This is a genomic window from Mesorhizobium oxytropidicola (genome assembly GCF_056174625.1).
Genome location: NZ_CM149692.1, coordinates 5,148,367 through 5,203,591 on the forward strand (window position 1 = coordinate 5,148,367; position 55,225 = coordinate 5,203,591).

Genomic DNA, 55,225 nt, shown 5'->3' on the forward strand with positions numbered 1-55,225 from the left:
CGAGGTCGGCGGGCACGCCAGCATCGCTGCTGATCTGCGAAAGGTTGTTGACCGGCTTGATCTCGACCTCGAAGCCGTTGTGCTCCAGGTAGTTGGCATAGGATTCACAGCAGCTGCATTGCGGGTTCTTGTACATCACCGCATTGATGGTCGCCGCGAATGCGGGCAGCGGTGTTGCGATCAGTGCGGCGAGAGCAGCGAGGCGGTAGGTCAGCTTCATTTGCAGTTCTCCTTTTGATGGTGTGGTTTCAAACTCACGTCACGCGGAACACGGTCATCAGGCCGGCCATCTGGTGGTCGGCGACATGGCAGTGCAGCATCCAGTCTCCGGGATTGTCGGCGACGAAGGCGCATTCGATCACATCCTTTGGGGCCATCAGCACCGTGTCCTGCCACTGCCGGTGCGGCACCGGCGCGCCGTTGCGCGACAGCACCAGTGGGCTGAAGCCGTGGACATGCATGGGATGCCACCAGGCCGTCTCGTTGCGCATGGTGAGATGGCAAGTGGCGCCGCGTTCAAGCGTCAACTGCGGCGTCATGCCGGCGTGGCCGTCGCCGGTCATCGACATGCCGTTGATCGCCCAGGCGGCGCCACCGTTCATGCCGGGCATTCCCATGCCCGGCATGCCGCCGACGCCGGCGAGCTTGCCGCCGCCCATCATGCCGCCCTGCAGCACGATCTCCTGGCGCACGGCGTTCGCCAGATCCGGCTCGGCCAACGGATTTCGCGGCAGGCCGACAGAAGTGTCGAGTGGGTGCGTACGGAGCGGCGACACCTTGTCATAGGCAAGATTGGTCAGTTTATAGGCAAGCCCGTCATAGAAATCGTCGATCACGGCATGCCGACTGCCGGGATCGCCCAGCATGTCGAGCACGATGTCGATGCGCATGGCCGGAGCCAATACCAGACGGCCGTTCTCCGGTTGATGCGGATCGCAGGGCTGGCCGTCGATGGCGACAACGATCGGCCGGTGGCCTTCAAAGCGCAGTGCCATCATGCGGGCAAGCGCGGCATTGACGAGCCGCAGCCTGACACGCTCGCCGGCCCTCACGCCGAGGTCGGCCGGCACCGCGCCGTTGATGGTGACGCTGTTGCCGACGCGGCCGGACATCGAGGCATCCATCGCGCTGCCGAAGCCGCTGGCGATCTGCCCGTCGGCGGCGAGCCGCCAGTCCTGCAGCAGCCATAAAAGATCACGATCGACGAGGACGGGCTCCGCTTCATCGACGATGAGCGGTCCAGCGAGCCCGCGGCCGAGCTGCACCAGACTGTCCGTGTGTGGGTGATACCAGAAGGTCCCGGCATCAGGCGGCGTGAATTCGTAGACGAAGGTCTCGCCCGGCTTGATGGGTGGCTGGGTCAGGCCTGGTACACCGTCCATGGCGTTGGGCAGGCGGATGCCGTGCCAATGGACGGTCGTGTCTTCGTCCAACCCGTTCTCGACGGTGATACGGACCGACCGCCCTTGCCGCAGGCGCAGCGTCGGACCGGGAACGGCGCTGTTATAGGCCCAGACAGCAGTTGATGGACCGTCACTGCCGCCGAGCCGCGTTTGGCCCGGCGCGATCTTGATTGAGCGTTCGTCGACGGTGGAGGCGCGTGCGGGACGCAGCGAAGCTGACACGGCAAGCCCCGCCCCCGCGACGAGAAAGCCTCGGCGCGAAATGTGGTATTTGAAATCGGAATTCACCTTCCAGCCCTTTGCGATCTCGATCGATGGCGGGCATGCCGGCATCGACCTGGATTGTCATGCGCGCCCACGGCGCAACGGTGTGCGCGCAGGCGATCAGGCGCCGTGAATCAGCCTTGTCCGGGCTGAAACGGCCTCAGGCGCTGGGTCTGGGAGGGTAAGGATCAGGCAAAGAACTTCGCCCGTGAAGGAACGGGGCGGGCAAGGCCGATGGCTGCTGCATCGATGGAACCGGCGTTACCCTGAAATCCTGCGGCAGCACGGCAAGCGCCGGCGCTATGCAGATCGGCGGACACTGCGTCGGGCCGCCTTTATCGCTCGTGTCCTTAAGGCAGGCGTTGCAATCGCCCTTCATGGGTGTCTCGGCCATTTTGCCCATGCCCGTATCGCTTGGCATCGCCATTGCGCCCGCCATGCGGACTGACATGATGCTGGCCTGGGCGGCGGACAGGCTGAAGCCCGCTGTCAGGAAGACCGCGAGCAGCATGACCAAAAGATGTTTTGGTGAAAGCCGAGCCATAGCCCATTAGGCTGACGGCAAAGCACGGCTTTTGCAAGTCCCAACCCCGTGATTGGCCGATGGTGCGACATCGACGCCAGAATCTGGCGCGGGTTTTGGCGGCACACGGCGGGCTTTACCGGTATTCGAAGATCGACCTGAATATGCCCGGCGCGATCACCGACAGCGGGTTGACGTCGAGCACCGGCTTGTTGGCATTGCCCCTCAGCCGATAGGTGACGCCGATCAGGCCGCGGTCGCGGCCGTTGCCCAGAAGCGCGCCGACGATGGGCAGTTCGCCGAAGATGCGGTTGAGGCCATAGACCGGCATGAAGGTGCCGGTCATGTCCATATTGTTGTTCTGGTCATAGAGGATGCCCTGGAACGTCGTGCCGATGCGCGGACCGCGCAGCACGCCATTGGCCAGCTTCAAATAGCCGCTGCCTTTCTCGATCTCGGCATAGCCGCGCTCGAACTTAACCCGCGACGTGTCGAGATTGCCCTTGACGGCCTGGTTGAGGCTGCGGTTGTCGCCGGCCGGCGTGGTCGAGACGATCGAGGCGAGTTTTGGTTCGTTGACGATGAAGAAATTGCTGGTGTCGACCTTGCCCTTCATCGGCCCGTCGCCGGCCCCCGTGAGCGCCAGCGTGATCGAGCCGCCTTCCATATGCTCGTAGACGTTGAGGAATCTCAGGATCGCGCCGGCGTCCGCGGACTGCACGTTAAGCGAGCGCCGGCCGTCGCCGGTGGTGTTGCTGATGGCGATCGCGGCGCCCGAACTTGCCGTGGCGCTGACCTTCAGCCCGTTCACCCTTGAACCGGCCGCGCTGTAGTCAAGCTTCAGGTTGGACAGTTGCTCGTCGTGGAAACCGGTGAGCTGCTCGACGTCGGCGCTGACCGAAATGTTGTCTGTTCCGGTCGTCTTGGTTGCGGTGTCGACATCGGACGTGAACTGCTTGATGAGCGATCGGGCGTCGAGCGCGTTGCCATTGATGTCGACCGCATAGCCCTTGCCCGACCGCTTCACCGAAATCGCGACATCGTCACCCCGGTTCAAGGTGACCTTGCTGAACTTCGCCGATGACAGGGCGCCGTTGACCAGCACGATGCTGCCGTCGATGGAGAAGGTTTTGCCGTCGAGGTTGAAATCGGACAGTGTCGTGGTGTCGCCGGCCTTGGTCATGACGAAGGTGACGTTGGCTGGAACCCCTGCCCCCTTGCTCCAGCCGGCCCAGGGAATGTCCAGCCTGGCATTGGTCAGGTCGGCCGAGACGTTCTGGTTGCCGCTGCCGCTCTTGTCGATCGCGACCTTCACCGTTCCGCCCAGAAGCGGCGTCAGGCCGGGCATGGCGGCGGCGCGGATCTTGTCGTCGAGCACAAGCGCCACCTTGCGGCTGCGCGCCGGCCCATCATCCGCCAGCGGCTCGACAAGATCGAGTTCGGCCGGAATGCCGTTCAGCGATGCCTTGGCGGAGATCACTGCCTTTTCGGGATCGACTGTGATCGAGCCGTCGGCATCGGTCACGGTCTGTCCATCGAATGGCTTGGCCAGCGACAGGCCGGTATAGTCGAGCGACACCAGCCAGTCGAGTTTCGAGGTGTCGACGCCGGACTGCAACGGAATGTCAGCTTTGACATGGCCGGTAACGCTGCCGGACAGATCCTCCGGCAGGAAGCCGACATGGCGCATGGCATTGATCGGTTCGTAGGAGGCGAGTTCGGCGACAGCCGGCGCCTCCCCCTCCACATCGATGTCGAGTGCGCCGATGACCGGCGGGTGGTTCGCCGCCTTGACGCTCAGTGTGCCGTTGCTGGCCGCCACGGTGCGGCCGCTGGGCATGAAGACGGTGCCCGAGGAGAGCGAAACATCCACGTCATTGCCGTGGAAGGCGACTACGCCGACCGCGTCGCGTATCGGCGGAATGCGGCCGGCGGTGTCAAAACGCGACCCTTCGATCTGGAAGCGGCCGAACACCTCGTCGACCGACAGCGGCACGCCGTTGCCGAGGCGATCCGGCACGACCTGGAACTGAAGATTGGCGTCGACGACGCGGCCGCCGAACAAATTGTTCAGCACCCAGAGCCGCGCATTACGTGCCGAAAACCACGGCCATAGCTGTTTGACGTGCGAGACCGGCATGTCATGCACGCTGAGCGCCAGATTGATCCCGGGGGCCTTGCCGTCAACGAAAGCCACAGCCGCGGTGCCGAGCACCTCGCCGGCAGCGGCGGACCGAACCGCTATCTGCTCAGCCACCAATTTATGGCTTCTGGTCTGATAGACGCCGGCAATGCGGGCGAGGAAGGTCAGCGCGGGCTCGGGCGATTCCGATGGCGCCAGGGTGGACCCGTCGCTGGTCAGGTCATAGCGATAAGCAGGCTCCTCACCGGCAGCGCCGGTCGAAGGCTTGGGTCCGATCGAGCCGGCGAAATCGAAAGAAGACCGACCGGTTTTCAGAAGCAGCTTGTCCACCTGGATCTTGTTGCTGCCGTCGACAAGCGTCGCATCGACGTCGAAATCGGCCGGCAGCAAGCCGCGCGTGCCAAGATCGAGCACGGAACCCGTCGACGACAGGGCGGCCGTCAGCCGTGACGCCGTGGTGCCGGCTCCTTCCGATCCTGTCAGCTTCAATGCGACCGCACCCAACTTCCCGGCACCGGCCGCGGTTTTCGTCAGCCGCCAGATCGATGCTTGCATTCAGCGCCGTCACGCGGTGCGCCGCGATATCGCGGGTCGCGGTAGCGGCAAGGGTGACCTTTCTGCCATCGACATCCGCCTCGGAGGAAAACGCCATGCCGCCCGGCCCCGACTGTACGACGCTGGCGTCGGCGATCTTGATCCGTTTGATGGCTCCGGTTTCGGGCAGCACGAATTCGACATTGCTGAGGTCGATCCGGCGCAGCGAATCTTCCCGCACGGCGTCGAGCGCACGATGAATGTTGCCGAACACCGCGGCGGACAGTTTCTCTGGATCGACAAGGCCGTCCTCATTGCGCAATTCGGCCGTCCAGTCGCCGCCGGACGGCATCGCCGCCGTGACGATGTGGGCATCGGAGATCCTGGCACTGGTCAGCCGCACGTCACCCCAAAGCAGCGGTATCAGGCGGACGCCGAAGCGCACACGGCCGGCATCGGCCATGGGCTTGCCGTCGCTGGTCTCCAGACTGACATCGCTCACCTGGAGCGCGACGAAGCTCGAACTGTCGAGCGTGATGCGGGCCGGCCCGACCGCGACATGGACATCGACGCCGGCGAGTTTCTCGATGGCGGTTTCCGCCTCGATGCGCAGCCGGTCCGACCCGATGCCGGAAAGGCCGATGAGATAGATGGCCATCGCGGCCAGCAGCATGAACGCGACCACGCCGGCAAACACGCGCGACAGGATGCGGAAGCCGCGGCCGATCGACGCCTGACCGAGCGGTGGAACGCGGCACGCGGACGGCAGGGCGCCCAGGTCGGTGATCTCGTCACGCCTGAACCTGATCTTCTCGTGCTGCGGTTGCTCCTGATCCACGCAATCTTCCGTTGTACAAATTCGCTCGTGGACGAATCCCCGGTCGACACTATATCGGTGTGGCTTCGCGCGTAACCTCAAACAAGGGCATCGATATGGCTGACCTCGACGTGGGCGATCCCGCACCGCAGTTCGACCTGCCCGGGATGGTGGCGGGTCTCTAAGCCTTTCGTCCTCGTCCGGCAAACCCGTCGTCCTCTACTTCTATCCGCAGGACGACACGACGAGCTGTACGCAAGAGGCAATCAGCTTTTCGCAACTGAAACCCGAATTCGAGAAGGCCGGCGCCGTCGTGATCGGTCTGTCCCCCGACAACGTCAAGAAGCACGACAAGTTCAAATCGAAATACAGCCTCACCATCGACCTCGCCGCCGACGAGGAGCGCAAGGTGATCGAGGCCTACCATCTGTGGGTCGAAAAATCGATGTATGGCCGCAAATACATGGGCGTTGAGCGGGCGACGTTCCTCATCGGCCGTGACGGGCGGATCGCCAGGATCTGGCGCAAGGTCCGGGTCAAGGGCCACGCGGAAGAGGTGCTGGAGGCCGTTCGCGCGCTTTGAGCGTCGCGCAATTCCGGTCGCGCCGAAATGAGGCGTCCTTACTCGTCGGGTGTTCTGCCTTCGGCTTCGGCTGCCGCTGCGCTCGCCAGGATTTCGCAACATGGCTCACACGATCGGCCAGCGCGGCGAGATGACCGCGCAGGCCACGCGCGCCGATCATCGACGACAGCGTGACGGATTGGGTGGCGAAGCGCCGCTTGAAATCCTCGCCGCCGCAGAGAAAATCAACTTTGGCAAGGCCACGGTCGAGCGACCACTGGATATAATCCATCATCAGCACCATACCCGGCGAGGCGCGCTCATATTCGGGATCATAGGTGGTGACGAAAGCCATCATCGTGCCGTGCTGCTCGAAATTGATGGAGACGGCGACGATCGTGTCGTCAAGCTCCAGCACGAAGATGCGCAACAGCCCGAGCTCGGCCAGCACCGAAATAAGCGCGGCGAGAACGGGCGAGCCCTTGTCGAACAGGTCCGAAACGCGGCCATGCCGGACGAGCCAGACGCGCTTCAGCGCCGCGACCCGCGCAAGCACCGGTTCGCGCGGCTCGTCCGTATCCAGCAGGCGGAAACGTAATGCACCGCCTTCCTCCATGAACTTGCGGCCACGACGGTAGTTTTGCCGGGCCTTCTTGGACAGCGTCTCGAACCATTCCGCCCCACTCTGCCAGGGACCCGCGACACGGTAGCTGATTTCACTGCGGTGGTTGGGCCGAAGCGCCTTGCCATAGGCCGGGTCCAGGAGGCCACGAACACTGGCATCCGGCAGAAGACGGTTGAGATAGATCAGGTCAAAGCCGCCCTGGTCAAAAACATGCTGCCAGAGGCGGGCGATCGCCTGCGGATCGCTGTCGGGCGCAACCAGCGCATCGCCATAGTCGCTGTGATCCTTCGCCGCCCATTCGAGTATGCGGATGCCGGAGCGCTTGAAAGTAGCGAGCGCTATCACGCCATCGAGCCGGTCGCCGTTCCAGGCAAGCCCGATCCTGAGCGTGCGTCGCTCCTGATGCGGGGTGGTGCGCCACCAGGCCGCGATCCAGTCCGGGTGCTGGAAGACAAGCCCGCCGGCTCGCCGCCAGAGCACGGTCCAGGCCGGTGCGATCTCGGCCAGGCGTTCCGCCGATGTCACGACTTCAAAGGTGCGTGTCCGCGGGATGGCGAGCACGAAGGGAGCGTTCATGGCCGTGTCCCTTCCTCCGATGATCGTGAGGTCCGTGGCTTTCCGAGCCGGATGCGTCTGGCGATGTGCCTCCACATCCGCTTCAGCGGCATGACATAGAGGCCGGCGAGCGACTGGTAGTCGCGCACATCGCGGTCGACCAGCCCGAACTTGAAGTCCTCGTCGGGCTTCGGCACGCACAAAGTTCCGAAGAGCCGGTCCCAGAACGAGAAGAGCAGGCCGAAATTCTTGTCGTAGTGGCGTGGATCGGTGCTGTGATGCAGCTGGTGCCAATGAGGACACAGGACCACATTGTTGAGCGGGCCGAACGAGATCTTGAAGTGCGTGTGCCTGACGAAATCCATCATCAGGATGTTACGCATGACATAGACGTTAACGCCAAAGACGGTCAGTTCGACGAGATTCAGCGAAATCAGCGACCAGATGCCGAAGCAGACGCCGACGATGACGCCGTCCCAGGCGCGATTCATCAGCTCGTCGAGCGGATGGACCCGGTCCTTGGTGATCCCGACCATCACCTCGGCCGAGTGATGCACCTTGTGCAGCTCCCAAAGCACGGGATAGCGATGCTGGGCAACGTGATAGAGATAATAGGAAATGTCGTAGGCGAGCAGCATGGTGAGGGTGAAGATCAGCACCGTCACCGGCCCTGCCGGTCCCTCGACCAGAGGCGGCTGGAACTGGAAAAGTGTCGAAAACAGCCAATTGGTGGCGTAGCCCACCGCCGTGACGAAGACAATTCCGGCGGGCAGCATCAGGAAGGGCATCAGCGCCTTCTTCGTGACCCAGAACAGCAAATCGGCCTTCGCCGACGGATGGGTGATGACCTCGTGCGGAACGACGAACTCGAAGAACTCCTTCCAGCTCTTCTCCTCGACCGTGCGCCAATAGGCCACGAGCGCGCTGACAAGGGCAGTCATCAGCAAAAGCCCGGTCGCCAGCAGACTGGCGCCCGACAACTTGTCGAGGATCTTGCCAACCAGGTCGCTCAGCATTGCTGCCGCCATAATGAATCCCAAACCCCGCCACGCTTTTAATCGAAAACCGTCAATTAAACGCAATCGAAGACAGTTAAGGAAACCTAGACCTTAATCCGACGGCGACAGGCCGTTCTGCTGCCAGCAGATTGGTGCTCATCGCCAATGATTTCGTGGCGTTGCGCACGCTTCCTTGCCCGTTTTCATGCAACCTTTAGCCCGCGCCACGTGCATTCTTCGTCGCGCAGGTAACCCGGCAAGCCTTTGTTAACCCTAATAATGTGTAATCAAGCAGTCGTGGTGTCGTAAACGAAAGCTTGGTCCCGTGAACGCAACCGGTCAGTCCGCAGTCTTCGGCAGGCGCAAGGAACCCCACACGGTCATCATCGCCCGCGGCAATGAGATCAGGCACTTCACGATCCGGCCCTGGCTCGCGGCATTCATCGGCTCAGCCCTAGCCGCCATTGCCATCGGCTACCTCCTGGCTACGTCCTATCTCGTTTTGCGCGACGACCTGATCGGCGCCACCACCGCGCGCCAGGCGCGCATGCAGCAGGCCTACGAAGACCGCATTTCAGCACTTCGCGCCCAGGTCGACCGCATCACCAGCCGCCAGTTGCTCGACCAGCAATTGATGGAAAACAAGGTCAGCGAACTGATTGAACGCCAGACGCAGCTTAGCCAGCGTCACGGCCGTCTCGGCCCGCTGCTTGAACGCGCCGAAAATGATGTCGGAACGGCGCCAGCCGAAGATCCGGCAGCCGCTGCCAAGCCTGACAAGCATGCCGAGGTGACCGGCAGCATCACCAAGCCCGCGCAAAACTACGCAGTGGCCAGCCTGAGCGCCGACCTCGGCGCTGCCGACACCAGGCCGTTCTCCTTGTGGTCGACCCGCTCGGAGCCGCTGCCCAATGATTCAGCCGCCGATCGTGCCGACAAACTGTTCGTCTCCATCAACCAGTCGCTGAAATCCATCGAGAGCGAGCAGCTTAGCCGCATCAATACGCTCGCCGACAATGCCTACAAGAGCGCCGACGCGATCACCCAGGCACTTCAAGCGGCCGGCTTGCCGGTCGACAGCGATTTCGGCAAGAACGAGAGCGATGTCGGCGGACCGCTTATCCCGCTCAACAGTTCGATGATGTTCGACAGCAAGGTCAAGGAACTGGACGAAGCGCTGGACACGCTCGACCATCTCAAGAAGGAAGCGCGCCAGCTGCCGCTTGCCAACCCCGCCCCCGGCCATTCCGTCACCAGCCCATTCGGCGTGCGCACCGACCCTATCCTCGGCACCGCGGCGCTGCATTCCGGCATGGATTTCAGGGCGCCGATCGGCATGGAAGCCAAGGTGACGGCACCCGGCATCGTCACCAAGGCCGGCTGGAACGGCGGCTATGGCCGTATGGTCGAGGTCGATCACGGCAACGGCTTTGCGACCCGTTACGGGCATCTCAGCGAAATCGACGTGACTGTTGGCGAGAAACTGGACGCCGGCGCCGTCATCGGCAAGACCGGGAGCAGCGGTCGATCGACCGGCCCGCATCTGCATTATGAAGTGCGCCATAATGGCGAAGCGATCGACCCCTTGCGCTTCCTCACCGTCGGCAAGAAGGTCGCCCAATACCTCTGAGCTGCGCCAGCCCTGACCTGATCGGCATCAATACCTCTCGAACCAAATCTGCCCTGCTCTGCAGGCAATCCGGATCTGGGTGATCGCTGTCCGTGTTGGCCTCGACTGTCAGCCGACCGCTTCGGCTCCTCTCTGAGCAGCGACCTAGCCAGCACCTCATCCCAACGTGCTGGCAAGCGACTTGTCCACGGCGGTTCGCCCCTGCCGGTGTTGACACAATTCCAGTTGTAGGATGATATGTATAACCATACGCCACAACATCAGTGCCGACCCGATAATGACCATTCACGGCATCTCGCCTGACGTTCTCGCTGCCTTGGAGCATGTCCTGGGGCAAGGCGGCGTGGCTGCTGATGCGGCCGACATGGCGAAATACCTCGTGGACTGGTCCGGCGATCATCGTGGCGGCGCCCTTGCCGTGCTGAAACCGGCGTCGGTCGCCGAGGTTCAGGCCGCGGTGCGGCTGTGCGGCACGCTTGGGCTGGCGATGATCCCGCAGGGCGGCAACACCGGGCTTGTGGCGGGCGCGATCGACATCGGCACGGCGCACGGCGCGGTGGTGATCAGCCTGGAGCGGTTGAACAGGATCCGCTCTGTCGACTCCGACAATTTCATGCTGCAGGCGGATGCCGGTTGCATCCTGCAAAACATCAAGGATGCGGCAGACGAGCAGGACTGCCTGTTTCCGCTGGCGCTCGGCGCGCAAGGCAGCTGCCAGATCGGCGGCAATGCCGCGAGCAACGCCGGCGGCGTCAACGTGCTGCGCTACGGCATGGCCCGCGACCTCATCGTCGGGCTGGAAGTCGTGCTGCCGGATGGCGAATTGTGGAGCGGCTTTTCCGGCCTGCGCAAGGACAATCGCGGCTATGACCTGAAGCAGTTCTTCATCGGCGCCGAAGGCACGCTTGGCATCATCACCGGCGTCGAGGTCAAACTGTTTCCGAAACCCGGCAGGGTCGAAACCGCCTATCTGGGCCTTCCCTCATTCGAGGCCGCAATCACACTGTTCAGGCAAGCCCGGCGCGAATGCTCCGACCTGATATCCGCCTTCGAGATCATCGGCGCGGAATGCATGGAGCTGGCGCGGCTCGTCGACCCGAACATCGTCACGCCGGTGGATGCGCCGGTCCATGTGCTGATCGAATTGTCGTCGAGTGCGGCTATCGATTTACGCAGCCTGCTGGTGAGTTTCCTCGCCGGCACAATGGAAAAACAACTCATCATTGACGCCGTTCTGGCCGAAAGCGGCGCACAGGCCAGAGCGTTCTGGGCCATTCGCGAGGGGCTGGTCGAGGGTCAGGCCAAGCGCGGCTACCACGTGCGCACCGACCTGTCGGTGCGCATCTCCGACATTCCCGCGCTGATCGCCCAGGCCCGCGATCTTATCGCACTGCAGCATCCGGGGTGGACTTCCCAGGCCTATGGTCATGCCGGCGACGGCAACATCCATTTCAACGTCCTGCCGCCGCTCGAGCTGGCCGAGCTCGACGCCCGCGCCAGGGGCGCGGCCATCACCGCCGGGCTCTACGACATCACCAATGCGCTCGGCGGCTCGATCAGCGCCGAGCACGGCATCGGACGCACGCGCCAACGCGTCTATTGGGCTGGATTGTCACCAGTCCAGCGCCGACTGGTCAGCACGCTGAAAGATGCGCTCGATCCGAACAGGCTGATGAATCCCGGCTGCCTCTTTCCCGCGACGGAGACTTTTTCATGAAACAAAGACTGGCCGCCATCGGCACTGTCGAGGCATTGCCGCATCGGGTCGCGGCGTTCCTCAGCCGCGAGATCGAGTCCGGCGACCTCAATCCGGGCAGCCTCTTACCGACGGAGCAGCAACTTTCGGAAAAATTCGGCGTCAGCCGCAACGTCGTGCGCGAGGCGATCGCCCAATTGCGTGCCGACGGCATGGTGGAGGCGCGGCAAGGCATCGGCTCCTTCGTCCTGGCGCCGGAGCAGCGCGCGGCGATCCGCATCGACCGCGAGACGCTGAAGGAGGGGCAGAACATGGAGCGGCTGTTCGAGCTGCGCTGTATCCTCGAGGCGGAATCCGCCGCCCTTGCCGCCGAACGCCGCGAGCAGGAGCATCTCGATGCCATCAAGGCCGCGCTCGACCGGATGAGCGGCGAGGAGCGCTGGGAAGACGGCAGCATCGACGCCGATCTGCTGTTTCACCGCGAGATCGCCCGGGCGACCGGCAACAGCTACATCCACACCTTCATTTCCTTCGTCTGCGAACAGATCCGCCGCTCGATCTATTACGCCCGGCAAACCAACCCCCTGCATGACCTGGTGGAAGTCAATGTCGGCGAACACGTGCGTATCTACGAGGCGCTGGTCGCCGGCGACCCGGCAAAAGCCGAGGCCGCGATGCGCGCGCACATCATCGGCGCGGCCAACCGTGTCGGCGTCAAGCTGCCGTCTGCTCGCGGCGAACGCACCGGCGGCGGGAAATGAGCATGGTTGTCGCCAGCATCACCCGCATCTCCGACGTCTGCCTTCTCGTCGAGAATATCGAGCGGACGGTGGAGTTCTATGTCGACAAGCTCGGCTTCCGCTTGCGACGCCGCGCCGAGGGTTTCGCCGACTTCCACAGCGAGGGCGTGACGCTGGCGGCCTGGGAGATCGACCATATCGGCCAGCATGCCGGCGTCTCCAAGCTGAAGTCGCCGCGCCATGCGCACAAGGTCTGCGTCGCCGTCCAGCTCGACGCGCCCGACGAGATCGACCGGCTGTATGCCGAGCTGATGGCAAAGGGCGTGCCGTTCTACGGCCCGCCCGAAAACTACGTCTGGAATGCGCGCTGCGCCTATTTCACCGACCCGGACGACACGCTTTGGGAACTCTACGCCTGGCTCGACGGCGGCCCCGGCGACTACCACGACGAACAGCCGTAGACGACCCGCGCCAAGGGAACGGCGCGCAATGAAGAGACGAGACAGTCTTGCAACAGGAGCGAAAAATGAATGGGAATTACGACATGAACCGCCGCAGCTTCATGAAGTCCGGTCTGGCGGCAGTTGCCGTGGCATCGGGCGGAATGCAGCTGGTGCTGACGCCGGGTGCGAAGGCCGCCGGCAAGGTCGTCATCCAGTTTGACTGGCTGATGTCCAACGGCCAGATCGGCGACATCATCGCTGTCGCCAATGGCTATTTCAAGGATGCCGGGCTCGAGGTGGAATTCAGCCCGGGCGGTCCGAACGCCTCGACTGTGCCGCCGGTGATTTCGGGCGCGGCCCAGCTTGGCCAATTCTCCGAAACGCCACAGCTGTTTGCCGCACGCGCCAGCGGCGTGCCGGTGAAGATCATCGCCTGCGGCTTCCGCACCGGCCCCTACGCGCTCACCTCAAAGGCCTCGAATCCAATCAAGGGCGTGGCCGACCTCAAGGGCAAGAAGATCGGCATCCAGCCGACGGCGCGTTTCGTCATGGACGAGATCCTGGCCAAGAACGGCATGAGCGCGTCCGACCTCACCGTCATCAATGTCGGCTTCGACAAGGGGCCGCTGGTGCGTGGCGATGTCGACGCCATCGGCGGCTGGATCACCAACACGCAGGCGCTCAGCGTCGTCGGCGACGACCGCATCGACCTTCTGGTGCGCGACCTCGGCCTGAATTCCTATGCCGATGTCTATTTCGCCACCGACGCGGCGATCGAAAAGGACCCGGGCACGCTGGCCAAATTCATCGGCGCGGTCGCCAAGGGCTGGGGTTGGGTGCATGCCAACCCGCAGGAGGCGGTGAAGAAGATGGTCGCCGCCTACCCCGAAATGGACCTCGGCTGGGAAGAGAAGACCGTCAACCTGGTTCTGAAACTGTCCTTCGACGGCGCGACGGCCAAGGACGGCTGGGGCACGTTCGACCCCGCCTCGATCGAAGAGCAGCTGGCGCTGCTCGACAAGGTCGGTCAGTACCCGAACGGACGTCCGAAGGCGGCCGACGTCTACACCACCAAGATCCTCGAACTTTCGGCTGCCGACCGGCCGAAGCTCGACGCGCCCGCCGCCTGATGGCGAACGCGATCGAAGCCAGCAGGCTGGATGTCGGCTATGGCGGCCGCCAGGCGGCCGTCAAGGTGCTTTCCGGCCTCGACCTCAGCGTCGAGGCCGGCTCCTTCCTGTCGATCCTTGGGCCGTCCGGCTGCGGCAAGTCGACCTTGCTGCGCGTGGTCGCCGACCTGCTCGACCCGCTCGGCGGCACAATCAGCGTGCTTGGCGACACGCCGCATGCGGTGCGCTCGCGCCGCGATGTCGGCTTCGTCTTCCAGGATTCGACCCTGCTGCCCTGGCGCACGGTGCGCGACAATGTGCGCCTGCCGCTTGGCGTCGGGCAGGGCAGCCTGACCCGCAAGATCGAGGACCGCAGCGAGGAGTTGCTGGAGCTGATGGGGTTGGCCGGCTTCGGCGAGCGCCTGCCGCATCAACTCTCCGGCGGCCAGCGCCAGCGTGTGGCGATTGCCCGCGCCTTGCTGGGTCAGCCGAAGCTGCTGCTGATGGATGAACCGTTTGGGGCGCTGGACGAGATCACCCGCGACCGGCTCAACGACGAGTTGCTAAACCTGTGGCGGCGCACGGGCACGACGATCCTGTTCGTCACCCATTCGATCGCCGAAGCCGCCTATCTCGGCGAACGGGTTATCGTTCTGGCCGCCAATCCGGGGCGGCTGGTTAGGGATTTGGACCTGCGGCCGCTCAAGCAGGACGGCAACCGCTGCACGCGCGAAGACCCGGCAATCGTCGCCGCCATGGCGGAGCTGCGGACCGCGCTGGAGCAGGCATCATGAGGCCCGCACCGCTCTCGCCACAAATGGCAATAGCCCTGCCCGTTCTCGGCGCGGCGTCACTGCTTCTCGCCTGGCAGTATCTGCTGCCGCTGCTCGGCGTGCCGGCCTATATCGTGCCGACCCCGACCGCAATCTTCGGCGTCTTCCAGAAGAATTTCGCGCTGCTTATGGACAATCTCAGGCCGACGCTGATCGAGGCGCTGGCCGGCTTCGTCATCGGCAATCTTGCCGCCGTGCTGCTGGCGGTCCTGTTCGTGCACAACCGCATCCTGCAGGCCACCTATTTTCCGATCGTGCTGTTCTTCAACACGATTCCGATCCTGGCGTTGTCGCCGATCATCATCCTGATCTTCGGGCTCGGCATGACGCCGAAGATCGTCATCGCGGCGGTGATCTGCTTCTTCCCGACGCTGGTGAACATGATCCGCGGCCTGGATTCGGCCAGCGACAATGAGCACGAGCTGTTCCGTGTCCTGTCGGCGACCCGTTCGGAGATTTTCTGGAGCCTGCGCCTGCCCCGCGCGCTGCCGATGCTGTTCTCCTCGCTCAGGATCGCCTCGGCGACGGCGGTCATCGGCGCCATCGTTGGCGAATGGATCGGCTCGGACAAGGGCCTCGGCGCGCTGATCATCCAGGCGAGCTTCAACTACCAGTCGGACCGGCTTTACGCGGCGATCGTGCTGTCGTCCTGTCTGTCGATCGTGCTGTTCTGTGCCGTGGTGTTGGTCGAGCGCCAGGTCATCAAATACTAAACAAGCATGTCACCGGCTCGTGCAAGCCGTGCACGAGCCGATCTTTGGATCGCTTTGATCAGTCGGTATTTTCCGGCTGCGCCGACAGAAATCCGGTTGCCGCCGCAACCAGCGTGGCCGCGCCGATTTTCAAGGCGGCCTCGTCGACGCGAAATTTGGGATGGTGAAGCGGAAAGACCGATCCGACCGCCTCGTTGCGGATGCCAAGGCGGAAGTAGACCGATGGGCGCTTCTCGCTGTAGTAGCCAAAATCGTCGGCAATGGTCCATCCGGGTGTGTTGAGAACATTGTCGGCGCCGATGCAGGACCTGCCGCTGGCGGCGATCAGTTCCGCCATCCCGCCGTCGTTGACGACACCCGGCTCGCCCTTGTGAATATCGAGTTGCACATTGGCGCCGTGGCTCGCCGCCATGCCCTCCAGGATTTCGCGAACGCGGCGCCAGGCCCGCTCTCGGGTCGCGTCACTGCCGCTGCGGATGGTGCCTTTCAGAGCCACTTTGCCGGCGATCACATTGTAGGCGCTGCCGCCATTGATGCCGGTGACTGAAATGACCAGGGGATCATAGGGGTCGATCTCGCGCGAGACGATCTTCTGCAATTCGCCGACCATGGAGCAGGCCACGGCAATCGCATCGATGCCCTCATAGGGTTTGGCCGCGTGGGCGGCCTCGCCGATGACAATTGCATCGAACGTATCGCATGCCAGAGTGTAAGGACCTGAACGGACCGCGATCTTGCCGGACGGCGTATACGGATCGACGTGAAGGCAGATTGCGGCATCGATATCGTCGAGCAGCCCCTCTTCCACCACACGTTTGCCGCCCGAGGGCGAGTCCTCTTCGGCCGGCTGGAAGATCAGGCGGACCGTCCCGCCAAAATCGGCCCTTGATCTCTGCAGATGCGCGGCAACCGCGAAGCCCATCGAGGCGTGGGCATCGTGACCGCAGGCATGCATGACGCCGGGATTGGCCGAGGCATAGTCGACGCCGGACTCTTCCTCGATGGGCAACGCATCGATGTCGGCGCGAATGGCAATCTTTCGGTTCGAAGGCTTGCCGGTGCCAACGATATCGACGGCAAGGCCAAAGCCCGCGACGTCGCGAATGTCGGCGATTCCCTCGCCGGCCAGCATCTGCCTGAGATAGCGTTGTGTGTTTTGCTCGCGGTTCGACAGTTCCGGATTGCGGTGCAAATGGCGCCGGATCTCGATCATCTGGTCGAGAATTGCAGAGTCGATATCGACTGCACCGGGACTCGCAGCACCGCCTGCCATGGCCGAACCATCAGGATTTGACATGAATCTCTCGCGGGAACTTCGTCAGGGTCTCATGGCCGGTTTCAGTGACCAGAATGGTCTCGCTGACCTCGATGCCCCAGCCGTCCATCCACATGCCGAGGATAGAATGGATTACGTTGCCGGGCTGAAGCACCGTCTTGTCACCCGGCCTGAGGCTGATCGTATGTTCGCCCCAGTCCGGCGGATAGGCGACGCCAATGGAATAGCCGATGCGTGACTCCTTCTTCAGTCCGTAGCGCTGAATGACCTTGCGCCATGCAGCTTCGACCGGCTCGGCCGTCGTTCCCGGCCTGACCGCATCGAGCACCGCGTCCATGCCCTCGATCACCGCCTTCGCCGTATCCGCGACACGCGTCGGCGTCTTGCCAAGCTGCATCGTTCTCGCCAACCCCGCGGCATAGCGGCGACAGACGCCGGCGAGTTCCAGCGCAATCGTCTCGTTGTCCCCGAACCGCCGATCGCTCCACATGATGTGCGGGGCCGAAGCATTCTCGCCACCGAGGATTGTCGGCGGAAGTGCCGTGATGTCACCGGCGAAGTCAGGGCTGCCGGCGATCTGCGCCGCCTGGATGGAAGCGATAGCATCGCATTCGCGCACGCCAGGCGCGATCACCTCGTAGGCCCGCGCCACCGCCGCTTCGGCCAAGGTCGAAGCCTTGCGCAGATAGGCGATTTCTGGTGTCGATTTGACCGCGCGGATCCAGTTCACCAGCAGATCGGCGTCGTGCCATTTCGCGTTGGGAAGGCCGGCGACAAGGCGGGCATGCGCTTTCGGCGAGAAATAATAGGCTTCGAGTTCGATGCCGATATGCCTGTTTCCCCATCCTTTGGCGACGATCCAGCTCGCGATCCAGTCCATGGGGTGGCGGTCGGCGCGCTGAACGTGATCCTCCGGGAAGCCAACGACATTCTCGGGCTTCATCCAGGCCGTCAGCAGACCGCCGGCCGCATCCATGGCGCGCCCGATCCAGACCGGCTCGACCTCCTCCAAGGGAACCAGCACCACCTGCGGCGTGTAGAACGACCAGCCATCATAGCCGGTGATGTAGTGCTGGTTGGCGACGTCGTTGACGATAAGGAGTTCGAGACCGCGCTTCGCCATCTCGGCGCGGATCTTGCGTAGCCGCTGCTGGTACTCGTCGCGGGCAAACGGCAGTTCGATCATCTCTACTCCATGCTGTGTTCAACGGTTGCGAGGCTTGCCCACCATTGAAGCGGTTTCGTTATGGCGGCAATCGGCCAAGGGCGACAGGTAAACAGGTCCTAAGCCGGGCGCGGCTTGCAGCCTTCCTTGGGTAGGCGCTGCCTTTCAATTTATTTTTGAATTCCATTTGACTGAATAAATCTTTGATGCGAACCTAGCGTCAACCGGGAGCGCAAGGCATGGCATTGCGGGGGACCAATCAGGAGTTCGGGCGGCCGTACAACCGGCGCATCGTGCTGGAGTCCATCCGCCTGCATGGGCCGATCGCCCGCGGCGAGATCGCCAGCCGCGTCGGCCTCACCGTCCAGACCGTATCGACCATCGTTCGCGAACTGGAGGAACAGGGCTACATCCTCTCCGTACGCGAAGAACCCAAGGGGCGCGGCCTGCCACCGGCGACGCTGCGGATCAATCCCGAGGGCGGCTATGCCGTCGGCATCCACATCACCCCGCTCGGCATCAATGCCGCTTTGATCAATCTGAGCGGCGACGTGATCGAGAGCGCCTACCGCGAGGCGCCGAACGCAACGCCCGACCACGCCTTCGAGCTGATCGGCGCGATGGTGTCTGAATTGACCGGATTGCGGGCTGGCGGGCGGGTGCTTGGGGTTGGCCTCGCCCTGCCCGGGCCGTTCGGTGTCGAATCCATGAGTTTTGTCGGCCCGACCACCATGACCGGCTGGAAGGATGTGGCGCTGCGCGAACGGCTGGCGGCCTCGACCGGACTGCCGGCCTTCTTCGAGACCGACATGGCGGCGGCGGCCATGGGTGAGCGGCTCTACGGCCTCGGCGCCCAATTCTCCGAATATTACTATCTCTATTTCGGCGTCGGTCTTGGCGGCGTCATGGTCCATGACGGCAGCGTGCAGCGTGGCGCCTGGGGAAATGCCGGCGAGGTCGGGCACATCCCTGTCGTTCCCGGCGGCGAGGCTTGTCCCTGCGGCAACCGGGGTTGCCTCGAAAGATACCTCTCGCTCGAGGCGCTCCGGCGCTGGAACGGCACAGAGGCCGATTGGGTCGCGGAAGTCGCGCCGATCTTTCACAATGCCATCGCCGTCATCGAAAACCTGTTCGACCCTGAAACGGTCATCCTCGGCGGGCTGGCGTCCACCGACCTGCTCGAACGGCTGGCTGGTTCGACCGGCGGCCTGCACAACTCCGTCTCGGCACGCAAAGACCGAACGACGCCCCGGGTCATGGTCGCGCGCGGCGGGCAACATTCGGTGTTGCGTGGCGCCGCCGCCCTGGCGGTTTCGGGCGTGCTGTCGCCGCGCTTCGGCCAGATGTTCGCTGCAGAGCGCGAACGCGGCCGCGATCTTCTGACAGCCAAGGAGATTGCGGCATGAGCGAACCGCTGCTGGTGCTGGAAAACGTCACCAAGAACTATGGCGCCATCGAAGCGCTGAAAGGGATCAGTTTTTCCATAGGCAAGGGCGAGGTCGTGGCATTGCTGGGCGACAACGGCGCCGGCAAATCCACGCTGGTCAAGATCATCGCCGGCGGGCTGGAGCCGACTTCGGGCCGCATGCTGTTCGAGGGCAAGGAGTTTCTGGCCAGGTCGCCGGCCGAGGCCAAGGCGGCGGGCATCGAAACCGTCTACCAGGACCTGTCGCTCTGCACCAATGTGGACGTGGTGGCGAACTTCTTCATGGGCCGCGAGATCACCAGGAAGGTGCTCGGCATTCCCGTGCTCGACGAGCGCGCCATGGAAGCCGTCGTCGGCAAGGCGCTGGCCAGCGCCGGCACCCGCATTCCGTCGCTGCGCACCAATGTCGAGCATCTCTCGGGCGGCCAGCGCCAGGCCATCGAGCTCAACCGCTTCGTGCATTGGGGCGGCAAGCTGGTGCTGCTCGACGAGCCGTTCGCGGCGCTGGGCGTCGAGCAGACGCGGCGCGGTCTCGACATGATCCGCCAGGTGGCCAGCCAGGGCATCGGCGTCGTCATCATCACCCACATCATGCAGCAGGCCTTTCAGGTCGCCGACCGGATCGTGGTGATCCGGCAAGGCGTCGTGGCGGGCGATGTCGCCAGAAACAAAACAAGTCCCGATGCGGTGATCAACATGATCACCGGGAGACGCTCGCCGGTGCCGGACCGGCGGGCTGAGGGGCAAAGAGGGGTCCGGCGCTAGAGGAGCGAACGACATGAAGCGAATACTTCTTGCTGTCTTCGGTATCCTGGCACTGGCCTTTGCCACGCTCACGCCGGCATTCGCCCAGTCCAAGGGGACCGTCTACTATATGGTGCCGACACTGCTGGACGAGTTCCAGACCGGCTCGGTGACCGCGCTGGAGCTGTTCCTGAAACAGGTCGGCTACGACATTAAGACGCTGAACGCCGACAACAAGACCGACGCGCAGCAATCGCAGATGAACGACGTCATCGCGCTGAAGCCGGCGGCGATCATCCTGGCGGCGGTCGATTTCAATGCGCTGAAGCCGTCGATCGAGGCGGCGCGCGGCGCCGGCATTCCGGTGGTCGAGTTCGACCGCCAGATCACCTCGACTCCTTCCGATTTCACCTCGGTGGCGGGTACCATCGAGATCGGCCATATCGCCGCCGACCAGGCGGAAAAGCTGCTGAAAGCCAAGAACGGCTCGGTGAAAGGCAAGGTCCTGCAGGTGCTCGGCGATCCTGGCGATCCCTACACGCTCGACATCCAGAAGGGCTTTGAGGAGAAGATGAAGGCGTTCCCGGACGTCAAGATCATCTCGCTTCCGGCCATGCAGTGGGAAGCGAGCAACGCCGGCACCATCGTCGCCGACCAGATGCTGGCCAACCCCGACATCGACCTGATCTTCAGCCATGCCGCGCATCTCTCGGTCGCCGCCGTCGCCTCGCTCGAGGCCGCCGGCAAGAAGCCGGGCGACGTCATGCTGATGAGCTCGAACGGTGCGCCGGTCGGCCTCGACCTGATCCGCAAGGGCTGGCTCAACGTCGAAGTCGAGCAGCCGCTCTACGCGCAGGCCGCGGCCGTCGCCATGTTCATGGACAAGATCGTCAAGAAGCAGGAGATCAAGCCCGGCGACTATGACGTGCTCGGCTTGAAATCGACCGTCACCAAGGAAGCCTGGGGTCCGAACATCAAGATCCCGGGTGCGGCCATCACCAAGGAAAACGTCGACAATCCGGCCTTCTGGGGCAACCAGAAGGCACCGACGGACAAAGTCAAATCCGTCGAATAGGCACGTCGCCTGAAACGCTCCGGGCCTTCTCGGCCCGGAGCCAATCCTCCGCAATTCCAATCCGCGCCTCGTCCGAAAATCGAACTGATTTTCGGAGGCATGCGCCAGCCGGATCAGCCCATGAACCCTCGCACCCGCCAAGCCCTGGAGTTCGTCCTCGACAACCTCGTCTGGTTCATGCTGGTCTTCGTGCTGGTGGTCTTTTCCATCTTCATCCCGAACTATTTCCAGCTCGGCATCTTCGCCAACATCATCGAGGCATCGAGCGTGCTCGGCGTCATGTCGATCGGCCTGGCGCTGGTCATCATCGCCGGCCATATGGACCTCTCGGTCGAATCGGTGGCGGCGCTCAGCGCCATGGCGGTCGGTATCCTCTTTTGCTCGTCAGGCATCGGGCTCGGCGTGCAACTACACCCGGAATGGCTGATGGTGCCGGTTTCGCTGCTGCTGGCGCTGGCCGTCGGCGGCCTGATCGGCGCCTTCAACGGGTTTCTGGTCGTCAAGATCAAGATGAGCGCCTTCATCATCACCCTGGCGTCCTACATCTGGGTGCGCGGCCTGGTGCTGGTCATTTCGGGCGGCCGCTCGGCGCAGGATCTGGCGCCAGCCATCCGCTGGTTCGGCATCCAGCGGCTGATCGGCCTGCCGCTAACCGCCTGGATCGCCATCGCCTGTTTCGTCGTCTTCTCGCTGATCATGGCCAAGACACCGTTTGGCCGGCACTTGGTGATGATCGGCGGCAACGAGACGGCGACCTTCCGCGCCGGCATCCGCGTGAACCGCAACCTCATCATCGCTTTCGTGCTGGCCGGCGCCATTGCCGGCCTTGCCGGCTGGCTGCTGGCGATCCGCACCTCGGGCGCCACCGCCAATCTCGGCGTCGGCCTGCTGTTCAACGCCTTCGCCGCGGTCGTCATCGGCGGCGTCAGCCTGAAGGGCGGCGTCGGCACCCTGCCCGGCGTCTATGCCGGCGTGCTGCTGCTCTCGGCCATCAACACGGCGATCAATCTGATGGGTCTGCCCGCCAACTTCACCCAGGTCATCCACGGCCTGCTGGTGCTGGCCGCCGTGCTGCTCGACGCCTTCAAACAAACCATTCGTCAAAGACTCGCATGACAGGACGGTTCGCATGGCTGGACGGCTAAACGACAAGGTGGCGCTGATCATCGGCAGCGCAAGCGGCATCGGCAAAGGCACCGCACTGCGCTTCGCCGAAGAAGGTGCAAGGCTGGTGCTCGCCGACACCGATGCCGAGGCCGGGCAAGCGACCGCCAACGAAATCGGCGTCCCCTTCATCGGCACCGACATCTCGCAAATGCGCGACGCCGAGGCCGCGGTGGCATTGGCGCTGAAGCATCACGGCCGCCTCGACATCATCGTGCAGAATGCCGGCATCTATCCCTGGCAATTGATCGAGAACACCAGCACCGACGACTGGGACCGCGTCATGGCGGTCAATCTGCGCGGCACCTTCAATGCAACCCGCGCCGCGCTGGTGCCGATGAAGGCGCAGCGCTTTGGGCGCATGCTCTACACCTCTTCCATCACCGGCCCGCATGTCACCAGCCCCGGCCACGGCCACTACGCGGCGACCAAGGCCGGTATCAACGGCTTCATCCGTTCGGCCGCTCTTGAATTCTCCGGCTACGGCATCACCGTCAACGGCGTCGAACCCGGCAACATCCTCACCGAGGCGATCCAGCTGCATCGCGGTGCCGCCTATATCAAGAACATGGAGGAACTCCATCCCGCTCGGCCGGCTAGGCAGTCCGCGCGACGTCGCCAATGCCTTCCTGTTCCTCGCCTCGGACGACGCCAGCTACATCACCGGCACGACCATCGTCGTCGATGGCGGGCAATTGCTGCCCGAAGGCAAGGATTTCCGGATGGTGCCGCCGTGATCCTTGCTTCACGGCCACGAACAGGCTGATCCGGCGCTCCGCAGATCGGCCGGCAAACACTCCCTTATAGGTTGCATGGAACGTAAGCACCTCTCAAGGGTTGTTTATAAAGTGCTGATCAAGGGAGGAACCTGTGAATGGCCGACGAAATCAGAACCGATGATATCTACCAGCGGGCTCATGCTTTGGCAGAGGGTGGTATTCACCAGTGTCCAGCCGAGATCGTTACAGCGTTGCTGGCTGAGGGTTATCCGGAAGCGGCCGAGTTGTTGAACTCCGAAAACATCCGTGCCGACCTTCGCAGGGTTTGCGGTGCGGCGATTGCCAGCGGCCAGCAATGCGCCACAAATCTGGGGCTTCGTTATTGATGCTTATATGCCGGCATGTTCGGTCGACCAAACGCGCCTCACGGCTGGCGGCCGCCGACGTCTGATCAGCCGGGTTTCTTGTACAACAGCAATTCGGGCCGGTATTCGAAATGCATGGTGTCATAGTGATACCAGCGGCCGCCCCAGATGAAGCCGTTCTTCTCGAACAGTTCGACGATCGAGAGCGGAATGCGATTCTTGAAGGGAATGTGTGCCTTGGGGTCGGCTTTGTTTCTGTTGTTGTACCAGTAATCGGAGAAGCCGACATTGATATCGAAGGCTGCGCCGAAAGAGTGGACGCTCAAGCGATCTGTGCCGGCGATGGGCCGCCAGACAAAGCCGCCTCCAGGCTTGAGCCCGTAACGGCTTAGCTCCGCGGGCATGACCTCAAGGGCATCGGAAACCTTGCCCAGCCGGTCGTCGATACCAAAAACCCTGGTGACCTGCACAGTCGTCTTGCCGAGTTTGGGCAGCCATTTGACGTTGGCGACGTGCTTGCCCACTTCCGCGGCACTTGCACCGTAGAGCTTCTCGAAGAAGGCTTCGTTGCGGATACGGCCGGGATCGAAGTCCTCCGCCGGGACCAGCGCGCCAGCACTTGCCGTGGGATAGACATAGCGAAACATGTCCTCGATGTCGGGGGTTTCCAGCAGCGCGTCGGCGTCGCGCGTCTTGCCGTCGTCCCACACCATCGTGGTGCCGTCGGTCCAGGTCAGGACATTGCCCGAGATGGTGAACAGCCCGGGATAGGCCTTGAGCAAGGCGGCCTTGGCGGCGGGCTGGTCCACGCCGTCGCCAACATCCCCCGCATAGGCGAAGCGCACGGTAACGGTGATTGCCAATGCAATCACCAGCTGCAGCAGCAAGCGCCCTGGATGCCTGGTCATTGTCCTGCCTCCCGAAAACTCTCCCCCATTTTTCACGCAATTCGTCGGTTGTCGCACTGGCCGCATATCGTTCAAACCTGCTTACAAAAGTCTCGTCAAGCGCCTCCGGGCCAGACGTGGCTTCCTCCTCGGACGGCGGCTGTCGACGCAGATCTTCGATTGCTTTCCCCAGAACCGCATCCTTGTTCAGCCGACCGCGACCGTTTCAGACGCATGGTGGCCGTCTGCACGGCTGGCGGTGTCGATATCGGGGAATGGATGGTCAGGAAGGGCTATGCGGTCGACTGGCCGAAGTACAGCGCCGGCTTCTATGCCAGGGCTGAAACAGAAGCCAGGACAGCCAAGCGCGGCCTGGGCTGGATCGTTCGATAGGCCTTGGGAATGGCGCAAGCAGATGACGGTGAACTAGACCTATCCATACTACCCACCTTGTTGCTCCGCTTAACCATCAGCATGTTTCCAAGGCCGGCAGGATATCGCTAGTGGTTGGAGGGCGGTCATATTGCGCTCGGCCGGCGCCTTCCCCTGCGAGTTGGCGCCGGATTTAGCAATTAATTCGGAGGCGTTTCCGCCTTCGATGCTAGGCCTATATTCAGCCGCCCATCATCTTTGCCATAGCGCAGAAATCCGCATGCGACTTGTTGAGTGTGGTGTCGCCGCAGTCCTTCAACACCGCCTTCTGTTCGTCGGGTTTCATGGCCATCCATGCGGTCTTGAAATCCTTTTCCGTCTTCAGAGTTTTCATGCCGGCATCGGTGAAGAACGGCGACATCTTTGCCGGGTCGTCGAGCGCGGATGTACTGCCAGCCAGAGCCGAACCAGCCATGATTGCGAGCGCCATCCCGCCCGTTGTGAGCGTCTTGATCATTGTTTCCTCCATAATTAGGTCATTCAGCGTGACCTTCCGGAAAAACGTGATCAGACTGACTCGGTTCCACCGCTTACCGGCTTTGAACTCAGGTAGGTTCGCAAAGCCGGCCTTGATGGCCTCCGTGCGGATGTTCCGAGACGTTGCGGGCGTGCCGCTGGAGCCGGCGACCGAAGGGGGATCGTATCACGGTCACAGACACGCAATGACCGTCACCTCCAGCCGGCCAACTCAGTACATGATCCTTTGCCTCAACCAGGCAAAGAACCCATTCCCTCCAACTGTTGTGCGGACTCGCGCGGCAGCCCAACCCGCTTTCATGGTAGCGCCGGCATGGCAATCGCAGACGATCTCATGGAGTTGCCAGTCGCTCAGTTCGAAAAAGCGCCTTGCCTCGCCGTACGTGTCATCTTTCAGGCCCGACGCGCGTAGCACCGGGTCTGCGAAGGCAACAGCGATTGGTGATCCTTCCCCACGCACCCCGGTACGTTCCTCCAGGCGCAAATATTCGGTCCCTGCAAACGCCGCAAGGCACCGGTCAGGATGTTGTTCGAGAAGTTCGGCCCAACGCTCGATACGCTGGTTCCGTGTCATTGCCGAATATGCAGCCGAAGATTCAATCTTGGCGACCGCATGCAGTTGGTCGAGTGTCTGGTGTTTCATGGTCGGCTCCTGTGGAGAGGGAAACGCCCACGCCTTCAAGGGAATTATCGCGCGCTATGGCTTCGACAAGAGCAGGAAGCTGCAGGAAGAAATCTATCTTCTGACACCACCAAATGGGGCCGATCTGAACACCTTCCGCGGATCGCGCCTATTGGGCTACCCAGCCGTAGGGAGCCGCACCGGTCCTGTGGTGTTCCACTGGATGAACTCGACTTCCTTCCCGGTCACTTCCCGCACGGCCTTCAACAGTGTCTCATGCAGGACACGCGTTGCCCGGTAGTGGTCGCAGTGTGGCGATATGAGCGGCTTCACGATGCTCTTGTGGAGCGCTTCCCCCGCGATGCAGCCAGGCGTCGGCATTCTCCTGCCAGAAAGGCGGCACGGCGCGTTCCTTGCCGTGCGCGCCTGTGCGCCGTACATCCAAGCGTAATTGGCGCGCTCCTGATCCTTCTTAGCGACTGCCACCGTCTTCGTCCCGCTAGCGCCCCAAGGGCTGTTTTGAAAGCGAGACAAGTTCAGCCTCGTCTTTGATGCCGGCCATGTAGTTGGCGATGATGCGGGATGCGATGGCGTCTCGCGCTTCCGGCGACTGGTCTTGAAGCTTCAAATGCTCAAAGACCCTGCCGAGCAAAGCCAACTCTGATGGATCGAAAATGCCGGCCTCATTCGCCCTTGTCCGTATTGGCATGGTTCTCCTCCCGGAAATCCTGCAGCGAAGCGTGCCGCAAATCGTCCTCGCCGCGCAAGTGCTTCACCCGACCGATGATGCCCGGCTTCAGCCACTGCGTCGCCGGCCGCTTCATCCCCTTCGGCGCTGAGCCGGGCGCAACGCGGCGCACCGGCCTGAGAGGACCGGCAGACACCGTTGAATTCATTCAAGAAAAGTGGTGGGCGATGACGGGCTCGAACCGCCGACATCTTCGGTGTAAACGAAGCGCTCTACCAACTGAGCTAATCGCCCGCTCCGGCGCGGACCTTTAAGCGGTCGGGACCGGCTTCGCAAGGCCAAATGAACAGGCGACGCCCTGTTCGCCGGCCGGATTTGTGAACAAAACGCCGGCTGTCAAAAAACCTTCTCCAGTTTGCTGTTATGATGGTTTGGTGCGCTTGACACCCGGTGGCGAACCCCTTATCCAGCGGCCCAACGACGAACACGGCTGACACGTGCTCGTCAATGCGCGGGTGTAGCTCAGTTGGTTAGAGTGCCGGCCTGTCACGCCGGAGGTCGCGGGTTCGAGCCCCGTCACTCGCGCCATTTCTCTCAAGGGTTTCAAACCCTTGGCTTCGGAGAAATGTCGACGTTGGATGTCAAAATCTCTTCTCGCATGTGCGGGGCAGCTGTACCCCGGTCGGCACGTTTCGGCGCGAGCCCGAACCGACTACCGCGGACGCGCTCGATTCCATCCCTGCCGAACTTTTCCCAACTCGCCACGGAGCGGTAGCGTGGAATTTGCCGATGCCAGGTCCGTCGCTGCGCCCTTAGATCCCCGTCTGAAGATCTGGCCGAGGACCAGGCCGATGTATCCCACCTGAAGAATGATGAGCGCAAGAATAGCCCAACCGAGCGCTTTCCAGATGGAGCCGGTTTCTATCTCAGCCCAGATCGCCACGGTGAACGACGTCGCGAACATGCCCACCAAAAATTGCGGAAAATACATATTGCGCAGCACCAGGTCTTGACGGTTTGGCGATTTTCGGCCGTTAAAGGCCCGCCGCTCCGCGAACGGAGCGGCGGGGCCCCCAATTGCCCCCCGATTGCCGAGTTGATGGTTGACCGCGGCATTGCTGGCAATGCAATTGCGGCGCCAAATACAATGACCCATTACGGGACACCTTCGCCAATGGCGCAAGACCGGATTGCCGATTAACATTACCTGTTGCTAATGCGCCACGCAGAAAGGACCAGCGGCGGCGAGGTTTTTGGCAGGCTTGTTGGCCGCGACGCAGGCGATGCGGGTCTAACGACACCGATAAGCAGATCTCCGAAGACGCGCTCAGAATGATCAGCGCAGAGATGTATTCTCGCATTCTGGGCCAGGAATGCCAGCAGGACGGCGCTACCTGCGAAGCCGCATCAAGGATGGTTTCAAAAGGCACTTCGAGAAGATGAGGCTGCAGTTGATCGCGGAGGGGTACACCATCGTGCCCAGCGTGACCGAGACCAACTCACAGTGGACTCGTTCAGAGATGGCATTCGACGCCAAACGGCGGCTCGGCATCCCGCGCCAATTCGGCTGCCGTGATGCATATTGGCTCGACAACAATCGAGACTGGTGAGGGCGCAAGGGACGCTGTCGCGCTCAAACCCTGGCCAGCAGTGCCTCGACCTCCTGCAGCGTCGGCATCGACGGCGCAGTACCCGGGCGCGTCACCGAGATACCAGCCACAGCGCAGGCGAACCGCACCGCTTGCAGCGGCTCCACGCCTCGCGACAGGGCCGCGGCGAAGCCGCCGTTGAAGGCGTCTCCCGCGCCGGTGGTTTCGACCACCGGGCCAGCGCTGATGGCGGGGACATATTCGGAGCGATTCTTGGTGTGCAGCAGCGCACCCTTGTCGCCGAGCGTGACGATGACCGTGCCGACGCCCTTTTCGAGCAGCTTGCCGGCCGCGGCGCGCGCCTCATCGACCGAGGAGACTTTCAGTCCGGTCAATTCCTCGGCTTCGGTCTCGTTCGGCGTGAGATAGTCGCAGAGCGTGTAGATGCGATCGGGAAGCTTTGCCGCGGGAGCGGGGTTGAGGATGGTCGTCACCCCTGCCCCGCGCGCGATCTCCAGCGCCCTGAGCGCCGCGTCGATCGGCTGCTCGAGCTGCGTGACGAAGACGCCGGCGCCACGAATCAAATCCCCATTGGCCTCGATATCGGCCGGCGAGATCAGCATGGCCGCACCAGGACTGACGATGATGGCGTTGTTGCCGCTGCCCTCCTCGACGAAGATGTAGGCGGCGCCCGTATAGCTGTCCGGCGTGTCGATGACGGCGCTTTTGACGCCGGCATCCTGCCAGGTCCGCTTGGCCATATCGGCGAAGGCATCGACACCAAGCCGGGTCAGGAAAGTGGTGTCGGCGCCGAGCTTGCCGGCCGCCACGGCCTGGTTCGAGCCCTTGCCGCCCGGGCCGAGCTTGAACGAGTTGCCGAGGATCGTTTCACCCATGCGCGGCTGGCGATCGGCGCGATAGGCGGTGTCGGCGACAAAGACGCCCAATATGACGATAGGCTTTCCGGCTGCCATATCCCTACTCCGCGTCCGGCGGGATGACGCCCTTGCGGAAGGCGAAGCAGCCATAGAAGCGGCGCTCGCCGGTCTGGATGACGCAATAGGCCTGTTTGGCGCGCTCGTAGAAGGCGTAGCGCTCGACGGAAATCATCGGCCAGGCCTTGCCTTCGGCCTTGTCGATCTCCTTTTGCACTTCCTTCTGCACCGGCGGAATCTCGTCCGGCTTGCCGACGATTTCCATGCGCGCGGCCGAATCATCGACGAATGTATCCAGGGGGTATAGCGACAGCACCGCCTTGACCACTTGCGCCGCCGGCGCGTCGATGCGCAGGAGCTTGCCGTGCACGGTCTGCTTCGCCACCGAATCGGAGGGGAAATTGGTGTCAGCGATGATCAGATCGTCGCCATGGCCCATCGCCCGCAATGCCTGCAGCACGTCGGCATTGAGCAACGGATTGATGCCTTTGAGCATGATGGTCCTCGTGAAATGCGTTTGAGATCAGAGACGTTGAGATCAGAGACGCTGGCCGGTCTCGGCGTCGAAAAGATGGATCTGGTCGAGCCTCGGCTTCAGCGTCAGCGTGTCGCCGGGCTTGAAGTCGTGGCGTTCACGGAACAGCGCCACCATCTCGCCGTCGCCGAAGCGCAGGAACACCAGTGTTTCCGAGCCGGTCGGCTCGACCACCGAAATTTTCGCCGGCACGCCGTCGGGATGGATTTCCAGATGCTCGGGACGGACGCCATAGACGACGGCCTGCCCGTCCTGCGCGGCATTGTCGCCAATCGGGAACAGCGTGCCTGCAATGTCGACGCCGGGTTTGCCGCCCTTACGCATGACGCCCTTGAGCAGGTTCATCGACGGTGAGCCGATGAAGCCCGCGACGAACAGATTGGCCGGCCGGTCGAACAATTCCAGCGGCGCGCCGACCTGCTCGATGCGGCCGTCGCGCATGACGACGATCTTGTCGGCCATGGTCATGGCCTCGATCTGGTCGTGGGTGACGTAGATTGTTGTGGTCTTCAGCCTCTGGTGCAGTTCCTTGATCTCGGTGCGCATCTGCACGCGCAGCTTGGCATCGAGGTTCGAGAGCGGCTCGTCGAACAGGAACACCTGCGGGTTGCGGACGATGGCGCGCCCCATGGCGACGCGCTGGCGCTGGCCGCCGGAGAGCTGCCGGGGATAGCGCTTCAGATAAGGGTTGAGATCGAGGATGTCGGCGGCGCGCTTGACTCGCTCGGCGACCACGGCCGGATCGGTTTTGCGCAGTTTGAGGGCAAAGGCCATGTTCTGCTCGACCGTCTTGTGCGGATAGAGCGCATAGTTCTGGAACACCATGGCGATGTCGCGTTTTGCCGGCGGCAAATGATTGACGACGCGGTCGCCGATGGTGATCGTGCCGCCGGAAACGGTCTCCAGCCCGGCCACCATTCTGAGCAGCGTGGACTTGCCGCAACCCGAGGGGCCGACCAGCACCACGAACTGTCCGTCAGCAATATCGACGCTGACTTCGTGCAGAACCTTGACGGTTCCAAACGCTTTGGCCACCTTGCTGATTGCGACTTGAGCCATATCTCCCCCATCGGCTCCAACTGGCCGTAGGCGCAGAAGCTAACCAACGCGACCTGTCAGGGCAAGTCGGTCTCTTATAGATAAAAACCCAGCCTCGTTGACACGGCGTTTGGTTGTGAGAATAGTGGCGGGCGCTGGTCCAAATGTCGGCACCGATCCGCAATCGGGACTTTAATCGACGCAGGGTGGGGTCCTGCCTAATTCGTATCCGAGCCGGGAGCATCGTTGTGCTTCAGCGTCCGACAGGCGGCCACATCCATTCACACTGATTATGGGAGGAATAGTCGATGAGAACAGGTCTTTACGATAAACTGGTCCGTGCCGGCGCCACGCGTCGCGACATATTGAAGGGTGCGGCCAGCATGGCCGCGATCGCGGCGGCATCCGGTGCCGGGCTCGGTGCCTTCACGCGCCCGGCCTCCGCGGCAAGCGAGCTGCGCTCGAAGATCCTGCAGATTCCGGGCGTTGGCAAAGGCCAGCCGACCGATGCCGATTTCCAGAAGGTCGGCGAACTCTGCCTCGAGGCGACCAAGGCCAATGTCAAGCAAGGCGAATTCGCCGGCGTCGAGCTGACCTTCATGGGCCTCAACAACCAGAACTTGCACAATGTGCTGTTCCGCGGCTTCCTGAAGCCGTGGGAGGCCTATACCGGCGCCAAGATCAGCTGGATCGACCTGGCGCAGGCCGACTACAACGCCCGCCTGCAGCAGTCGATCGCCACCGGCACCGTCGACTTCGACATCATCGAGATGGGTGCGCCCTTCGAAGGCGATGTCTGCGGCAAGGGCCTGACCTCCGAGATGCCCGACTGGGTCAAGAAGCAGATCGATTTCGACGATCTGGTCAATTATCTGAAGCCGCCGGTCGGCACCTGGGACGGCAAGCAGTATCGCGTCACCATCGACGGCGACACGCACAACTTCAACTACCGCACCGACGTGTTCGCCGATGCCGACCTCGCCAAGCAGTGGAAGGACGGCGGCGGGGCCGGAGAATGGGGCGTGCCGAAGACCTGGCAGCAGGTGCAGGCCGTGACCAAATTCCTCAAGGGCAAGAAATTCAAGGGCCAGGACGTTTATGGCTATCTCGATGCGCCCAAGCCCTGGGGCGGTTTCGGTTTCTACTTCCTCGGCAGCCGCGCCACCGCCTATGCCAAGCATCCCGATGACAAAGCATGGCTGTTCGACGCCGATACGATGAAGCCGCGCATCAACAATCCGGCCTGGGTGCGCGCCATCCAGGACGTGATCGACGCGCTGCCCTCCGAACCGGCGGACCAGATCAACGCCGACCCGAACACCACCGGCTTCCAGCAGTTCCTGGCCGGCACCGGCTCGATGATCCCCTGGTGGGGCGACATCGGCTCCAACGTCAAGACCAACGATTCTTCGGTCATCGGCGACGTCACCGGCTTCTCGATCCTGCCGGGTTCAGACGACGTCTACAATTCCAAGACCGGCAAGTGGGAAAAGCTCGCCAGCGGGCCGAACTATTCGCCGAACTGCGCCTATCTCGGCTGGGGCGTCTATGTCATGGCCCGCGTCGACAAGGACGAGAAGAAGAAAAAGGCGGCCTGGTCCGCAGCCGCCCATCTCGGCGGCAAGGACCTGTCGATCTGGACGGCGATGTATCCGTCTGGCTTCCAGCCCTACCGCAACTCGCATTTCGATATTCCGGAGTGGGTGGCGGCCGGCTACGACGAGGCCTTCATCACCTCCTACCTCAAGTCGGAAGGCGACAGCTACAACCATCCGAACGCGGCGATCGAGCCACGCATCCCCGGCATCTTCCAGTACTATTCCGCCGCCGAGGACATTCTGGCCAACACTTTCGCCGGCAAGATGAAGGCGCAGGAAGGCGCCGATGCCATCGCGGCGGCCTGGGAAAAGCTCACCGACCAGATCGGCCGCGAAAAGCAGATCAAGCTCTACAAGGCCTCGCTCGGCCTGGCCTGATCGCAGCGTGAACCTGGGTCCGGCGACGAAAGCCGCCGGACCCTGTCTTGACCGGCACCGCCGGTCGCGAAGTGCCTTCTGCAACCGGACGAGACGCGTGGCTGACCAGATTTTGCCCACCAAGGATTGGCCGGCAAACGCCGTCCATCCGACCTGATACCGCCAGGCCGCAAACGCTTGGGCTGGGCGGTGATGGCCGCTGCGACGCTCGGCCTGCTGGCAACGATCCTTGTCCAGATCCTCTACAAGAGCGAGGTCGACACGATCGGCTTCGAGACATGGCGTCCCGTGGTCTACGCCTATGTGCTGTGGGGCGTGGCACTCGGCATCGGCCAGGTGCTGACGCGTGGCGAGGACGGCCAGCGCGCGCTGTTCCTGCTGCCGGCGCTGCTCTTCACCATCGCCATGGTGATCTTCCCGACGCTGTTCGGTTTCTACATCGCGCTGACCGACTGGAATCTCTCCTCCTTCAGCGGGCGCAGGTTCAACGGGCTCGACAATTTCTGGCAGATGCTGGCAGATCCCTACTACCGCAATGCGCTGTTCAATATGGTGCTCTATGTGCTGGCGGTGCTGGTCGAATATGTCATCGCCTTCGGCTTGGCGCTGCTGCTCAACGCGCAGATCCGGGCGCGTAAATTCTTCCGTGTCGTCTTCCTGATGCCGCTGATGCTGTCGCCGGTCGCGGTGTCGTGGATGGTCGGCAAGTCACTGATGGAATATCGCTTCGGCCCGGCGGCGACACTGGCGCGCCATCTCGGCTGGGAAAACCCGGCCTTCTTCTCGGATCCGATCATCGCTCGCATCTCGATCATGGTGCTGGATGCCTGGACCTTCATCCCGTTCATGATGATCATGCTGCTCGCTGGCCTGCAGGCGATGTCGCGTGAGATCCTCGAAGCCGCACGGGTCGACGGCGCCAATGCGTGGCAGACCTTCTGGCAGGTCACCTTTCCGCTGATGCTGCCGGTGTCGGTGACGGCGGTCATCCTGCGCATCATCTTCAAGCTGAAGCTGGCCGACATCATCATCACGGTGACCTCGGGTGGGCCTGGTGGCGCCACCGATTCCGTCTCCAGCTTCATCTACCGCGAATACCGCGACCGCTCCAATGTCGGCTATGGCACCATGCTGGCGATGGCCTATCTGGTCATCATCATCGTGTTCGTGACCTGGCTGCTGAAATTCGCCAACCGCTTCGTGCGCAACGTCAACTGAGCGGTGGGATCATGAGCGTTCAAACCACCGAATACACCGTTTCCGAAATCCGCTCTCCGGCGAGCTTCATCACCAGCCGCGTCTTCATTTATGGCGCGCTCGTGTTCTGGGCTTTCATCTGCCTGTTCCCGATCTACTGGACGCTAACGACCTCGTTCAAATCGGCGGTCGACGTCACCCAAGGCCATCTGATCCCCTTCGTCGACTTCCAGCCGGACTGGAAGGGCTGGCGATCGCTCGGCCTCTCGCCCGATTCGATCTTCGAGACCTCGACGGTGCGCGACGAGTTCTTCAAGCGCTTCATGAATTCGGTCATCACCTCGGTCGGCGCGTCGAGCCTCGCCATCGTCATCGGCAGCCTCGCCGCCTACGGCCTCACGCGCTACCGCTACAAGTTCGCCTGGTTCAAGAACGAGGACATCTCCTTCTTCTTCCTGTCGCAGCTGATCCTACCGCCCGTGGTGCTCGCCCTGCCCTTCCTGGTGCTCTACCGGGAAGTCGGCCTGCTCGACACGCGCATCGGGCTGATCCTGCTCTACACGCTGATGGTGCTGCCGATCGTCATCTGGATCATGCGCGACCAGTTCAACTCAATCCCGGTCGAACTGGAGGAAGCAGCCCTCGTCGACGGCCTGTCGATCTGGGGCGCGTTTTTCCGCATCGTCATGCCGATCGCGCTGCCGGGCATGGTCGCCGCCTTCATCCTGGCGATGGTGCTGTGCTGGAACGAGTATTTCTTCGCCGCCCTTCTGACCTCGACCGACGCCAAGACCATTCCAGTCATGGTGGCGAGCCAGACCGGCTCGCAAGGCATCAACTGGTGGTCGATGGCAGCCCTTGCCACCGCCGCGATTGCACCGCTGGCGGTCATCGGCATTGCTTTGGAACGCTATCTGATCATGGGCATGACCGCGGGAGCCGTGAAGTGACGAACCAATACTGGTTCGCACGCAACATCCGTGTCGGTTATGTCGGCCGCGACCGCTATGGCAAGGGTGTCATGCCGATCGCCTGGCAGGGTCGCGCCGTCATCGCCGGCTTTGTGCTGGCGATGGTCTGCGGCGGCCTGCTCATGGCGCTGGTGGGCTTTTACGCCGATCACCTGGCGCTTGGCATAGCCCTCTACGTCATCCTGGCGATAGCCGGTGCCGGCATGTTCATCTGGGCCGTGGCCACCAAGAGCGATCCGGACAAGTCGATCGCCGACTACCGGGCGGAGCGGTTGAAAAGCCGGGGTTAGGCCTTCAGGATCGCGCGCAGGTGGTCCATGATCATGGCGACGCCCTTTTGCCCCAGTTCAGCCGATGCGTCCTTGGCATCAGCCGTATACCAGCCGGTATTGTCGGCGAAGTGCACGGCATCGACAGCCTCCGGACATAGCGCCAGCATCAGCGATGTCTCTCCAATGCCGGCATGGTCGAACGGGTACTTGCCGTTCATGGCGGCCGGCATCAGCGGATGCACCTGCACCCAGTTGAAAAAATTTTCACCGGCGGCATGTCCGGCATAATAGTCGGCCATGTCCTTCGAGCCCCACCAGCCCTCGCCGCGCTGCTTCTCGAGGAAGCGGAAGATCGCCTGGCGGCCGGCGGTCTTGAAGGCGAGATCGGTCGGCATGCCGGCGGCGAAGTTTTCCGTCTGGTGATGGATGATGGCGTGGATGTTGCGGAAGCCGATGCGCAGCAGGCTGTAGAACAGCTCCTCGCCGAACGGCGCGAGCTGATTGCCGCCGACCTGCACGGAACCTGTGCCTTCCGGCGGCGCCACTGCGTAGCTCGCCGCGCCGTAATAGAAGGGCGGCAGGATGACGACATCCCTCTCCTTCTCGAACAGTTCGAGCGTCTTGATGACGGCCAGCGTGTCCATGCCGACGGCCATGTGCTCGCCATGGTATTCGAGCACTCCGAGCGGCAGCGCGACCGGCCAATTCTGCGCGATCGCCTTGCGGATCTGGTGCGGCAGCATCAGCTCATAGCGCATGATCTATTCCATGTTGGTGTGGCGGGCACGCATGGCTTCGGACGACGCACCGGTCAGCGATTTGAGCTTCAGCACCATCACTTCGAACAGCAGGAACAGCGCGCCTTCGAACACCGAGCCCATCGGCAGCACCGATGTCCTTTGCGACCCCTGGTCATTGGCCATGGTTTGGGCCGGGATGAGCAGCGTGGTGTCGGCCAGTTTGGCCGCACTGCCGTCGGCCTGGGCGGTCAGCAGCAGATTGGTCGCGCTGGCGTCGCGCGCGACGCGCATCAAGGTGAGCACCGTCGAGGTCTCTCCCGGCCCGGAACTGGCCAGGAAGACATCACCAGGCCCCAAGGGCGGCGTGGTCATGTCGCCGACCACCGAGACCGGCAGGCCGAGATGATAGAGCCGCATGGCGAAACCCTTGACCTGCAAGGCCTCGCGGCCGCAGCCATAGACGACGATCTGCCTGGCTTCGGCCAACAGCTTGCAGGCGGCGTCGATCTGGCTGTCATCCACCCGCGCCAGCACGGCGCCCAGTTCGTCGAGCGCGGTCTTGAACAGGGTTTCGCTCCGGTCGCTCACGGCAAACCCGCCCTCGAAATCATCTTGCGATTTCCCACGAACAGCTTGATTTCGTTCATGCTAGCAATCGCGAAAATGCGTGTCCAACGCTGTGCAACGCTTTTGCGGGGCCACAGGCGTGATAGTGTCATGTCAGACAAATCAGCTCAGACAGATCAACCCGGGAAAACTGCAGGACATGAAGACACGGCATTTCGACCGCATCGGCAATGGCGGCCTCACCTTTACGGAACTCGGCTTCGGCACGGCACCGCTCGGCAATCTCTACCGTGCCGTTTCGGACGAGGATGCCAATGCCACGCTCGACGCCGCCTGGGCGACCGGCTGCCGCTATTACGACACCGCGCCGCTCTATGGGCTCGGCCTGTCGGAAACACGACTCAACCCATTCCTGCGCGGCAAGAGGCGCGACGACTATGTGCTGTCGAGCAAGGTCGGTCGCCTCATGCGCGCCTGCCCGCCGGAAGAGCGCACGGGCATCGGCAAGTTCTTCGACACGCCTTCGCGGCGCGAGGTCTACGACTACAGCTATGACGGCGTGATGCGCTCATTCGAGGCCTCGCTCGAGCGGCTTGGTGTCGACCGCATCGACATCCTGTTCGTGCATGATGTCGACATCTTCACCCATGGCAGCAAGGAGGCGTCCGACCAGCGCATCGAGGAATTCATGCGCTCGGGCTATTACGGGCTGCTGTCGCTGCGCGACCAGGGTGCGATCAAGGCGTTCGGCGGCGGCATCAACGAATGGCAGGTTGCCCAGACCCTGGCCGAGCGCGGCGATTTCGACCTGTTCCTGCTTGCCGGGCGCTACACGCTGCTGGAACAGGAGGCGCTGACATCCTTTCTGCCGCTCTGCCAGAAGCGCGGCATCGGCATCGTGCTGGGCGGTCCCTACAATTCCGGCATCCTGGCGACAGGGCCGAAGCCCGGCGCCTACTACAACTATTCCGAGGCACCGAAGGACGTGCTCGAGCGGGTCGCCGGTATCGAGGCGGTCTGCAAACGCCATGGTGTCAGGCTGATCGAGGCCGCGCTGCAATTTCCGGCGCTGCATCCGGCGGTCGTCTCGGTGATCCCCGGCGGCCAGCGGCCAAGCGAGGTCGAAAGCAACCGGTCACTGCTCGACGCGAAGCTGCCCGCGGCGCTCTGGGCCGACCTCAAGAAGGAAGGCTTGATACGCGCTGATGCGCCGACCGCATAACGCGGCGATCATTCACCGCCGCAGGCGCAAAAATGAAAAGCCGGGCGAGCCCGGCTTTTCTGTCTCTCTGAAAAGAAAAACGCGCTTAGTTGACTGCGTCCTTCAGGCCTTTGCCGGCCGAGAACTTCGGCACGGTGCGTGCCGGGATCTTCACTTCGGCGCCGGTCTGCGGGTTGCGGCCGGTCGAGGCCGCACGCTTTGACACGGTGAAATTGCCAAAGCCGACAAGCCGGACATCGCCGCCCTTCTTCAGTTCGCCGGTGATCACGGAAAATACCGCATCGACCGCCGACTGCGCGTCACCCTTCGAAATGCTCGCGGCGTCGGCGACAGCGGACACCAGTTCGTTCTTGTTCATAAAAATTCCCTTCCATGAGAACACCGGAACTAACGACTCATCCGGCAGGAAACGGACTTTAGAAGAAGCGTTCCCGCAACCAAGTCGAAAAGGCAGGAAAAAAGCGGAAAAAGCCCGGAAATCCGGGGTTTTTCACATGAAAAAGCCGGGCGCGAGGCCCGGCTTTCCGTTTGTGCACTGCAACCTTAACAAATATCAATGCGCGAGCGACTTTCCAGCGTCGTCGGCACTGTCGGTCGAGGCCGGCGGATTGACCGGTTCGACCCATTCGATCGGCTCCGGCATACGCACCAATGCGTGGCGCAACACCTCACCGACGCGCGAGACCGGAATGATCTCCATGCCGTTTTTCACATTGTCCGGAATCTCCGCCAGATCCTTGGCGTTGTCTTCCGGGATCAGCACCTTCTTGATGCCGCCGCGCAGCGCGGCGAGCAGCTTCTCCTTGAGGCCGCCGATCGGCAAGATGCGGCCGCGAAGCGTTATCTCGCCCGTCATAGCCACGTCGGCCCGGACCGGAATGCCCGTCAGAACCGACACGATGGCTGTCGCCATGGCGGCACCCGCAGACGGGCCGTCCTTCGGCGTGGCGCCTTCCGGCAAGTGGACGTGGATGTCGCGCTTGTCGAACAGCGGCGGTTCGATGCCGAAATCGATGGCGCGCGAGCGGACATAGGAGGCCGCCGCCGAAATCGATTCCTTCATCACGTCGCGCAGATTGCCGGTCACCGTCATGCGGCCCTTGCCGGGCATCATGACGCCTTCGACCGTCAGCAACTCGCCGCCGACTTCCGTCCAGGCAAGACCGGTGACGACACCGACCTGATCGTCAGCCTCGACCTGACCGAAGCGGAAGCGCTGGACACCGAGGTAATCGGCGAGATTCGCCGCCGTGATGTTCACCGTCTTCTTCTTCGTCTTCAGGATCTCGGTCACGGCCTTGCGCCCAAGCTTCATCAGCTCGCGCTCCAGGCTCCGGACGCCCGCTTCACGGGTGTAGGTCTGAACGATTCCGCGGATCGCGTCCTCGCTGACGGAGAACTCCTTCGGCTGCAGCGCGTGATCGCGGATCACCTTCGGCATCAAGTGCCGCTTGGCGATCTCGATCTTCTCGTCCTCGGTGTAACCGGCGATACGGATGATCTCCATGCGGTCCATCAAAGGCGCAGGGATGTTCAGCGTATTCGCCGTCGTCACGAACATCACGCTCGACAGATCGTATTCGACCTCGAGGTAGTGATCCATGAACGTCGAGTTCTGCTCGGGATCGAGCACCTCGAGCAGCGCCGATGACGGATCGCCACGGAAGTCCTGGCCCATCTTGTCGATCTCGTCGAGCAGGAAGAGCGGATTGGACTTCTTCGCCTTCTTCATCGACTGGATGACCTTGCCGGGCATTGAGCCGATATAAGTGCGGCGGTGGCCACGGATCTCGGCCTCGTCGCGCACGCCGCCCAGCGCCATGCGGATGAACTCACGTCCAGTCGCCTTGGCGATCGACTTGCCGAGCGAGGTCTTGCCGACGCCGGGAGGTCCGACGAGGCACAGGATCGGCCCCTTCAGCTTCTTCTGCCGGCTTTGGACGGCGAGATACTCGACGATGCGCTCCTTGACCTTGTCGAGACCGAAGTGATCGGTATCGAGCACGTTCTGCGCGAAAGCCAGGTCCTGCTTGACCTTGGAGTTCTTGCCCCACGGTATCGACAGGATCCAGTCGAGATAGTTGCGCACCACGGTCGATTCCGCCGACATCGGCGACATCGTCCTGAGCTTCTTCAATTCAGCTTCCGCCTTTTCGCGGGCCTCCTTGGAGAGCTTGGTCTTCTTGATGCGCGCCTCGATCTCGGCGGCCTCGTCGCGCCCGTCCTCGCCTTCGCCGAGCTCCTTCTGGATCGCCTTCATCTGCTCGTTGAGGTAGTACTCGCGCTGCGTCTTCTCCATCTGGCGCTTGACGCGCGAGCGGATGCGCTTCTCCACCTGCAGGACGGAGATTTCGGCTTCCATGAAGCCCATCGCCTTTTCCAGCCGCTCCTTGACCGAGAGCGTGGCCAGCATTTCCTGCTTTTCAGGGATCTTGATGGCGAGATGCGAGGCAACCGTATCGGCGAGCTTGGAATAGTCGTCGATCTGGCTGGCAGCGCCCACCACTTCGGGCGAGATCTTCTTGTTCAGCTTGACGTAATTTTCGAAGTCGGTGACGACCGAGCGGGCAAGCGCCTCGACCTCGACCTCTTCCTCTTCCGGCTCGACCAGCGCCGTGGCGCGGGCTTCGTGGAAGTCGGGACGGTCGGTGAAGGAGACGATTTTGGCACGCGAAGCGCCCTCGACCAGAACCTTGACGGTGCCGTCGGGCAGCTTCAGCAATTGCAGCACATTGGCGAGCGTGCCGATGTCGAAGATGGCATCGGGCTCGGGATCGTCATCGGCGGCATTCATCTGGGTGGCAAGCAGGATCTGCTTCTCCTGACCCATCACCTCTTCCAGCGCCTTGATCGACTTTTCGCGCCCGACAAAGAGCGGAACGATCATGTGCGGAAACACCACGATGTCGCGCAGTGGGAGGACTGCGAAGACGCCGTCGCTGGGAGCCTTGGATATTTTGGCCATTGTCCAACCTTTCATGTCGCGGCCACCCATCAGGCCAACCGCGGATCTTATATTAACGACCGGGGATCGTTCCGCCTACCACCGTTTGTGACGGGAGTTTTACAGCACAGAAATCGGGCACCTCGGCCTTCCAGTGTTAGGTGGATGCAAGCGGGGCAAAGATCAAGAGTTAACATCGCCTGCAAATCCACTCCATCACTGAGGTCGCGTGCCCTACACAGCAAAACGGCGCCGCAACGGCGCCGTTCCACAAAAATATGGGGTCAGGTGCCATGTCAGGCGCTGACATTGCCCTTCTTTTCCTTCTGTTCGGAGTAGATGTAGAGCGGCCGGGCACTGCCGGTCACCACTTCCTCCGAAATCACCACTTCGCGCACGCCTTCGAGCGCGGGCAGTTCGAACATGGTGTCGAGCAGGATCGCTTCCATGATCGAACGCAGGCCGCGGGCGCCGGTCTTGCGCTCAATGGCGCGCTTGGCGATCGCCGACAGGGCATTTTCATGGAAGGTCAGGTCGACATTCTCCATCTCGAACAGCCGCTGATACTGCTTGACCAGCGCGTTCTTCGGCTCAGTCAGGATCTGGATCAGCGCCGGCTCGTCGAGGTCCTCCAGCGTCGCCAGGACCGGCAGACGGCCGACAAACTCCGGAATGAGACCGAATTTCAAGAGATCCTCGGGCTCGACCAGACGGAACACATCGCCAGTGCGGCGATCCTCAGGCGAAGCGACGATGGCGCCGAAGCCGATCGAGGTCTTTCTGCCGCGATCCGAGATGATCTTGTCCAGCCCGGCGAAGGCGCCGCCGCAGATGAACAGGATGTTGGCGGTGTCGACCTGCAGGAATTCCTGCTGCGGATGCTTCCTGCCGCCCTGCGGCGGCACGGAGGCGACCGTGCCTTCCATGATCTTCAACAGCGCCTGCTGCACGCCCTCGCCCGACACGTCGCGGGTGATCGAGGGATTGTCGGACTTGCGCGAAATCTTGTCGATCTCGTCGATGTAGACGATGCCGCGCTGGGCCCGCTCGACATTGTAGTCGGCCGACTGCAGCAGTTTCAGGATGATGTTCTCGACGTCCTCGCCGACATAACCGGCTTCGGTCAGCGTCGTGGCGTCGGCCATGGTGAAGGGCACGTCGATGATGCGGGCCAACGTCTGCGCGAGCAGCGTCTTGCCGCAACCGGTCGGGCCGATCAGCAGAATGTTGGACTTGGCCAACTCGACATCGTTGTTCTTGCCGGCATGGGCGAGGCGCTTGTAGTGGTTGTGGACGGCCACCGACAGCACGCGCTTGGCGTAGGGCTGGCCGATGACGTAGTCGTCGAGAACCTTGAGGATTTCCTGCGGTGTCGGCACGCCCTCGCGCGACTTCACCATCGAGGTTTTGTTCTCCTCGCGGATGATGTCCATGCAGAGCTCGACGCATTCGTCGCAGATGAAGACCGTCGGACCGGCGATCAGCTTGCGCACCTCATGCTGGCTTTTGCCGCAAAACGAGCAATAAAGCGTGTTCTTCGAGTCACCGCTGTTGTTGCCGACCTTGCTCATTTTCCTATCCTTTCATGGCCGCCCGCCGATGGTCTGGCTGAAAGGGCGCATACTCTAATTTATCGCGGGAATCCGCCGCCGCCAGTGTCCCGGCTCCCGCAACGTATTCCGTACGAAACACAAATCAGAAAACGTGGCAATGATTCGCAGCAACCCCACACAAAGCTAAGCCGTCGAAAATCAACATAGCCTTAACGTAGGCAATCCCGACCGTCGAGGGAACAGCCAATTGTGGCCGAAATGCCGCAAAACGCGCCAAAAGCGCGTGATGGTGTCATCCAACTGCCACCTAGCCCTTATGCCACAGCGCTTTCAGCCGGCTCGCGCGACGAAATGACCTTGTCGATGAGGCCGAAATCCTTGGCTTCGTCGGCGGTCATGAAATGGTCGCGGTCGAGCGTCCGCTCAATCTCTTCGTAGCTTTTGCCGGTGTGTTTGACATAGACCTCGTTGAGACGGCGCTTCAGCTTGACGATATCCATGGCGTGGCGCTCGATGTCGGAGGCCTGGCCCTGGAAGCCGCCGGAAGGCTGGTGAACCATGATGCGGGCGTTCGGCGTGGCGAAGCGCATGTCCTTATGGCCGGCGGTCAAAAGCAGCGAACCCATCGAGGCCGCCTGGCCGATGCAGAGCGTCGATACGGCCGGCTTGATGAACTGCATGGTGTCGTAGATCGCCATGCCGGAGGTGACGACGCCGCCCGGCGAATTGATGTAGAGATTGATTTCCTTCTTCGGGTTCTCGGCTTCGAGGAACAGGAGCTGCGCGCAGACCAGCGTCGCCATGCCGTCCTCGACCGGACCGGTGATGAAAATGATGCGCTCCTTGAGGAGGCGCGAGAAAATGTCGTAGGCCCGCTCGCCGCGATTGGTCTGTTCGACCACCATCGGAACGAGGTTCATGTAGGTTTCGACGGGGTTCTTCATCGTTATCTCTTATCTCGCGGTGGGATTCCGGCGCCGGGAATGCTGGCAGATCGGGCAGAATCGGGACTGGATCGTTGTTCCGTAGATAGGATGCCGGCTCATCCTTGTGCAAGGCCGACCCGTCCTAGCCATCTGGGTAAGTCGAATCAAGCTTTATGGCCAAGGATTCGCATCGCCGGACGCCTGCGCCGACCTGGAGCAGGCGGGACCGGTCCGCAACGTAGCAATTTCTTAACCGCGTCACTTAACGAAATGCGGCAAAACCGCTTTTCTCAGCGGCAGCTTCCCCTACAATTCAACGTTGAACTTGTGTGCAAGGTTCAAACAGGGGGGAGTGTCATGCTCAGGAGAAGCGCATCCTTCGCAGTTGCCGGGCTGGCCATGCTCGGCACGACTTCGCAGACGGCGGCCGGCGGCCGTGCCGTGGAATGTTACGAGCCGGTCCGCTCGCCTGCCGTCTACGACACCGTCTACGAGGACGTGATGGTCAGTCCGCCCGGCCAGCAGGTCGACTACACCCCACCCATCTACGGCACGCGCGAACGCGTGGTGATGACCGTTCCGGCGCAGGTGACCTATGAAATCGTGCCCGCCATCACCCGCACCGCCTATCACACGGTGCAAGTCGACGACGGCGGCTATTCCTGGGAGTGGCGCGTCATCCACGGCCGCAGGGTGCTGTGCAAGACCTGGCACAAGGCGCACTACGAACGCGTCGCCGAGACGGTGGTGATCCAGCCAGAGCGCACAAGGCGTGTCGTTACTCCCGCGCAGTACGACAAGATTGCCGAGGAAGTGCTGATACAGCCCGAGCAAAGACGCATCATTGACGTTCCCGCCTCCTACCAGACCGTCGCGCGGCGCGTGGTGGTCAGAGAAGGGTCGTCAGGCTGGCGGCGCGTGCATATTCCCAGGCATTGCCAGGATTAATTCAGGTTCGGGCGGACGCTCAGGCCACCTCCGCCCGCAACCATCGCTTCAGTCCCGCGACATCGCCATCACCGACGGCCGCGGCAACGCGCCTGCCAACCGCCGCGCCGAACTTGTAGCCGTGGCCGGAGCAGGCTGAGACGATCAGGCACCTGCCCTTCTCGTGCGCCATGAATTTCTCGTCGGCGGTGAAGGTGTAGGCGCAGGTGACGACCTCGGTCACCTCATATTCCTCGATGCGGGCGATCGGTGGCGAAAACAGGTTGCGGATCGCCTCGCCCTCGCCCGGCACCGGCTGACGGTTCCAGTCGGCATCGCTGGTCGGTACTTTGTGAAGACCTGAGCCGAATTTCATGCCGGCGCCGCCTGAAGGAGGGATGGCGTAGCCGTCGACCGCGCCGCCGATGTCGAGGACGACCGGCGCCACCTCCCAGGCCGCCTTCAAGTCGGCCGGCGGTTCGACATAGGCGAGCGCGGTCCGATAGGTCTTCAGTTCGCCGTCGAGTTCCGGAAACAGCTTCAGCACCCAGGCGCCGGCCGCAACGACAATGCGGTCGGCCTGCATGGTCTCGCCGCTCTCCAGCACGATATGGCCAGTCTCGGCATCGATTTTCGTTACTTTGCTGTGTTCATAGACATTGGCGCCGTTGGCGCGCAGCCATTTGGCCAATCCCGCCGCGATCTTGCGGCAATGCAGCGCGCCACCTTCGGTCGAAAAATAGGCATAGCGGAACGTGCCCGGCTCGAGGAAAGGCCAGCGCTTGACCGCGGCCTTGGGTTCGAACAGTTCGAAGGGAAAATTGCCCGCTTCCAGACCCTCGCGATACTCCTCGGCCTCGTCGCCCGGTTCGCGCGAAATGCAGACAAATCCGCGCGCATCGAGATGGCTTTCGCCGAGATCGGCCCACATCTCGTCCCAGGCCTGATAGGCTTCGGTGATCAGCCGGCCATAACCGCTTCCGGCCCGGTAGGCGCGGCGGATGACGCGATGATAATCGCCCGACGCTGCCAGCGGATTGGGAATGGGTCCCTGCTCTACGATGGAAACGCTGTGGCCGGCCTTGACCAGCGACCATGCCGTGGAGAGACCGGCAATACCCGCGCCGACAACGATCACATTCATCCGTTCAGACCTTCCGCAGCCGCAACGGCTGGATCAATTCATGGGGTATCGCGCGCCAACATACGGTCTGGAATGAGGCTGGCAAGCCGCGCTATGGGTCTGGCATGATCAAATCGACGCTCCCTTACCTCGCCCTTGATCCAGCCGCCCGGCGCCTCAGGCTCGACCCGCACGAGCCGGCTTTCTTCCTGAATCCGTACGAGGCCTATGGCTTCCTGCACGGCGTCTCGAATGCCTTCTTCTGGGAGGAATTCGGCTTCTGGTGCTTTGGCGGCTTCGACGATGTCAACCGGCTGCTGCGCGATCGCCGCTTCGGCCGCCAGAACCCCGCCGGCATTCCCGACAGCCGCGGCGTCGGCCAGGATCGCGGCCATCTCAAGGCGTTCGACGGCATTGAAGCCAACTCCATGCTCGAACTGGAACCGCCGGTGCACACGCGGCTGAGAACACTGGTCAACCGTGCCTTCGTCTCGCGCCAGGTCGAGCGGCTGCGGCCGCGGGTCGAGGCGCTCGCCAACGAACTGATCGACCGTTTCGATCCGGCCGGACCGGTCGACCTTTTGCCCGCCTTCGCTTCTCCCCTGCCGATCACCATCATCGCCGAAATGCTCGGCGTGCCGGTCGAGATGGGGCCGCAACTGCTCGACTGGTCCCATCAGATGGTCGCCATGTACATCCATGGCCGCACGCGCGAGACCGAGGAGACGGCCAACCGCGCCGCCGGATGAATTTGCCGATTTCCTGCGCGGCTACATTACCGAGCGGCGCAGGAACCCCGGCGACGACCTTCTGTCGCTGCTGATCTCGGCGCAAGAGGACGGTCAGAAATTGACCGAGGACGAGATGGTGTCATCGGCGATCCTGCTGCTCAATGCCGGCCACGAAGCGACCGTGCATCAGACCGGCAACGCGGTGCGCTCTATCCTGGCGCAAGGCGGCGATCCCAGCCGCTTCTTCACCTCGGCAGAAACGGCCGCTGCAACGGTCGAGGAATGCCTGCGCTTCGACGCGCCGCTGCATATGTTCATGCGCTACGCCTATCAGGAGATCGAGATTGCGCCCGGCATCGTCGTGCAGCCGGGCCAGACCATCGGGCTCCTGCTCGGCATGGCCAATCATGATCCGCGCGCCTTTGCCGAACCACAGGCCTTCCGGCCTGATAGAACCGACCAGAAGAACGTCTCCTTCGGCGCCGGCATCCATTTCTGCATCGGTGCGCCGCTGGCGCGGCTCGAATTGCAGGTGTCGCTGAAGACTTTGTTCGAACGGCACCCGCAACTGCATCTTGCCGAAAGCCCGCGCTTCCGCGACACTTACCACTTCCATGGGCTGGAAACGCTCGCAGTCGGCTTCTGAACGATCGCGGGCCTGGGGCTGCGCGATGAGACTGCTTTGGAGACCGGCGACGGCGTTCGCATTTGCGTTGCTATGCGCTTGCCTGGGCACGGCGCACGCCCAGCAACAGCCGGAAAACATTCCCTGGGAAAACAGCATGGCTATCGCCCAGAAGATGGCGATGGGGCTTCTGGAGCGGCAGACCGGATCGAAGGGCCTGCCACTGGCGTCCTTCGCCATCGAGGTTGATCTCAATCTCGACGGCATCCCGGAAATCTTCGCCTACCGTTATGCGCCAAGCTGTGACGGCATCAAATGCGGCAACTTCCTGTTCGTCCTGGAGGGCGACAGCTACCATGAGGTTTTGGGCGACATTCCCGGCGTGCGGCTGGTGCCACAGGACAAGATTGCACTCAGCCCTTTCAAGCGAAACGGCTTTTTCGACATCCAGTCCGACAAGATGACGATCGGCTGGGATGGAACGCGCTACGTCGACGCTTCCACCTTTCCAGCTTCGACGCTCGATGGCGCAGCCTTCGTGGCCGCCTGCCAGAAGAACAAGTTGGGCGAGCAGCCGGCCGAGGGCGAAGCGGAACAGGCGGCCACGGCATGCCAATGCCAGTTCAACCGATTTCAGGTCGTCGGCTTCAAACAGGCCGACCTTGATGCCTATACGGCTTCGATTGCCGGGCAGGAAGTCGAGTATCCAATAGGCGACAAGGAGGATGCCTGGCTCGCTTTGTCGAAAAGTGCCCAGGACGTCGCCACAGGCTGCGATGTCGCGAGCGGCAAAAGCCAATGGCCGCCGGCCTATTTCAACCATGGCGACCAGCCGCAGCAGAAGCTCAACTTCGACGGCTTTCTCGACGCCTGCCCGGCGCAGGATTTCATCCTGACCAACCACAGGACCGGCTCGCCCGATCGTGCGCTCAGCCTGTGCGGCTGTCTTGCCCGTGAAATTCCGACCTATGGTGTCAGCCAGGAGGGGCTCGACCTCCTGGCGCAATATTATCGCAACGAGATCTCCGACGCCGATATCGAGGCACAGGACGCCGATCTGCTAACCGCACACGACAAGGCATCGGAAGCCTGTCTTAGCCAGTTTCCGGCGAAGTAGACCTGCGGAAATCAGGCGTCCAAATCACCTGAAACGAGCTCGCATCGACGCTCGTTTGGCGATCCCCTCCGGGAGGCGCTTATGCCAATGCCGGGATCGGGTTGGGGTCGATGTCGGCTTGCATCGCCAGCGGAAAACGCAGCGGCACGGCGTCGACCTTCTGCGTCGCGAAAAGTTCCTGTTTCGAAGACGCGCCAAGGCGCGCGTCGCCTCTGCCTGGATCCTGTCAAGGATACGCTTGTTTCTGGGCGGCGGCGGAGCGAACTGGATCAAGGTCGCAGGGCCGCCGTTCTCCGCAACGAACTGGGCCTGGGCGCAGAGCGCGGGCATCAGCTGGTAGGTCGTGCTGCGCGCGGTCGTCATCTCGGTTGGACTGAAGAGCACGAAATCGACCGTTGCCTTAAGGCGCCTGGTGCTCTTGAGCAGCTTCTGTGCGGCCTTCTTCGAAAGAATATAGCCGCATGCGCCCATATGTTGCCCGAACAGCCGCGTTGCGGAGTATCCATTCTTGACGGGGACATGCCGGCCCCCGAGCCTCACCGGGACAAAGAATGTTTCGAGCTTGACCACGTCCGCATCTCGCGGAATCCAGCTGTCATCGGCCAGCATGGGTCCGGCGTCGTGGCTGAAGACGACATCATCCTCGAAGACGACGCCGTACCGATCGGGGCCGTCCGCGATGATTTGCCAGCAGAGACGATGGCTGAGAAAGCAGCAGACTTCCGCCTCGGTGAGCGGAGGGGCGATGACAGGAGCCCCAGTGGCCGCATCGATCGCCGCAACACGCTCGAAAGGAATTCCAATGCGGGCAAATTCTGCCGTGACTTCCGCGAGCCGATCGGCTGATCGGTCAAGATTGATCACCAAACACTTCACTGTCGTCCTCGAGGCATGAAAGCTGTTGGCGATCTCTACTTCGTGTCTCCGCTTTGGTCGGGAAGTTCACCGGTAGTCATTGTCGCCTGTCGACGTCCCTATAAGAGCGCGCTAAACGGCAGTCAACTTTGGGTGGCTGCCGATGCTTGTGGCCGCAGAGCCAGATGCCCGGTACGGATTTTCCGGCAGCGATATTGATCGCGTCATCTGATCGGCTGACTACAGCTTGATCACATACTCCTTGCGGGTCGTTTCAAGCACTTCCCAGCTGCCCTTGAAGCCAGGCCTCAGCACGAAACTGTCGCCCGCGCGTACGGTGCGCGCTTCGCCGCCGTCTTCGGCGATCATCGAAACGCCGGACAGGATGTGGCAGAATTCCCATTCGTCATAGACGATGCGCCATTTGCCGGGGGTCGCCTCCCAGATGCCGGCATAGAGGCCGCCGTCCCGCTCCTCGACATTCCAGGTGCGGAATTTCGGATCACCCGAGATCAGCCGGTCCGGCGCCGGCGTGCCGGATTCGGGTTCGATGCCGTCAGTCGATATTGTCAGGTAATGCGCGGACAGGATTTGCCTCCATGAAAGAGCCGGCGTTACGCCGGCTCACCCCCACCCCGGCGCAATGCGCCGACCCTCCCCACAAGGGGGAGGGTAAAGAATCAGACCTTGGCGAGCGCCTGTTCGAGGTCGGCGACGATGTCGGTGACGTCCTCGATGCCGATCGAAAGCCGCACGGTGTCCGGGCCGGCGCCGGCCTTGACCTTCTGCTCATCAGAAAGCTGGCGATGCGTCGTCGACGCAGGATGGATGACCAGCGATTTGGTGTCGCCGACATTGGCCAGATGCGAGAACAGTTCGAGCGCCTCGACGAATTTGACGCCGGCGTCATAGCCGCCCTTCAAGCCGAAAGTGAACACGGCGCCTGCGCCCAGCGGCGAGTATTTCTTCTGCAGCGCGTTGTTCTTGTCGCTGGGCAGGCCGGGATAATTCACCCAGGCGACCTTGGGGTGGTTGGACAGCCAGCCGGCGACCGTGACGGCATTGTCGCAATGGCGCTGCATGCGCAGCGGCAAGGTCTCCAGGCCAGTCAGAATGAGGAAGGCGTTGAACGGCGATATCGCCGGGCCGAGATCGCGCAAGCCGAGCACGCGCGCGGCAATGGCAAAGGCGAAATTGCCGAAGGTTTCGTGCAGGACGAGGCCGCCATATTCGGGGCGCGGCTCCGACAGCATCGGGTACTTGCCCGACTTCGACCAGTCGAAGGTGCCACCGTCGACGATGACGCCGCCGATCGAATTGCCATGGCCGCCGATGAACTTGGTCAGCGAATGGACGACAATGTCGGCGCCGTGCTCGATCGGCCGGATCAGGTACGGCGAGGCCAGCGTGTTGTCGACGATCAGCGGCAGGCCGTGCTTGCGGGCGATATCGCCGATCTTCTCGATGTCGACGAAGGTGCCGCCCGGATTGGCCAGGCTTTCGATGAAGATCGCCTTGGTCCTATCGTCGATCTGGCTTTCGAAGGTCGAGATGTCGTTGGTGTCGGCCCAGCGCACCTCCCAGCCGTAATTCTTGAAGGCGTGGCCGAACTGGTTGATCGAGCCGCCATAAAGCCTTGTCGCGGCGACGAAATTGTCACCTGGTTGCATGAGATTGTGGAACACGATGACCTGCGCGGCGTGGCCGGACGCGACCGCAAGGGCAGCCGTGCCGCCCTCAAGTGCCGCGACGCGCTCTTCAAGCACGGCCTGGGTCGGGTTCATGATGCGGGTGTAGATGTTGCCGAAGGCCTTCAGGCCGAACAGGGAGGCGGCGTGGTCGGCATCGTCGAAGACGAAGGAGGTTGTCTGGTAGATCGGCGTGGCGCGGGCGCCGGTGGCCGGATCGGGCTTGGCGCCGGCATGGACGGCGAGCGTGTTGAAACCGGGCGTACGGGTCACTGAAAACCTCCCTCAAGAACCTCTGAAATTCGCCGGGCATTCTTGGCGAAGCCCGGCTCGGAATGCAAAGAAGAAAATACCCTTCGGCGTGGGACCTTCGACCAAGCTGCAGGGAAATACGGCGCTAGCCGGAATAATTTTGCGCTTCTCGCCCGCTACCTATTTCTGCCGTACGCCAAAGCTCTGGAAGCCCTGGCGCATCAGCGGCTTCTTCGACGACAGGACGCCTGAATTGACGCCGGTCCAGCCGATCTCGCCGGAGAGCTTGCCGTACTCGATCTTGGGGCAGCGGTTCATCACCACCTTGATGCCGGCCGCCTCGGCGCGTGCGGCGGCCTCGTCATGGCGCACGCCAAGCTGCATCCAGACGACTTTCGGCAAGGGGTCGAGCCTCAACACCTCGTCGATGATGCCGGGCACGGCCGATGCGGCGCGGAAAATGTCGACCATGTCGATCGGCTCCGGAATATCGGCCAGCCTGGCATAGGTCATCCGGCCGAGGATCTCCTTGCCGGCCTGGCCAGGATTGATCGGAATTACCGAAAAGCCCTTGGCCAGCAGATATTTCAGGACGAAATAGCTCGGCCTGACGTCATTGGCGGACGCGCCGACCATGGCGATGGTCTTCACCGAGTTGAGGATGCCGCCGATGTAGGTGTTGTCGTAGGCGTCGTGGTTCATGCGGCAATCGCCTTCCTGCGGTAGTGGTAGCGGTAGAGTTCGCGGTTGAAGCCGAGTGAGGCGTAAAGCGCGCGAGCCGGCGTGTTTTCAGCGACGACCTGCAGGCAGGCCGCCGACGCACCCGCCCGGCGCGCCCAATCGATCAGGCCGCCAACCGTTCTGCGGCCCAAGCCTTGCTGGCGGAACCTGGCGTCGGTTTCGACCGACTCCACCACAAGCAGCCCATCACGGATGACGCCATAGGCCAAGGCGGCAATTTCATTGTCGCGCGCGCACGACACGAACGCCTTGTCGCCGGCGATCAGGCCTGTCATCTGGCGAAAGACGCGGCGGTCGGTGTCGTCATAGGCGCCCATGCGAAACCGCGCCGCGAACCAGTCCTCGCCTGGCATCGGCGAAACCGTGACATGTTCGTCGCGAACCTCCGCCAGATCGTCGATTCCCGCATGGAGATGGATCGTTCCGCCTTCCAACTGGTAGCCGCGACCGTCGAGCGCGGCTTCGAGCTCGTTGGCGATATCAGGCACGCGAAACAGCGGCGTCTGGCCGTGACCGATATAAAAGGCCTCGGCAGCGTCGATCACCTGATCGGGCGCGCCGCGTTTGCCACGCAAGGGGTTGGCGGAATTCGCGCGCCGGATCCTGCCGCCCGATCGTCTCAGAAGCCAACCTTTGACGACCGTCTCGGCCGCTACCGGCCAGGCGTCGCGGCACGCCTCTTCCATCCGCCAGTTGAGATCGTCGTCCGTCATGCGCACCGTCACGCGTCGTCTTTCCGCAGCGCTTCCTCCATAAACATGTCAGGATCGCTACAGAAGTCGCGCATCATGCGAAAATGATCGGTGTCGGTGAAATCGGTGGGGTCGAGGCCGAAACGGCTGATGCGGAACAGCCGCGCACCGGGACAGGCCATCAACAGCGGCGAATGCGTCGCCATGATCACCTGCGCGGTGCCGGACTGGTCCATGCGCCGCAGCATTTTCAGCAATTCGATCTGGCGCGACGGCGAAAGCGCGCTTTCCGGCTCGTCGAGGATATAGATGCCTTGCCTGCGGCAGCGTTCCTCGAAGAAGCGGATAAAGCCCTCGCCATGCGACCAGGACAGGAAATCCGGCGGCGGCGGCTTGAAGGGGTCTTCCAGCGCCGCCTGGTCGAGGTAGCGGGCCACCGAATAGAAGGATTCGGCGCGAAAGAACCAGCCGGCGGTTACCTTCGGCAGCCAGTGGCCACGGAATGTGTTTGCCAGCGCGGCGCCGCTCTTGTCGATGGCGCTGGAGTGGTCGACGGGCCTATAGCCCTTGCCGCCGCCGGCCTCGTCATAGCCGGCCAGCGCGCCGATCGCCTCGCGAAGCGTGGATTTGCCGGTGCCGTTCTCGCCGACGATGATGGTGATCGGCGTGGTGAATTCGAGTTCGAATTCGCGGCTGCGAAACAGCGGCAGGTTCCAGGGATATTTTTCCCAGTCCGACACCCGCTCCGGATCGAGCAGGATGCGCTTGAGATACGGCGCCTTGAGCCGCGTCAGCTGCTTGCGATAGGCCATCACCCGGGCAGCGAAATCGTGCCGTCTTCCGCGATCGGAAAGGCCGGATTGTGCGCCACTTCCCAGACATGGCCGTCGGCATCGGTGAAATAGCCGTACCAACCGCCCCAGAAGGCGCGACCGGCCGGCTTGACGATGCGGCCGCCGGCTTTTTCCGCCATGGCGAGCACCTCGTCGACCTCGGCGTCGGAGCGAGTGTTGTAAGCGAGATAGACCGCGGAAGGCGCCATGGCGAAGGCAAGCCCCGCATCCGCCTCGGCGCTGACGCGCGGAAACAGGCCAAGAATGGCGCCACCCATCTGGAAGAAGGCGACACCGTCGGTGATGCCCGCATGCCGTTTCAGGCCCATGGCTTCGTAGAAGCGCACGGCACGGTCGAGATCGTCCGTCGCGATCGTGACGATGGAGATGCGCGGTTCCACGATTACTCGTCCGTCCATTCCGGCTTGCGTTTGCCGATGAAGGCGCCGATGCCTTCTTCCGCATCACGCGCGAGCATGTTCTCGACCATGACGCGGCCGGTATAGGCATAGGCGTCCGCCAGCCCCATTTCGGCCTGCGCGTAGAAGGCCTCCTTGCCGGTCTTGACCACCAAAGATGATTTGGAAGCAATGGTTTGCGCGTATTTGGTGACGATCTGATTCAGGTATTCGCGCGGCACGACGCGGTTGACCAGGCCGAAGTCCTTGGCCGTTGCCGCGTCGATCGTCTCACCGGTCAGGAGCATTTCCATCGCCTGCTTGCGCGAGACGTTGCGCGACAGCGCCACCATCGGTGTCGAGCAGAACAGGCCGATATTGACGCCCGGCGTGCAGAAGGTCGCCTCATGCGAAGCAATCGCCAGGTCACAGCTTGCGACCAATTGAAGCCCGGCGGCGGTGGCAAGGCCGTCGACTTCGGCGATGACAGGCAAGGGATGGCGCACGATCGCCTGCATCAGCGTAGCGCAAGCGGCAAACGTCTCTTCGAAGAAAGCCTTGCCGCGATCGGCATCGGCACGGCGCGCGGTCATCTCCTTGAGATCATGGCCGGCGCAGAACACCTTTCCGGCCGCCGACAGGACGATGACGCGAACAGCCTTGTTGTCTTTGGCGCGCTCAAGTTCCGCCGTCAGCGCCGCCATCACCGCCAGGGAAAGAGCGTTGGCGGGCGGATTGGCGAGCGTGAGACGTAGCACGCCCTTGTCCAGTTGTGCGACAACCGGACCTTCAACAGGAGCAGGCTTGATGGCAAGGATTTCGGCCATGGCTAGGGTCTCCACGATTCCGGTCGGGCAGGCAGACTATCTAATATCGGATCGGCTTTCATCCAACACCCATCGCTTGCGCCAGAGGATCGAAGGTGTTGCCAGGAACGCCCTGCCGCGCTCATACAGGCTTGCCGCAGAACGAGAGACCGACATGCCCGCCCAGACCAATCTCAAGCCGGTACTAACCGCAGCACAAGTCAATGTGCTGATGGAAACCGTCTATCCGCAACTCAACGAACAGTTCAAATATTACGAGGCGATCGACGTTTTCCCGGGCGGCTGCACCGTGCGGCTCAATGCCGGTGAGCGGCATTTGCGTCCGGGCGGCACCGTCTCCGGTCCGTCACTGTTCACGCTGGCCGACATTGGTGGCTATGTCTGCGTGCTCTCGCATGCCGGGCCGGACGCACTGTCGGTTACGGTGAACCTCGACATCAATTTCGTGCGCAAGGCCGAGGCCGGGCCGATTGATGGCCATTGCCGCATCCTGAAGCTGGGAAAGAGCCTGATGGTGTTCGACATCGACATCGTCGCCGGCCCGGAAGGACACACGGTGGCGCACGCCACCGGCACCTATTCGATCCCGCCGAAGCGGCCTTAACGATTGAACCTCCGGGCAATGTGTATATATATGCGCATAGGTGACTTTTGCTTGAGCGTGACAGCCGTAAGATCATAAAGAGCCTCAAGGAGGACGGGTTCGAGTTGATTTCCATACGCGGCTCGCACCACAAATTCCGGAAGGGGGAGATCGTGTTGATTGTTCCGCATCCCGAAAAAGACCTGCCCACCGGCACTGCTCGCGCAATCGCCAAGCAAGCTGGTTGGATCGGATAGGCAGAGTTGCGCCGGAGACCTCGATGAAGAACTATTTCGCCTTGGTCGACAAGGACCCGACAGCGCGTTCGGTATTCGCTTTCCCGACATTCCCGGCTGCTTTTCGGCCGCTGATGCGGCCGAGGACATCGTACCCAATGCGGTTGAAGCCTTGCAATTGTGGGCGGAGGATATGCCGGTTCCAGAGCCGTCCAGCCATGAAGTGATTGTCGCCCTTCCTGATATACGCAACGCGCTTGCCGAAGGCGGCTATCTGGTCTCGGTGCCGCTCATCGACAATGACAGCGCGGTCGTGAGGGCGAATGTGACTTTCGAGCGTGGTGTCTTGCGGGCGATCGACGCAGCCGCGCGCGAGCGCGGCATTACACGATCCGCGTTCCTTTCCAGCGCAGCTCGCAAGGAAATCGAGGCAAAACACTGAGGCGGACCAGGAACATAGGTGGCGGCAAGTGTGGTAAAATAATACCTTTCATGCAAGTATCT

At 62.4% G+C, this 55,225-nt stretch carries 53 protein-coding genes, 2 tRNA genes and 7 pseudogenes (1 of these 62 cut by a window edge); 28 read left to right on the plus strand and 34 right to left on the minus strand.

Features of this window, described 5'->3' with window-relative positions:
• The 4 genes and pseudogenes from AC0V8S_RS25890 to AC0V8S_RS25905 form a co-directional block, all read right to left on the minus strand.
• Window positions 1–220: the beginning of a DUF411 domain-containing protein gene (locus AC0V8S_RS25890; RefSeq protein ID WP_475434250.1), read on the minus strand. 221 nt of this gene lie to the left of the window's left edge; the window shows 220 of its 441 coding nt (coding positions 1–220); the start codon lies at window positions 218–220; the stop codon falls past the left edge of the window.
• 34 nt (window positions 221–254) lie between these two features.
• On the minus strand, window positions 255–1,736 hold the full coding sequence (locus tag AC0V8S_RS25895; protein ID WP_475434251.1) for a multicopper oxidase family protein: 1,482 nt from the start codon (window positions 1,734–1,736) through the stop codon (window positions 255–257).
• Window positions 1,737–1,827: 91 nt separating this feature from the next.
• A complete protein-coding gene (locus tag AC0V8S_RS25900; protein ID WP_475434253.1) occupies window positions 1,828–2,178 on the minus strand; it encodes a hypothetical protein in 351 nt (116 codons plus the stop codon).
• Between the two features lie 148 nt (window positions 2,179–2,326).
• A pseudogene (locus AC0V8S_RS25905) lies at window positions 2,327–5,705 on the minus strand (hypothetical protein).
• A gap of 95 nt (window positions 5,706–5,800) precedes the next feature.
• On the opposite strand from AC0V8S_RS25905, the pseudogene AC0V8S_RS25910 reads away from it, so the two are divergent.
• A pseudogene (locus tag AC0V8S_RS25910) lies at window positions 5,801–6,267 on the plus strand (peroxiredoxin).
• Here the strand turns inward: AC0V8S_RS25910 and AC0V8S_RS25915 are convergent.
• Both AC0V8S_RS25915 and AC0V8S_RS25920 read right to left on the minus strand, forming a co-directional pair.
• On the minus strand, window positions 6,221–7,447 hold the full coding sequence (locus AC0V8S_RS25915) for a GNAT family N-acetyltransferase (RefSeq protein WP_475434254.1): 1,227 nt from the start codon (window positions 7,445–7,447) through the stop codon (window positions 6,221–6,223). The pseudogene AC0V8S_RS25910 and the gene AC0V8S_RS25915 sit on opposite strands and share 47 nt — an antisense overlap.
• Window positions 7,444–8,442: a sterol desaturase family protein gene (locus tag AC0V8S_RS25920; protein ID WP_475434256.1), complete on the minus strand. Its 999-nt coding sequence runs from the start codon at window positions 8,440–8,442 to the stop codon at window positions 7,444–7,446. Before AC0V8S_RS25920 ends, AC0V8S_RS25915 begins: the two co-directional genes overlap by 4 nt.
• 307 nt (window positions 8,443–8,749) lie before the next feature.
• Here AC0V8S_RS25920 and AC0V8S_RS25925 point away from each other — a divergent pair, with 307 nt between their 5' ends.
• From AC0V8S_RS25925 to AC0V8S_RS25955, 7 genes are all read left to right on the plus strand, one after another.
• Window positions 8,750–10,054: a M23 family metallopeptidase gene (locus AC0V8S_RS25925; RefSeq protein WP_183458558.1), complete on the plus strand. Its 1,305-nt coding sequence runs from the start codon at window positions 8,750–8,752 to the stop codon at window positions 10,052–10,054.
• A 277-nt stretch (window positions 10,055–10,331) separates the two neighbouring features.
• Window positions 10,332–11,771, plus strand: coding sequence for an FAD-binding oxidoreductase (locus tag AC0V8S_RS25930; RefSeq protein ID WP_475434258.1), 1,440 nt, complete (start codon window positions 10,332–10,334; stop codon window positions 11,769–11,771).
• A complete protein-coding gene (locus AC0V8S_RS25935; protein WP_183458557.1) occupies window positions 11,768–12,511 on the plus strand; it encodes a FadR/GntR family transcriptional regulator in 744 nt (247 codons plus the stop codon). Before AC0V8S_RS25930 ends, AC0V8S_RS25935 begins: the two co-directional genes overlap by 4 nt.
• On the plus strand, window positions 12,508–12,951 hold the full coding sequence (locus tag AC0V8S_RS25940) for a VOC family protein (RefSeq protein WP_183458555.1): 444 nt from the start codon (window positions 12,508–12,510) through the stop codon (window positions 12,949–12,951). The genes AC0V8S_RS25935 and AC0V8S_RS25940 overlap by 4 nt, the downstream gene beginning before the upstream one ends.
• Window positions 12,952–13,034: 83 nt before the next feature.
• The gene (locus tag AC0V8S_RS25945; protein WP_183465248.1) at window positions 13,035–14,063 is read left to right on the plus strand and encodes an ABC transporter substrate-binding protein; all 1,029 of its coding nucleotides are present in this window, start codon (window positions 13,035–13,037) and stop codon (window positions 14,061–14,063) included.
• Window positions 14,063–14,836 carry an ABC transporter ATP-binding protein gene (locus AC0V8S_RS25950; RefSeq protein ID WP_183458553.1) on the plus strand — a complete coding sequence of 258 codons (774 nt, stop codon included), beginning with the start codon at window positions 14,063–14,065 and terminating at the stop codon, window positions 14,834–14,836. The genes AC0V8S_RS25945 and AC0V8S_RS25950 overlap by 1 nt, the downstream gene beginning before the upstream one ends.
• Window positions 14,833–15,588 (plus strand): ABC transporter permease, encoded by a 756-nt coding sequence (locus AC0V8S_RS25955; protein WP_183458551.1) that lies wholly within the window; start codon window positions 14,833–14,835, stop codon window positions 15,586–15,588. The genes AC0V8S_RS25950 and AC0V8S_RS25955 overlap by 4 nt, the downstream gene beginning before the upstream one ends.
• A gap of 58 nt (window positions 15,589–15,646) precedes the next feature.
• Here the strand turns inward: AC0V8S_RS25955 and AC0V8S_RS25960 are convergent, their stop codons facing one another.
• Together AC0V8S_RS25960 and AC0V8S_RS25965 are read right to left on the minus strand one after the other, a co-directional pair.
• A complete protein-coding gene (locus AC0V8S_RS25960; RefSeq protein ID WP_475434262.1) occupies window positions 15,647–16,885 on the minus strand; it encodes a M20 metallopeptidase family protein in 1,239 nt (412 codons plus the stop codon).
• Window positions 16,872–18,050: a M24 family metallopeptidase gene (locus tag AC0V8S_RS25965; protein ID WP_475434264.1), complete on the minus strand. Its 1,179-nt coding sequence runs from the start codon at window positions 18,048–18,050 to the stop codon at window positions 16,872–16,874. The genes AC0V8S_RS25960 and AC0V8S_RS25965 overlap by 14 nt, the downstream gene beginning before the upstream one ends.
• A 218-nt stretch (window positions 18,051–18,268) precedes the next feature.
• On the opposite strand from AC0V8S_RS25965, the gene AC0V8S_RS25970 reads away from it, so the two are divergent.
• From AC0V8S_RS25970 to AC0V8S_RS25995, 6 genes and pseudogenes are all read left to right on the plus strand, one after another.
• On the plus strand, window positions 18,269–19,435 hold the full coding sequence (locus AC0V8S_RS25970) for an ROK family transcriptional regulator (RefSeq protein ID WP_183458547.1): 1,167 nt from the start codon (window positions 18,269–18,271) through the stop codon (window positions 19,433–19,435).
• Window positions 19,432–20,195 (plus strand): annotated as a pseudogene (locus tag AC0V8S_RS25975) (ATP-binding cassette domain-containing protein). The gene AC0V8S_RS25970 and the pseudogene AC0V8S_RS25975 overlap by 4 nt, the downstream one beginning before the upstream one ends.
• A 38-nt stretch (window positions 20,196–20,233) precedes the next feature.
• Window positions 20,234–21,274: a sugar ABC transporter substrate-binding protein gene (locus AC0V8S_RS25980; protein ID WP_475434266.1), complete on the plus strand. Its 1,041-nt coding sequence runs from the start codon at window positions 20,234–20,236 to the stop codon at window positions 21,272–21,274.
• 120 nt (window positions 21,275–21,394) lie between these two features.
• Window positions 21,395–22,390, plus strand: a complete 996-nt coding sequence (locus AC0V8S_RS25985) for an ABC transporter permease (protein WP_183458543.1) — start codon at window positions 21,395–21,397, stop codon at window positions 22,388–22,390.
• Between the two features lie 13 nt (window positions 22,391–22,403).
• A pseudogene (locus tag AC0V8S_RS25990) lies at window positions 22,404–23,175 on the plus strand (SDR family NAD(P)-dependent oxidoreductase).
• 137 nt (window positions 23,176–23,312) lie between these two features.
• The gene (locus AC0V8S_RS25995) at window positions 23,313–23,543 is read left to right on the plus strand and encodes a hypothetical protein (RefSeq protein WP_475434267.1); all 231 of its coding nucleotides are present in this window, start codon (window positions 23,313–23,315) and stop codon (window positions 23,541–23,543) included.
• A 65-nt stretch (window positions 23,544–23,608) separates the two neighbouring features.
• On the opposite strand, the gene AC0V8S_RS26000 is transcribed toward AC0V8S_RS25995, so the two are convergent.
• Complete coding sequence (locus AC0V8S_RS26000) at window positions 23,609–24,430, minus strand: M15 family metallopeptidase (protein ID WP_475434269.1); 822 nt, start codon at window positions 24,428–24,430, stop codon at window positions 23,609–23,611.
• A 213-nt stretch (window positions 24,431–24,643) separates the two neighbouring features.
• On the opposite strand from AC0V8S_RS26000, the gene AC0V8S_RS26005 reads away from it, so the two are divergent.
• A complete protein-coding gene (locus tag AC0V8S_RS26005; protein ID WP_179298025.1) occupies window positions 24,644–24,802 on the plus strand; it encodes a thermonuclease family protein in 159 nt (52 codons plus the stop codon).
• Between the two features lie 220 nt (window positions 24,803–25,022).
• Here AC0V8S_RS26005 and AC0V8S_RS26010 read toward each other — a convergent pair whose 3' ends face one another.
• The 6 genes from AC0V8S_RS26010 to AC0V8S_RS26035 all read right to left on the minus strand — a co-directional run bounded on the left by AC0V8S_RS26010 (window position 25,023) and on the right by AC0V8S_RS26035 (window position 26,922).
• A complete protein-coding gene (locus AC0V8S_RS26010; RefSeq protein WP_475434271.1) occupies window positions 25,023–25,298 on the minus strand; it encodes a hypothetical protein in 276 nt (91 codons plus the stop codon).
• A gap of 231 nt (window positions 25,299–25,529) precedes the next feature.
• Window positions 25,530–25,961 carry a hypothetical protein gene (locus AC0V8S_RS26015; RefSeq protein ID WP_095201523.1) on the minus strand — a complete coding sequence of 144 codons (432 nt, stop codon included), beginning with the start codon at window positions 25,959–25,961 and terminating at the stop codon, window positions 25,530–25,532.
• A 156-nt stretch (window positions 25,962–26,117) separates the two neighbouring features.
• Window positions 26,118–26,426, minus strand: coding sequence for a hypothetical protein (locus AC0V8S_RS26020; protein WP_475434273.1), 309 nt, complete (start codon window positions 26,424–26,426; stop codon window positions 26,118–26,120).
• Window positions 26,427–26,439: 13 nt separating this feature from the next.
• Window positions 26,440–26,649, minus strand: coding sequence for a hypothetical protein (locus tag AC0V8S_RS26025; RefSeq protein WP_095201524.1), 210 nt, complete (start codon window positions 26,647–26,649; stop codon window positions 26,440–26,442).
• Entirely contained in the window at window positions 26,624–26,824 is a 201-nt protein-coding gene (locus AC0V8S_RS26030; protein WP_475434274.1) for a hypothetical protein, read from the minus strand. The genes AC0V8S_RS26025 and AC0V8S_RS26030 overlap by 26 nt, the downstream gene beginning before the upstream one ends.
• Window positions 26,825–26,846: 22 nt before the next feature.
• A tRNA-Val gene (locus tag AC0V8S_RS26035) sits at window positions 26,847–26,922 on the minus strand.
• 217 nt (window positions 26,923–27,139) lie between these two features.
• Between AC0V8S_RS26035 and AC0V8S_RS26040 the strand changes: the two genes are divergently transcribed.
• A tRNA-Asp gene (locus tag AC0V8S_RS26040) sits at window positions 27,140–27,216 on the plus strand.
• Between the two features lie 124 nt (window positions 27,217–27,340).
• Here the strand turns inward: AC0V8S_RS26040 and AC0V8S_RS26045 are convergent.
• Window positions 27,341–27,784: a hypothetical protein gene (locus tag AC0V8S_RS26045; protein WP_475434276.1), complete on the minus strand. Its 444-nt coding sequence runs from the start codon at window positions 27,782–27,784 to the stop codon at window positions 27,341–27,343.
• Between the two features lie 217 nt (window positions 27,785–28,001).
• Here AC0V8S_RS26045 and AC0V8S_RS26050 point away from each other — a divergent pair, with 217 nt between their 5' ends.
• The gene (locus AC0V8S_RS26050) at window positions 28,002–28,238 is read left to right on the plus strand and encodes a hypothetical protein (RefSeq protein ID WP_475434278.1); all 237 of its coding nucleotides are present in this window, start codon (window positions 28,002–28,004) and stop codon (window positions 28,236–28,238) included.
• Window positions 28,239–28,261: 23 nt separating this feature from the next.
• On the opposite strand, the gene rbsK is transcribed toward AC0V8S_RS26050, so the two are convergent.
• The 3 genes from rbsK to AC0V8S_RS26065 are packed head-to-tail and all read right to left on the minus strand — an operon-like array spanning window position 28,262 to window position 30,746.
• Complete coding sequence (rbsK, locus tag AC0V8S_RS26055; RefSeq protein ID WP_475434280.1) at window positions 28,262–29,191, minus strand: ribokinase; 930 nt, start codon at window positions 29,189–29,191, stop codon at window positions 28,262–28,264.
• 4 nt (window positions 29,192–29,195) lie between these two features.
• Complete coding sequence (locus AC0V8S_RS26060) at window positions 29,196–29,648, minus strand: RbsD/FucU family protein (RefSeq protein ID WP_183458532.1); 453 nt, start codon at window positions 29,646–29,648, stop codon at window positions 29,196–29,198.
• Between the two features lie 42 nt (window positions 29,649–29,690).
• A complete protein-coding gene (locus tag AC0V8S_RS26065; RefSeq protein WP_095201528.1) occupies window positions 29,691–30,746 on the minus strand; it encodes an ABC transporter ATP-binding protein in 1,056 nt (351 codons plus the stop codon).
• A 287-nt stretch (window positions 30,747–31,033) separates the two neighbouring features.
• On the opposite strand from AC0V8S_RS26065, the gene AC0V8S_RS26070 reads away from it, so the two are divergent.
• The 4 genes and pseudogenes from AC0V8S_RS26070 to AC0V8S_RS26085 all read left to right on the plus strand — a co-directional run bounded on the left by AC0V8S_RS26070 (window position 31,034) and on the right by AC0V8S_RS26085 (window position 35,159).
• Window positions 31,034–32,701 carry an ABC transporter substrate-binding protein gene (locus tag AC0V8S_RS26070; RefSeq protein WP_183458531.1) on the plus strand — a complete coding sequence of 556 codons (1,668 nt, stop codon included), beginning with the start codon at window positions 31,034–31,036 and terminating at the stop codon, window positions 32,699–32,701.
• Between the two features lie 97 nt (window positions 32,702–32,798).
• Window positions 32,799–33,919: pseudogene (locus AC0V8S_RS26075) on the plus strand (carbohydrate ABC transporter permease).
• Window positions 33,920–33,930: 11 nt separating this feature from the next.
• A complete protein-coding gene (locus tag AC0V8S_RS26080) occupies window positions 33,931–34,848 on the plus strand; it encodes a carbohydrate ABC transporter permease (RefSeq protein WP_095201531.1) in 918 nt (305 codons plus the stop codon).
• Window positions 34,845–35,159 carry a hypothetical protein gene (locus AC0V8S_RS26085; protein WP_183458529.1) on the plus strand — a complete coding sequence of 105 codons (315 nt, stop codon included), beginning with the start codon at window positions 34,845–34,847 and terminating at the stop codon, window positions 35,157–35,159. The genes AC0V8S_RS26080 and AC0V8S_RS26085 overlap by 4 nt, the downstream gene beginning before the upstream one ends.
• On the opposite strand, the gene AC0V8S_RS26090 is transcribed toward AC0V8S_RS26085, so the two are convergent.
• Window positions 35,156–35,899: a creatininase family protein gene (locus AC0V8S_RS26090; protein WP_183458528.1), complete on the minus strand. Its 744-nt coding sequence runs from the start codon at window positions 35,897–35,899 to the stop codon at window positions 35,156–35,158. The two genes, AC0V8S_RS26085 and AC0V8S_RS26090, sit on opposite strands and share 4 nt — an antisense overlap.
• Window positions 35,900–35,902: 3 nt before the next feature.
• Entirely contained in the window at window positions 35,903–36,469 is a 567-nt protein-coding gene (locus AC0V8S_RS26095) for an SIS domain-containing protein (RefSeq protein ID WP_183458527.1), read from the minus strand.
• A 178-nt stretch (window positions 36,470–36,647) separates the two neighbouring features.
• On the opposite strand from AC0V8S_RS26095, the gene AC0V8S_RS26100 reads away from it, so the two are divergent.
• Entirely contained in the window at window positions 36,648–37,670 is a 1,023-nt protein-coding gene (locus AC0V8S_RS26100) for an aldo/keto reductase (RefSeq protein ID WP_475434283.1), read from the plus strand.
• A gap of 85 nt (window positions 37,671–37,755) precedes the next feature.
• On the opposite strand, the gene AC0V8S_RS26105 is transcribed toward AC0V8S_RS26100, so the two are convergent.
• The 4 genes from AC0V8S_RS26105 to clpP all read right to left on the minus strand — a co-directional run bounded on the left by AC0V8S_RS26105 (window position 37,756) and on the right by clpP (window position 43,111).
• Window positions 37,756–38,028 (minus strand): HU family DNA-binding protein, encoded by a 273-nt coding sequence (locus tag AC0V8S_RS26105; RefSeq protein ID WP_006201846.1) that lies wholly within the window; start codon window positions 38,026–38,028, stop codon window positions 37,756–37,758.
• Window positions 38,029–38,223: 195 nt separating this feature from the next.
• A complete protein-coding gene (lon, locus tag AC0V8S_RS26110) occupies window positions 38,224–40,635 on the minus strand; it encodes an endopeptidase La (protein ID WP_095201702.1) in 2,412 nt (803 codons plus the stop codon).
• 275 nt (window positions 40,636–40,910) lie between these two features.
• The gene (clpX, locus tag AC0V8S_RS26115) at window positions 40,911–42,185 is read right to left on the minus strand and encodes an ATP-dependent Clp protease ATP-binding subunit ClpX (RefSeq protein ID WP_023759839.1); all 1,275 of its coding nucleotides are present in this window, start codon (window positions 42,183–42,185) and stop codon (window positions 40,911–40,913) included.
• A gap of 296 nt (window positions 42,186–42,481) precedes the next feature.
• Window positions 42,482–43,111, minus strand: a complete 630-nt coding sequence (gene clpP, locus AC0V8S_RS26120) for an ATP-dependent Clp endopeptidase proteolytic subunit ClpP (protein WP_010915650.1) — start codon at window positions 43,109–43,111, stop codon at window positions 42,482–42,484.
• A 339-nt stretch (window positions 43,112–43,450) separates the two neighbouring features.
• Here clpP and AC0V8S_RS26125 point away from each other — a divergent pair, with 339 nt between their 5' ends.
• Window positions 43,451–44,041 (plus strand): hypothetical protein, encoded by a 591-nt coding sequence (locus AC0V8S_RS26125; RefSeq protein ID WP_475434289.1) that lies wholly within the window; start codon window positions 43,451–43,453, stop codon window positions 44,039–44,041.
• Between the two features lie 19 nt (window positions 44,042–44,060).
• Here AC0V8S_RS26125 and AC0V8S_RS26130 read toward each other — a convergent pair whose 3' ends face one another.
• Complete coding sequence (locus AC0V8S_RS26130; RefSeq protein WP_475434291.1) at window positions 44,061–45,164, minus strand: NAD(P)/FAD-dependent oxidoreductase; 1,104 nt, start codon at window positions 45,162–45,164, stop codon at window positions 44,061–44,063.
• A gap of 104 nt (window positions 45,165–45,268) precedes the next feature.
• Between AC0V8S_RS26130 and AC0V8S_RS26135 the strand changes: the two are divergent.
• Window positions 45,269–46,520: pseudogene (locus AC0V8S_RS26135) on the plus strand (cytochrome P450).
• A 136-nt stretch (window positions 46,521–46,656) separates the two neighbouring features.
• Window positions 46,657–47,616 (plus strand): hypothetical protein, encoded by a 960-nt coding sequence (locus AC0V8S_RS26140; protein WP_475434293.1) that lies wholly within the window; start codon window positions 46,657–46,659, stop codon window positions 47,614–47,616.
• A 24-nt stretch (window positions 47,617–47,640) separates the two neighbouring features.
• Here the strand turns inward: AC0V8S_RS26140 and AC0V8S_RS26145 are convergent, their stop codons facing one another.
• From AC0V8S_RS26145 to AC0V8S_RS26180, 8 genes are all read right to left on the minus strand, one after another.
• Entirely contained in the window at window positions 47,641–48,480 is an 840-nt protein-coding gene (locus AC0V8S_RS26145) for a glycosyltransferase family 25 protein (RefSeq protein ID WP_475434294.1), read from the minus strand.
• 231 nt (window positions 48,481–48,711) lie between these two features.
• Window positions 48,712–49,059 (minus strand): cupin domain-containing protein, encoded by a 348-nt coding sequence (locus AC0V8S_RS26150; protein ID WP_475438699.1) that lies wholly within the window; start codon window positions 49,057–49,059, stop codon window positions 48,712–48,714.
• Between the two features lie 92 nt (window positions 49,060–49,151).
• Entirely contained in the window at window positions 49,152–50,432 is a 1,281-nt protein-coding gene (locus AC0V8S_RS26155; RefSeq protein ID WP_475434296.1) for an O-acetylhomoserine aminocarboxypropyltransferase, read from the minus strand.
• A 159-nt stretch (window positions 50,433–50,591) separates the two neighbouring features.
• A complete protein-coding gene (locus tag AC0V8S_RS26160) occupies window positions 50,592–51,113 on the minus strand; it encodes a CoA-binding protein (protein ID WP_095201541.1) in 522 nt (173 codons plus the stop codon).
• Entirely contained in the window at window positions 51,110–51,877 is a 768-nt protein-coding gene (locus AC0V8S_RS26165; protein WP_475434297.1) for a GNAT family N-acetyltransferase, read from the minus strand. Before AC0V8S_RS26165 ends, AC0V8S_RS26160 begins: the two co-directional genes overlap by 4 nt.
• On the minus strand, window positions 51,874–52,656 hold the full coding sequence (locus AC0V8S_RS26170) for an AAA family ATPase (protein WP_475434299.1): 783 nt from the start codon (window positions 52,654–52,656) through the stop codon (window positions 51,874–51,876). Before AC0V8S_RS26170 ends, AC0V8S_RS26165 begins: the two co-directional genes overlap by 4 nt.
• Window positions 52,656–53,078, minus strand: coding sequence for a VOC family protein (locus AC0V8S_RS26175; RefSeq protein ID WP_475434301.1), 423 nt, complete (start codon window positions 53,076–53,078; stop codon window positions 52,656–52,658). Before AC0V8S_RS26175 ends, AC0V8S_RS26170 begins: the two co-directional genes overlap by 1 nt.
• Before the next feature lie 2 nt (window positions 53,079–53,080).
• Entirely contained in the window at window positions 53,081–53,902 is an 822-nt protein-coding gene (locus AC0V8S_RS26180; RefSeq protein WP_475434302.1) for an enoyl-CoA hydratase, read from the minus strand.
• 154 nt (window positions 53,903–54,056) lie between these two features.
• Between AC0V8S_RS26180 and AC0V8S_RS26185 the strand changes: the two genes are divergently transcribed.
• The 3 genes and pseudogenes from AC0V8S_RS26185 (at window position 54,057) to AC0V8S_RS26195 (ending at window position 55,163) form a co-directional block, all read left to right on the plus strand.
• Window positions 54,057–54,506 carry a PaaI family thioesterase gene (locus AC0V8S_RS26185; protein WP_475434304.1) on the plus strand — a complete coding sequence of 150 codons (450 nt, stop codon included), beginning with the start codon at window positions 54,057–54,059 and terminating at the stop codon, window positions 54,504–54,506.
• Between the two features lie 47 nt (window positions 54,507–54,553).
• Entirely contained in the window at window positions 54,554–54,742 is a 189-nt protein-coding gene (locus AC0V8S_RS26190; RefSeq protein WP_475434305.1) for a type II toxin-antitoxin system HicA family toxin, read from the plus strand.
• 23 nt (window positions 54,743–54,765) lie between these two features.
• Window positions 54,766–55,163, plus strand: a pseudogene (locus AC0V8S_RS26195) (type II toxin-antitoxin system HicB family antitoxin).
• The last annotated feature ends 62 nt before the right edge of the window (window positions 55,164–55,225 follow it).

Excerpts from the sequence above, each read along its gene's own strand:
- AC0V8S_RS25895 (WP_475434251.1), bottom strand. The coding sequence starts at position 1,736 with ATGCCGGCATGCCCGCCATCGATCGAGATCGCAAAGGGCTGGAAGGTG.
- AC0V8S_RS25900 (WP_475434253.1), bottom strand. The coding sequence starts at position 2,178 with ATGCTGCTCGCGGTCTTCCTGACAGCGGGCTTCAGCCTGTCCGCCGCC.
- AC0V8S_RS25915 (WP_475434254.1), bottom strand. The coding sequence starts at position 7,447 with ATGAACGCTCCCTTCGTGCTCGCCATCCCGCGGACACGCACCTTTGAA.
- AC0V8S_RS25920 (WP_475434256.1), bottom strand. The coding sequence starts at position 8,442 with ATGCTGAGCGACCTGGTTGGCAAGATCCTCGACAAGTTGTCGGGCGCC.
- AC0V8S_RS25930 (WP_475434258.1), top strand. The coding sequence starts at position 10,332 with ATGACCATTCACGGCATCTCGCCTGACGTTCTCGCTGCCTTGGAGCAT.
- AC0V8S_RS25935 (WP_183458557.1), top strand. The coding sequence starts at position 11,768 with ATGAAACAAAGACTGGCCGCCATCGGCACTGTCGAGGCATTGCCGCAT.
- AC0V8S_RS25940 (WP_183458555.1), top strand. The coding sequence starts at position 12,508 with ATGAGCATGGTTGTCGCCAGCATCACCCGCATCTCCGACGTCTGCCTT.
- AC0V8S_RS25945 (WP_183465248.1), top strand. The coding sequence starts at position 13,035 with ATGAACCGCCGCAGCTTCATGAAGTCCGGTCTGGCGGCAGTTGCCGTG.
- AC0V8S_RS25950 (WP_183458553.1), top strand. The coding sequence starts at position 14,063 with ATGGCGAACGCGATCGAAGCCAGCAGGCTGGATGTCGGCTATGGCGGC.
- AC0V8S_RS25955 (WP_183458551.1), top strand. The coding sequence starts at position 14,833 with ATGAGGCCCGCACCGCTCTCGCCACAAATGGCAATAGCCCTGCCCGTT.
- AC0V8S_RS25960 (WP_475434262.1), bottom strand. The coding sequence starts at position 16,885 with ATGTCAAATCCTGATGGTTCGGCCATGGCAGGCGGTGCTGCGAGTCCC.
- AC0V8S_RS25965 (WP_475434264.1), bottom strand. The coding sequence starts at position 18,050 with ATGATCGAACTGCCGTTTGCCCGCGACGAGTACCAGCAGCGGCTACGC.
- AC0V8S_RS25970 (WP_183458547.1), top strand. The coding sequence starts at position 18,269 with ATGGCATTGCGGGGGACCAATCAGGAGTTCGGGCGGCCGTACAACCGG.
- AC0V8S_RS25980 (WP_475434266.1), top strand. The coding sequence starts at position 20,234 with ATGAAGCGAATACTTCTTGCTGTCTTCGGTATCCTGGCACTGGCCTTT.
- AC0V8S_RS25985 (WP_183458543.1), top strand. The coding sequence starts at position 21,395 with ATGAACCCTCGCACCCGCCAAGCCCTGGAGTTCGTCCTCGACAACCTC.
- AC0V8S_RS25995 (WP_475434267.1), top strand. The coding sequence starts at position 23,313 with ATGGCCGACGAAATCAGAACCGATGATATCTACCAGCGGGCTCATGCT.
- AC0V8S_RS26000 (WP_475434269.1), bottom strand. The coding sequence starts at position 24,430 with ATGACCAGGCATCCAGGGCGCTTGCTGCTGCAGCTGGTGATTGCATTG.
- AC0V8S_RS26005 (WP_179298025.1), top strand. The coding sequence starts at position 24,644 with ATGGTGGCCGTCTGCACGGCTGGCGGTGTCGATATCGGGGAATGGATG.
- AC0V8S_RS26010 (WP_475434271.1), bottom strand. The coding sequence starts at position 25,298 with ATGATCAAGACGCTCACAACGGGCGGGATGGCGCTCGCAATCATGGCT.
- AC0V8S_RS26015 (WP_095201523.1), bottom strand. The coding sequence starts at position 25,961 with ATGAAACACCAGACACTCGACCAACTGCATGCGGTCGCCAAGATTGAA.
- AC0V8S_RS26025 (WP_095201524.1), bottom strand. The coding sequence starts at position 26,649 with ATGCCAATACGGACAAGGGCGAATGAGGCCGGCATTTTCGATCCATCA.
- AC0V8S_RS26045 (WP_475434276.1), bottom strand. The coding sequence starts at position 27,784 with ATGGGTCATTGTATTTGGCGCCGCAATTGCATTGCCAGCAATGCCGCG.
- AC0V8S_RS26050 (WP_475434278.1), top strand. The coding sequence starts at position 28,002 with ATGCCAGCAGGACGGCGCTACCTGCGAAGCCGCATCAAGGATGGTTTC.
- rbsK (WP_475434280.1), bottom strand. The coding sequence starts at position 29,191 with ATGGCAGCCGGAAAGCCTATCGTCATATTGGGCGTCTTTGTCGCCGAC.
- AC0V8S_RS26060 (WP_183458532.1), bottom strand. The coding sequence starts at position 29,648 with ATGCTCAAAGGCATCAATCCGTTGCTCAATGCCGACGTGCTGCAGGCA.
- AC0V8S_RS26065 (WP_095201528.1), bottom strand. The coding sequence starts at position 30,746 with ATGGCTCAAGTCGCAATCAGCAAGGTGGCCAAAGCGTTTGGAACCGTC.
- AC0V8S_RS26070 (WP_183458531.1), top strand. The coding sequence starts at position 31,034 with ATGAGAACAGGTCTTTACGATAAACTGGTCCGTGCCGGCGCCACGCGT.
- AC0V8S_RS26080 (WP_095201531.1), top strand. The coding sequence starts at position 33,931 with ATGAGCGTTCAAACCACCGAATACACCGTTTCCGAAATCCGCTCTCCG.
- AC0V8S_RS26090 (WP_183458528.1), bottom strand. The coding sequence starts at position 35,899 with ATGCGCTATGAGCTGATGCTGCCGCACCAGATCCGCAAGGCGATCGCG.
- AC0V8S_RS26100 (WP_475434283.1), top strand. The coding sequence starts at position 36,648 with ATGAAGACACGGCATTTCGACCGCATCGGCAATGGCGGCCTCACCTTT.
- AC0V8S_RS26105 (WP_006201846.1), bottom strand. The coding sequence starts at position 38,028 with ATGAACAAGAACGAACTGGTGTCCGCTGTCGCCGACGCCGCGAGCATT.
- lon (WP_095201702.1), bottom strand. The coding sequence starts at position 40,635 with ATGGCCAAAATATCCAAGGCTCCCAGCGACGGCGTCTTCGCAGTCCTC.
- clpX (WP_023759839.1), bottom strand. The coding sequence starts at position 42,185 with ATGAGCAAGGTCGGCAACAACAGCGGTGACTCGAAGAACACGCTTTAT.
- clpP (WP_010915650.1), bottom strand. The coding sequence starts at position 43,111 with ATGAAGAACCCCGTCGAAACCTACATGAACCTCGTTCCGATGGTGGTC.
- AC0V8S_RS26125 (WP_475434289.1), top strand. The coding sequence starts at position 43,451 with ATGCTCAGGAGAAGCGCATCCTTCGCAGTTGCCGGGCTGGCCATGCTC.
- AC0V8S_RS26130 (WP_475434291.1), bottom strand. The coding sequence starts at position 45,164 with ATGAATGTGATCGTTGTCGGCGCGGGTATTGCCGGTCTCTCCACGGCA.
- AC0V8S_RS26140 (WP_475434293.1), top strand. The coding sequence starts at position 46,657 with ATGGCTATCGCCCAGAAGATGGCGATGGGGCTTCTGGAGCGGCAGACC.
- AC0V8S_RS26160 (WP_095201541.1), bottom strand. The coding sequence starts at position 51,113 with ATGAACCACGACGCCTACGACAACACCTACATCGGCGGCATCCTCAAC.
- AC0V8S_RS26170 (WP_475434299.1), bottom strand. The coding sequence starts at position 52,656 with ATGGCCTATCGCAAGCAGCTGACGCGGCTCAAGGCGCCGTATCTCAAG.
- AC0V8S_RS26180 (WP_475434302.1), bottom strand. The coding sequence starts at position 53,902 with ATGGCCGAAATCCTTGCCATCAAGCCTGCTCCTGTTGAAGGTCCGGTT.
- AC0V8S_RS26185 (WP_475434304.1), top strand. The coding sequence starts at position 54,057 with ATGCCCGCCCAGACCAATCTCAAGCCGGTACTAACCGCAGCACAAGTC.